Source organism: Pseudomonas amygdali (assembly GCF_002699855.1).
GTDB classification, from domain to species: Bacteria; Pseudomonadota; Gammaproteobacteria; order Pseudomonadales; family Pseudomonadaceae; genus Aquipseudomonas; species Aquipseudomonas amygdali.
The window spans coordinates 1-57671 of the sequence record NZ_LKBW01000266.1; the positions used below are offsets into that span (position 1 = coordinate 1).

53 protein-coding genes and 2 pseudogenes are annotated in these 57671 nt (G+C 57.9%); 16 read left to right on the forward strand and 39 right to left on the reverse strand.

What is annotated here, in order from left to right; translation table 11 throughout:
* Positions 1-569 precede the first annotated feature (569 nt).
* The 8 genes from rpoS to AO277_RS17135 all read right to left on the reverse strand — a co-directional run bounded on the left by rpoS (position 570) and on the right by AO277_RS17135 (position 7785).
* Entirely contained in the window at positions 570-1577 is a 1008-nt protein-coding gene (gene rpoS, locus AO277_RS17100) for an RNA polymerase sigma factor RpoS (protein WP_005733320.1), read from the reverse strand.
* Positions 1578-1680: 103 nt separating this feature from the next.
* A complete protein-coding gene (locus AO277_RS17105; protein ID WP_002554701.1) occupies positions 1681-2547 on the reverse strand; it encodes a peptidoglycan DD-metalloendopeptidase family protein in 867 nt (288 codons plus the stop codon).
* 208 nt (positions 2548-2755) lie between these two features.
* Positions 2756-3391, reverse strand: coding sequence for a protein-L-isoaspartate(D-aspartate) O-methyltransferase (locus AO277_RS17110; protein WP_002554702.1), 636 nt, complete (start codon positions 3389-3391; stop codon positions 2756-2758).
* Positions 3392-3432: 41 nt separating this feature from the next.
* Positions 3433-4182 (reverse strand): 5'/3'-nucleotidase SurE, encoded by a 750-nt coding sequence (surE, locus tag AO277_RS17115; RefSeq protein WP_002554703.1) that lies wholly within the window; start codon positions 4180-4182, stop codon positions 3433-3435.
* A complete protein-coding gene (truD, locus tag AO277_RS17120; protein ID WP_044317351.1) occupies positions 4170-5228 on the reverse strand; it encodes a tRNA pseudouridine(13) synthase TruD in 1059 nt (352 codons plus the stop codon). Before truD ends, surE begins: the two co-directional genes overlap by 13 nt.
* On the reverse strand, positions 5225-5698 hold the full coding sequence (gene ispF, locus AO277_RS17125) for a 2-C-methyl-D-erythritol 2,4-cyclodiphosphate synthase (protein WP_002554705.1): 474 nt from the start codon (positions 5696-5698) through the stop codon (positions 5225-5227). Before ispF ends, truD begins: the two co-directional genes overlap by 4 nt.
* A 53-nt stretch (positions 5699-5751) precedes the next feature.
* The gene (gene fghA, locus AO277_RS17130; protein WP_005733317.1) at positions 5752-6597 is read right to left on the reverse strand and encodes an S-formylglutathione hydrolase; all 846 of its coding nucleotides are present in this window, start codon (positions 6595-6597) and stop codon (positions 5752-5754) included.
* A 75-nt stretch (positions 6598-6672) separates the two neighbouring features.
* Positions 6673-7785: an S-(hydroxymethyl)glutathione dehydrogenase/class III alcohol dehydrogenase gene (locus tag AO277_RS17135; RefSeq protein ID WP_044317350.1), complete on the reverse strand. Its 1113-nt coding sequence runs from the start codon at positions 7783-7785 to the stop codon at positions 6673-6675.
* 110 nt (positions 7786-7895) lie between these two features.
* Between AO277_RS17135 and AO277_RS17140 the strand changes: the two genes are divergently transcribed.
* Positions 7896-8786 (forward strand): LysR family transcriptional regulator, encoded by an 891-nt coding sequence (locus AO277_RS17140; protein ID WP_170947352.1) that lies wholly within the window; start codon positions 7896-7898, stop codon positions 8784-8786.
* Here the strand turns inward: AO277_RS17140 and ispD are convergent, their stop codons facing one another.
* From ispD to rpsB, 23 genes are all read right to left on the reverse strand, one after another.
* Entirely contained in the window at positions 8787-9497 is a 711-nt protein-coding gene (ispD, locus tag AO277_RS17145) for a 2-C-methyl-D-erythritol 4-phosphate cytidylyltransferase (protein WP_044317349.1), read from the reverse strand.
* A 13-nt stretch (positions 9498-9510) separates the two neighbouring features.
* Positions 9511-9789, reverse strand: a complete 279-nt coding sequence (ftsB, locus tag AO277_RS17150; protein WP_002554710.1) for a cell division protein FtsB — start codon at positions 9787-9789, stop codon at positions 9511-9513.
* Between the two features lie 190 nt (positions 9790-9979).
* Positions 9980-11266: a phosphopyruvate hydratase gene (gene eno, locus AO277_RS17155; protein WP_004666020.1), complete on the reverse strand. Its 1287-nt coding sequence runs from the start codon at positions 11264-11266 to the stop codon at positions 9980-9982.
* A gap of 139 nt (positions 11267-11405) precedes the next feature.
* Positions 11406-12251, reverse strand: coding sequence for a 3-deoxy-8-phosphooctulonate synthase (kdsA, locus tag AO277_RS17160; protein WP_004666021.1), 846 nt, complete (start codon positions 12249-12251; stop codon positions 11406-11408).
* Between the two features lie 14 nt (positions 12252-12265).
* Positions 12266-13897, reverse strand: coding sequence for a CTP synthase (gene pyrG / locus AO277_RS17165; RefSeq protein ID WP_002554712.1), 1632 nt, complete (start codon positions 13895-13897; stop codon positions 12266-12268).
* 263 nt (positions 13898-14160) lie between these two features.
* Positions 14161-15498, reverse strand: coding sequence for a tRNA lysidine(34) synthetase TilS (gene tilS / locus AO277_RS17170; protein ID WP_044317348.1), 1338 nt, complete (start codon positions 15496-15498; stop codon positions 14161-14163).
* 152 nt (positions 15499-15650) lie between these two features.
* Positions 15651-16598, reverse strand: a complete 948-nt coding sequence (gene accA, locus AO277_RS17175) for an acetyl-CoA carboxylase carboxyl transferase subunit alpha (protein ID WP_002554714.1) — start codon at positions 16596-16598, stop codon at positions 15651-15653.
* A gap of 128 nt (positions 16599-16726) precedes the next feature.
* The gene (dnaE, locus tag AO277_RS17180) at positions 16727-20248 is read right to left on the reverse strand and encodes a DNA polymerase III subunit alpha (protein ID WP_004666023.1); all 3522 of its coding nucleotides are present in this window, start codon (positions 20246-20248) and stop codon (positions 16727-16729) included.
* A 68-nt stretch (positions 20249-20316) separates the two neighbouring features.
* Positions 20317-20970, reverse strand: a complete 654-nt coding sequence (gene rnhB / locus AO277_RS17185) for a ribonuclease HII (RefSeq protein ID WP_002554716.1) — start codon at positions 20968-20970, stop codon at positions 20317-20319.
* A gap of 11 nt (positions 20971-20981) precedes the next feature.
* On the reverse strand, positions 20982-22124 hold the full coding sequence (gene lpxB / locus AO277_RS17190) for a lipid-A-disaccharide synthase (protein WP_044317347.1): 1143 nt from the start codon (positions 22122-22124) through the stop codon (positions 20982-20984).
* 2 nt (positions 22125-22126) lie between these two features.
* A complete protein-coding gene (lpxA, locus tag AO277_RS17195) occupies positions 22127-22903 on the reverse strand; it encodes an acyl-ACP--UDP-N-acetylglucosamine O-acyltransferase (protein ID WP_044317346.1) in 777 nt (258 codons plus the stop codon).
* A complete protein-coding gene (fabZ, locus tag AO277_RS17200; protein WP_002554719.1) occupies positions 22900-23340 on the reverse strand; it encodes a 3-hydroxyacyl-ACP dehydratase FabZ in 441 nt (146 codons plus the stop codon). Before fabZ ends, lpxA begins: the two co-directional genes overlap by 4 nt.
* A gap of 109 nt (positions 23341-23449) precedes the next feature.
* Positions 23450-24505 (reverse strand): UDP-3-O-(3-hydroxymyristoyl)glucosamine N-acyltransferase, encoded by a 1056-nt coding sequence (lpxD, locus tag AO277_RS17205; RefSeq protein ID WP_044317345.1) that lies wholly within the window; start codon positions 24503-24505, stop codon positions 23450-23452.
* A 2-nt stretch (positions 24506-24507) separates the two neighbouring features.
* Positions 24508-25011, reverse strand: a complete 504-nt coding sequence (locus AO277_RS17210) for an OmpH/Skp family outer membrane protein (protein ID WP_002554721.1) — start codon at positions 25009-25011, stop codon at positions 24508-24510.
* A 45-nt stretch (positions 25012-25056) separates the two neighbouring features.
* Positions 25057-27432: an outer membrane protein assembly factor BamA gene (gene bamA / locus AO277_RS17215; RefSeq protein ID WP_044317344.1), complete on the reverse strand. Its 2376-nt coding sequence runs from the start codon at positions 27430-27432 to the stop codon at positions 25057-25059.
* A gap of 74 nt (positions 27433-27506) precedes the next feature.
* Positions 27507-28859 carry a sigma E protease regulator RseP gene (rseP, locus tag AO277_RS17220; protein WP_044317343.1) on the reverse strand — a complete coding sequence of 451 codons (1353 nt, stop codon included), beginning with the start codon at positions 28857-28859 and terminating at the stop codon, positions 27507-27509.
* A gap of 117 nt (positions 28860-28976) precedes the next feature.
* Positions 28977-30167 (reverse strand): 1-deoxy-D-xylulose-5-phosphate reductoisomerase, encoded by a 1191-nt coding sequence (ispC, locus tag AO277_RS17225; protein ID WP_044317342.1) that lies wholly within the window; start codon positions 30165-30167, stop codon positions 28977-28979.
* Positions 30164-30979, reverse strand: coding sequence for a phosphatidate cytidylyltransferase (locus AO277_RS17230; protein WP_044317341.1), 816 nt, complete (start codon positions 30977-30979; stop codon positions 30164-30166). Before AO277_RS17230 ends, ispC begins: the two co-directional genes overlap by 4 nt.
* Positions 30979-31734, reverse strand: a complete 756-nt coding sequence (gene uppS, locus AO277_RS17235; protein ID WP_044317340.1) for a polyprenyl diphosphate synthase — start codon at positions 31732-31734, stop codon at positions 30979-30981. Before uppS ends, AO277_RS17230 begins: the two co-directional genes overlap by 1 nt.
* A gap of 16 nt (positions 31735-31750) precedes the next feature.
* Positions 31751-32308 (reverse strand): ribosome recycling factor, encoded by a 558-nt coding sequence (frr, locus tag AO277_RS17240; RefSeq protein WP_031596309.1) that lies wholly within the window; start codon positions 32306-32308, stop codon positions 31751-31753.
* Positions 32305-33048 carry a UMP kinase gene (pyrH, locus tag AO277_RS17245; RefSeq protein ID WP_002554728.1) on the reverse strand — a complete coding sequence of 248 codons (744 nt, stop codon included), beginning with the start codon at positions 33046-33048 and terminating at the stop codon, positions 32305-32307. The genes frr and pyrH overlap by 4 nt, the downstream gene beginning before the upstream one ends.
* Positions 33049-33253: 205 nt before the next feature.
* A complete protein-coding gene (tsf, locus tag AO277_RS17250; protein WP_002554729.1) occupies positions 33254-34117 on the reverse strand; it encodes a translation elongation factor Ts in 864 nt (287 codons plus the stop codon).
* A gap of 190 nt (positions 34118-34307) precedes the next feature.
* Positions 34308-35051: a 30S ribosomal protein S2 gene (gene rpsB / locus AO277_RS17255; protein WP_002554730.1), complete on the reverse strand. Its 744-nt coding sequence runs from the start codon at positions 35049-35051 to the stop codon at positions 34308-34310.
* Between the two features lie 313 nt (positions 35052-35364).
* Between rpsB and map the strand changes: the two genes are divergently transcribed.
* The 4 genes from map to AO277_RS17275 all read left to right on the forward strand — a co-directional run bounded on the left by map (position 35365) and on the right by AO277_RS17275 (position 41119).
* On the forward strand, positions 35365-36147 hold the full coding sequence (map, locus tag AO277_RS17260; protein WP_044317339.1) for a type I methionyl aminopeptidase: 783 nt from the start codon (positions 35365-35367) through the stop codon (positions 36145-36147).
* 50 nt (positions 36148-36197) lie between these two features.
* On the forward strand, positions 36198-38894 hold the full coding sequence (locus AO277_RS17265) for a [protein-PII] uridylyltransferase (RefSeq protein ID WP_002554732.1): 2697 nt from the start codon (positions 36198-36200) through the stop codon (positions 38892-38894).
* Positions 38895-38945: 51 nt separating this feature from the next.
* A complete protein-coding gene (dapC, locus tag AO277_RS17270) occupies positions 38946-40139 on the forward strand; it encodes a succinyldiaminopimelate transaminase (protein WP_044317338.1) in 1194 nt (397 codons plus the stop codon).
* 134 nt (positions 40140-40273) lie between these two features.
* Positions 40274-41119 (forward strand): matrixin family metalloprotease, encoded by an 846-nt coding sequence (locus tag AO277_RS17275; protein WP_044317337.1) that lies wholly within the window; start codon positions 40274-40276, stop codon positions 41117-41119.
* 160 nt (positions 41120-41279) lie between these two features.
* On the opposite strand, the gene AO277_RS28585 is transcribed toward AO277_RS17275, so the two are convergent.
* Entirely contained in the window at positions 41280-41510 is a 231-nt protein-coding gene (locus AO277_RS28585) for a hypothetical protein (RefSeq protein WP_004657963.1), read from the reverse strand.
* Positions 41511-41743: 233 nt separating this feature from the next.
* On the opposite strand from AO277_RS28585, the gene AO277_RS17285 reads away from it, so the two are divergent.
* The 4 genes and pseudogenes from AO277_RS17285 (at position 41744) to AO277_RS17300 (ending at position 44850) form a co-directional block, all read left to right on the forward strand.
* Entirely contained in the window at positions 41744-42091 is a 348-nt protein-coding gene (locus AO277_RS17285) for an ArsC family reductase (protein WP_002554735.1), read from the forward strand.
* 47 nt (positions 42092-42138) lie between these two features.
* Positions 42139-43173, forward strand: coding sequence for a 2,3,4,5-tetrahydropyridine-2,6-dicarboxylate N-succinyltransferase (dapD, locus tag AO277_RS17290; protein ID WP_002554736.1), 1035 nt, complete (start codon positions 42139-42141; stop codon positions 43171-43173).
* 58 nt (positions 43174-43231) lie between these two features.
* A pseudogene (locus AO277_RS17295) lies at positions 43232-44438 on the forward strand (aminotransferase class V-fold PLP-dependent enzyme).
* Positions 44435-44850 (forward strand): annotated as a pseudogene (locus AO277_RS17300) (SufE family protein). The pseudogenes AO277_RS17295 and AO277_RS17300 overlap by 4 nt, the downstream one beginning before the upstream one ends.
* On the opposite strand, the gene tcdA reads toward AO277_RS17300, so the two are convergent.
* Entirely contained in the window at positions 44841-45671 is an 831-nt protein-coding gene (gene tcdA / locus AO277_RS17305; protein WP_044317336.1) for a tRNA cyclic N6-threonylcarbamoyladenosine(37) synthase TcdA, read from the reverse strand. The pseudogene AO277_RS17300 and the gene tcdA sit on opposite strands and share 10 nt — an antisense overlap.
* Positions 45672-46084: 413 nt before the next feature.
* Between tcdA and dapE the strand changes: the two genes are divergently transcribed.
* The 6 genes from dapE (at position 46085) to AO277_RS17335 (ending at position 52338) form a co-directional block, all read left to right on the forward strand.
* Entirely contained in the window at positions 46085-47236 is a 1152-nt protein-coding gene (gene dapE / locus AO277_RS17310) for a succinyl-diaminopimelate desuccinylase (protein WP_002554740.1), read from the forward strand.
* Positions 47236-48045 (forward strand): putative RNA methyltransferase, encoded by an 810-nt coding sequence (locus AO277_RS17315; protein WP_002554741.1) that lies wholly within the window; start codon positions 47236-47238, stop codon positions 48043-48045. The genes dapE and AO277_RS17315 overlap by 1 nt, the downstream gene beginning before the upstream one ends.
* 19 nt (positions 48046-48064) lie before the next feature.
* Positions 48065-48442 carry a hypothetical protein gene (locus AO277_RS17320; RefSeq protein WP_002554742.1) on the forward strand — a complete coding sequence of 126 codons (378 nt, stop codon included), beginning with the start codon at positions 48065-48067 and terminating at the stop codon, positions 48440-48442.
* 164 nt (positions 48443-48606) lie between these two features.
* Positions 48607-51108, forward strand: a complete 2502-nt coding sequence (gene plsB, locus AO277_RS17325; RefSeq protein WP_002554743.1) for a glycerol-3-phosphate 1-O-acyltransferase PlsB — start codon at positions 48607-48609, stop codon at positions 51106-51108.
* Positions 51109-51224: 116 nt separating this feature from the next.
* Positions 51225-51608, forward strand: coding sequence for a YbaY family lipoprotein (locus AO277_RS29235; RefSeq protein WP_044317335.1), 384 nt, complete (start codon positions 51225-51227; stop codon positions 51606-51608).
* A 40-nt stretch (positions 51609-51648) separates the two neighbouring features.
* Positions 51649-52338, forward strand: coding sequence for a DUF4197 domain-containing protein (locus tag AO277_RS17335; protein ID WP_002554745.1), 690 nt, complete (start codon positions 51649-51651; stop codon positions 52336-52338).
* A gap of 73 nt (positions 52339-52411) precedes the next feature.
* Here AO277_RS17335 and AO277_RS17340 read toward each other — a convergent pair whose 3' ends face one another.
* Positions 52412-53221, reverse strand: a complete 810-nt coding sequence (locus tag AO277_RS17340; protein ID WP_044317334.1) for a class I SAM-dependent methyltransferase — start codon at positions 53219-53221, stop codon at positions 52412-52414.
* A gap of 96 nt (positions 53222-53317) precedes the next feature.
* Between AO277_RS17340 and AO277_RS17345 the strand changes: the two genes are divergently transcribed.
* Entirely contained in the window at positions 53318-53941 is a 624-nt protein-coding gene (locus tag AO277_RS17345; RefSeq protein ID WP_002554747.1) for a hypothetical protein, read from the forward strand.
* Between the two features lie 34 nt (positions 53942-53975).
* Here the strand turns inward: AO277_RS17345 and AO277_RS17350 are convergent, their stop codons facing one another.
* The 5 genes from AO277_RS17350 to adk all read right to left on the reverse strand — a co-directional run bounded on the left by AO277_RS17350 (position 53976) and on the right by adk (position 57628).
* Positions 53976-54665 carry an extensin-like domain-containing protein gene (locus AO277_RS17350; protein ID WP_044317333.1) on the reverse strand — a complete coding sequence of 230 codons (690 nt, stop codon included), beginning with the start codon at positions 54663-54665 and terminating at the stop codon, positions 53976-53978.
* Between the two features lie 133 nt (positions 54666-54798).
* Positions 54799-55662 (reverse strand): DUF72 domain-containing protein, encoded by an 864-nt coding sequence (locus tag AO277_RS17355; protein ID WP_002554749.1) that lies wholly within the window; start codon positions 55660-55662, stop codon positions 54799-54801.
* 2 nt (positions 55663-55664) lie between these two features.
* On the reverse strand, positions 55665-55976 hold the full coding sequence (locus AO277_RS17360; RefSeq protein WP_002554750.1) for a hypothetical protein: 312 nt from the start codon (positions 55974-55976) through the stop codon (positions 55665-55667).
* Positions 55977-56213: 237 nt separating this feature from the next.
* Positions 56214-56888: a tRNA (adenosine(37)-N6)-threonylcarbamoyltransferase complex dimerization subunit type 1 TsaB gene (tsaB, locus tag AO277_RS17365; RefSeq protein WP_044317354.1), complete on the reverse strand. Its 675-nt coding sequence runs from the start codon at positions 56886-56888 to the stop codon at positions 56214-56216.
* 92 nt (positions 56889-56980) lie between these two features.
* A complete protein-coding gene (gene adk, locus AO277_RS17370; protein WP_002554752.1) occupies positions 56981-57628 on the reverse strand; it encodes an adenylate kinase in 648 nt (215 codons plus the stop codon).
* Between the last annotated feature and the right edge of the window lie 43 nt (positions 57629-57671).

A 57671-nucleotide genomic window follows, 5' to 3' on the forward strand; every position in this document is an offset into this window, starting at 1 on the left:
CCGAGCTGGTAAAACAAGGGCCTGCCTGACGGCAGGCCCTAACCAGCCCGAACACAAAAAAACTGATACTCCCCGGACGGATACCCTTTTTTGTTGAATCTGTCCGGTTTTCTGCAGATAAAAAAAGGGGCGGTATGACCCGCCCACATTTTATCCCTGATCCCTGTATTCCGTTGTCATCATCCTGATGAATCGCATCCTGCGATGTCCTTGTCCGTCATCCTTGATGGCCTGTGCCTGTCCGTTGGCACAGCTTCGATATTAGAGATTTAAACCCGCAGAGCAACACCTCAAACGCTCCAGGATATTTCCATGTCAATCACCTTAAAAATATAATCTCTATTTAAAACAACGTGTTAAATCCGTAAACACAGCTGTTTGGCGACAAGCCTCACTGTTGTTACCTGAATGACTTACAGCAACCGTACGCAATGACTTACAGGCTTTGAAAGCTGAAAGGCCGAGCAGGCGCATTGACCTACGACATTCAAATAACGAAAGACATATAAAAAGGCCGATATACACACTCTGTGTTATATCGGCCCTGGATTGACATTACGAGGGGCTGGTTACTGGAAGAGAGACTCGCTGGACAAGCCGTTTTTTTCAAGGATCTCACGCAGGCGCTTGAGCCCTTCAACCTGAATCTGCCTGACCCGCTCACGCGTCAGACCGATCTCAAGCCCTACATCTTCAAGTGTGCTGCTTTCATGTCCGCGCAAGCCAAAGCGACGGATGACAACCTCCCGTTGCTTCTCGGTCAACTCAGACAACCATTGATCGATGCTCTGGGACAGATCATCGTCCTGCAGCAGCTCACAGGGGTCGGTCGGACGATCGTCGGTCAAGGTGTCGAGCAGCGTCTTGTCCGAATCAGGCCCCAGCGAGACGTCCACCGACGAGACACGCTCGTTGAGACCGAGCATGCGCTTGACCTCACCTACCGGTTTTTCCAGCAGATTGGCGATTTCTTCGGGAGAAGGTTCATGATCCAGCTTCTGGGTCAGCTCTCGGGCCGCGCGCAGATAAACATTCAGCTCCTTGACGACGTGAATCGGCAGCCGGATGGTCCGGGTCTGATTCATGATCGCGCGTTCGATGGTCTGGCGAATCCACCAGGTGGCGTAGGTGGAAAAACGAAAGCCGCGTTCAGGGTCGAATTTTTCAACCGCCCGAATCAACCCCAGGTTGCCCTCCTCGATCAGGTCAAGCAATGACAGCCCACGATTGACATAACGTCTGGCAATTTTAACTACCAGACGCAGATTGCTTTCAATCATGCGTTTGCGCCCGGCCGGGTCTCCACTTTGCGACAGACGCGCAAAATGAACTTCTTCTTCCGGGGATAGTAGAGGAGAAAAACCGATTTCATTGAGGTACAGCTGGGTAGCATCAAGCGCCCGCGTGTAGTCAATGTACTTGTGTTGTTTGAGCGATGTTGAATGCTTGACCTTGGCGCGTCCGGAGGCAGCGGGTGGCTGCTTCTCGTTTGACGCTTCCTTCAGGACAATGCCGGCTTCCATAAGGAGCACTTCATCATCGATGTCAAACTCCGGCGCTTCGTTGCCAAGAGCCATTGTTTTAGTCCTTTGGTGAGTTCGACCTCAAGCTCCAGTATCGCCTGATTCCATGGCAACACTTGAGCCTGTTCCTAATACGCCCGGAACAGGCTGGCAACTATCAACGACGAGGCAAAAATCCCAATGGATCTACAGGTTTCCCTTGGCGGCGAATCTCAAAATGCAGTTTCACCCGGTCAGTTCCTGTTGACCCCATCTCGGCAATCGTTTGCCCTGCCTTGACCTGTTGACCTTCCCGTACCAAAAGCCTGCGATTATGACCGTAGGCACTGACGTAGGTATCGCTGTGTTTGATGATGATCAATTCGCCGTAGCCCCGTAATCCACTTCCGGCGTAAACAACTGAACCATCAGACGCTGCCAAAACAGGCTGTCCCAAATCACCAGCGATATCAATTCCTTTATTCAAACTGCCGTTTGAGGAAAATTTTCCTATCAAAATGCCACTTGAAGGCCAGGTCCAACCCGTCGGAGACTTGCCGGCCGGGCCTGTCCCGGTGGTCGCAGAAGGAGGTATTACCACAGGTACAACCGCAACAGGCTTGGAAATAACCGTAGTTTTGACGGACCCGGAACTGCTGGTGCTGGTTGATGTAGAGGTCACGGGACGTCCTGCGCCAGAAGTCGACGCTACGTCCTGCGTTGAAGAGGAGCGCCCGTCAAAGCGAATTGTCTGACCTGGCTTGATGGTAAACGGCTCGGGGATCTGATTACGGGCAGCCAGCGCTTTCCAGTCCCAGCCGTAACGGAATGCAATAGAAAAAAGCGTGTCACCGCGCCTGACCACGTATTGGCCGGTGGTTACCGTCGGGCGCTGGGCAACGGCATTACCGTTACGATCAACGACACGAACACCGCCTGAAGGCGTGCTGGAGCAGCCGACCAAAAGGACACTGAGAGCAATGCCAATCACCAGACGCTGATAACTTCTTGAAGACCTGAGCTGCTGAATGACTGTGAGACTCACCCGCCACTCCCTTTACTGGTGACTGAATTCAAAAAAGATGCCTATTGTGCCGTAATAGCGACGGGCAGCCAGTGATTAACCGTTGAAAAAACGTTGTTATGTATCAATCAGCTACATGGAATGATGCCATCAGGCCATTCAACATTCCGGGCCGCGCGCTGTAGACCAATGACTGAAGCCAGAATTCACTGTTTACCGCAGACAATCTTCACGCGATTGGCCCGTTGAGCAGTGGCACGAAGCGCACAGCCCCCAGTACGTGCCGGGAAAAACCGTTTTCTTCACGGATGATCAGCATCAATTGCTGAACCTCTCCCGAACCCACCGGTATGACCAGCCGACCTCCAGGTGCCAGTTGATCAAGCAGCGCCTGCGGTACGTCGGTTGCCACTGCCGTGACGATGATGCCGTTATAAGGTGCCAGAGCAGGCCAGCCTTCCCAGCCGTCGCCCCAGCGGAAAACCACATTACGCAGATTGAGCTCGACCAGACGCTCCTTGGCGCGGTCCTGAAGGACTTTGATACGCTCGACCGAAAATACACGCTCCACCAGCTGCGCCAGCACCGCGGTTTGGTAGCCCGACCCTGTACCGATCTCCATGACCTTGTCCAGCGGACCTGCTGCCAATAGCAGCTCGCTCATCCGCGCGACCATGTAAGGCTGGGAAATCGTCTGGTTGTGGCCGATGGGCAGCGCTGTGTCTTCATAAGCGCGATGCGCCAGCGCTTCATCGACAAACAGATGCCGGGGCGTCTTGCGAATGACGTCCAGCACCCGCTGGTTGGAAATACCCTCTTCGCAGAGGCGCTGGATCAGACGTTCACGGGTGCGCTGCGAGGTCATCCCGATCCCGCGACGCAATAGATCATCCTGCTCGCGCGACATCAACGAAGACCCTCCAGCCAGGTATTCAGGCTGCTGAATCCGTCCTGATAAGTTCGATCCAGCTGCAACGGTGTAATCGATACGTAACCCTGTATCACCGCATGGAAGTCGGTGCCAGCACCGCCGTCCTCTACATCGCCGGCAGCGGCAATCCAGTAGCCGGCACGACCACGCGGGTCGACAACCTTTACCGGCGCCGCAGCACGGGCACGGTGCCCCAGTCGGGTCAGTTGAATGCCGCGGATATGCTCAAGCGGCAGGTTCGGAATATTCACGTTCAGTACCGTGCGGGGTGGCAGGTCGAGTTGCTCATGGGCCTCGACCAGCAAACGCGCATAATGCGCCGCCGTCGCCAGATTATCCGGCTGACGTGACAAAAACGAAAAGGCAAACGACGGACGCTGCAGAAAACGCCCTTCAAGCGCTGCAGCGACCGTTCCGGAATACAGTACATCGTCGCCCAGATTGGCACCCAGGTTGATACCTGAAACCACCATGTCCGGTTGATGCTCCAATAACCCATGAATCCCCAGATGCACGCAGTCGGCCGGCGTACCATTGAGACTGATGAAGCCATTGGCCAGTGTATGTGGGTGCAAGGGCCGGTCGAGTGTCAGGGAACTGCTGGCACCGCTTTTGTCCTGATCAGGGGCGATCACCACGCACTCGGCATAGTCCGCCAGCGCCGCATGGAGCGCGACAAGACCGGGCGCGTTCACCCCGTCATCATTTGATATCAGAATACGCATGGGCTGTCCGTCTGCCCAACCGGCACCAGATCAATGAGTTCGCGCACTAAAACGGTGGCGAAGCATCCGGGCGGAAGGACGAATTCCAGTTGCAGAATGTCAGACTCGGGATAATGCCACGTCAGCCGCCCAATGGGCAGTCGCAGGATGCGTCGTTCGTGCGCCATGCCCGCTCTGACCAGCCAGTCACGCAACTCAGACTCATCATTGGCGATGGCATTTTCCAGTTCTGCCGTCGCGCCACCCGCTGGCGAAGGGCCTTCACCCCACTGTGGCCCGGTAGGGTGCAGATCGAGAATCGCCAGGCGAGGATCGCTGCACTCATCAACGCCCGCCGGAAAAAAGCTGCGGCTGTCGGTGAAAGCCAGCAAATCCCCTACCTGAGCCTTTTCCCAGCTGCCATCGGCAACGCGGGCTGCCAGAACCCGATTGAACAGGTAGCTGCGCGCTGTGGATAACAATCGCGAACGCACCGCACGTTGCTCAGGCAGCGCTTTGCGGGCAGCGTAATCGCGTGCCTCGCCAAGATTTCCGCCCTGATAACCGAAACGCTGCGTACCAAAGTAGTTGGGGATGCCCTGCCGGGCAATTATTTCAAGGCGCTGGTTCAAAGCGTCCGTATCAGCGTCCAGTTGCGTCAGCCGCAGCGTAAAGCCATTCGCTGCGTGAGCACCGCGTTGTAGCTTGCGCTTGTGTCGAGTGCTTTTGAGAATCTGCAGCGTATCGTCCTGCGCGGCCGACAGATCAGGATCGGCCTTGCCCGGCAGTTGAATGCTGAACCACTGGCGGGTCAGTGCCTGGCGGTCCTTGAGACCGGCATAGCTGACCGTACGCAACTGCACCCCCGCGGCCCGGGCCAGCCGACGTGCCGCCTCTTCGGTATTCAGGCCGCGTTTTTCGACCCACAGCCATAAATGCTCGCCATCGCCTGAAAGCGGAATGTCCAGCACTTCGTCGACCTGAAAGTCTTCGGCAGTCGCCTTGAGGGCTGCACGACCCAGTGCATCGCCGTAGGCCCTGGGGCCAAGCAGTTCAAGTTCATTCATGCGCGCAGCAACAACGCAACGGCATGCACCGCGATGCCTTCTTCACGTCCGGTAAAGCCGAGTTTTTCTGTCGTTGTCGCTTTCACGTTCACCTGGTCCAGCTCAACCTGTAGATCTTCAGCGATCAAGGCACGCATGGCATCGATATGCGGTGCCATTTTCGGTGCCTGGGCAACGATGGTGGCGTCGACATTACCGACTTTCCAGCCTTTGCCGTGGATCTGCTTGAGGACATGACGCAGCAGCACGCGGCTGTCGGCACCTTTGAACTGCGGATCGGTGTCAGGAAAGTGCTTGCCGATATCGCCCAGTGCCGCGGCCCCCAGGAGCGCATCGCTCAGGGCATGCAGCAGGACATCGCCATCGGAATGGGCCAGCAGGCCGAACCCGTGTGCAATCCGCACGCCGCCCAAGGTAATGAAGTCGCCTTCAGCGAAACGGTGCACATCATAGCCATGGCCAATACGCATAAAAAAACGCCCTGAAAAAAGTCAGGGCGTGATTCTAGCTGCTTTGGCGCTCGTTAGCTGTTCAAGGCTTCAGCGTGATGCCTTAGATGGTCTTCGATGAAGCTGGCGATGAAGAAATAGCTGTGGTCATAACCTGGCTGCATCCGCAAGGTCAGCGGATAGTTCGCAGCCTTGGCGGCCTGAACCAGAACTTCAGGCTTGAGCTGATTGACCAGAAAGTCATCACGATCACCCTGATCAACCAGCGTAGGCAGTTTTTCCGACGCTTGCCCAATCAACACACTGGCATCCCACTCGCGCCAACGCGAACGGTCTTCACCCAGATAACGGGAGAACGCCTTTTGCCCCCACGGGCAGTCAATCGGATTGCTGATCGGCGAGAACGCCGATACCGACCTGTAGCGACCGGGATTGCGCAGTGCGCAGACCAGCGCCCCATGCCCGCCCATCGAGTGCCCGCTGATACTGCGCGCCTCTGACGCCGGGAAGTGCTCTTCGATAAGGGCTGGCAGCTCCCTGACGACGTAATCATGCATCTGGTAATGCCGCGCATATGGCTGTTCGGTGGCATTGAGATAGAAGCCTGCCCCTTGACCGAAGTCCCAGGCACCCTCAGGGTCGTCTGCTACGTCGGCACCGCGCGGGCTGGTGTCGGGTGCCACGATAATAATGCCCAGCTCGGCAGCGAGCCGGTGAGCTGCGGCTTTCTGCATGAAGTTCTCGTCGGTGCAGGTCAGACCGGACAACCAGTACAGCACCGGGAGCTTGCTGCCCTGCTCTGCCTGGGGCGGCAGATAGACCGCAAACACCATGTCACAACCCAGTACTTGAGAGTGGTGTTTGTAACGCTTGTGCCAGCCGCCGAAGCTTTTCTGGCAGGAAATATTTTCCAAAGGCATGTCGCTTCCTCCAGTTGCAAGCGGCAAGCTACAAGCATGTAACAAATCTTCGTGCTTGCCGCTTGCCGCTGCTCCTCAAAAATGAATGACGGTGCGGATGCTTTTGCCTTCATGCATCAGGTCGAACGCCTTGTTGATGTCTTCCAGGCCCATGGTATGGGTGATGAACGTGTCCAGCGGGATTTCACCGGTCTGCGCCATGTCGACATAGCTTGGCAGTTCGGTGCGGCCACGCACGCCACCAAATGCCGAACCGCGCCAGACGCGTCCTGTCACCAGCTGGAACGGACGGGTAGAGATTTCCTGACCGGCACCGGCCACGCCGATAATGACCGACTCGCCCCAGCCCTTGTGGCAGGATTCCAGCGCTGCACGCATCAGTTGCACATTACCGATGCACTCAAACGAGAAGTCGACGCCGCCATCGGTCATGTCAACAATGACTTCCTGAATAGGACAGTCGAAATCTTTCGGATTGACGCAGTCAGTCGCGCCCAACTGTTTGGCGATCTCGAACTTGGCCGGGTTGATATCGATGGCGATGATTCGAGACGCTTTGGCTTTGACCGCGCCGATCAACGCTGAGAGGCCGATACCGCCCAGACCGAAGATCGCTACGGTATCGCCAGGCTTGACCTTGGCAGTGTTGAGCACCGCACCGATACCGGTGGTGACACCACAACCCAGCAGGCAGACTTTTTCCAGCGGTGCCTGTTTGTCGATTTTGGCCACCGAGATTTCCGGCAGTACGGTGTATTCGGAGAAGGTCGAAGTGCCCATGTAGTGGAAAATCGGCTCGCCCTTGTAGGAAAAACGCGTGGTGCCATCAGGCATCAGGCCTTTACCCTGCGTGGCACGAATCGCCTGACACAGGTTGGTCTTGCCCGAACGGCAGAATTTGCACTGGCGGCATTCCGGGGTGTACAGCGGAATAACGTGATCACCGACCGCGACAGAGGTGACACCTTCGCCAATGGCTTCGACAATCGCACCGCCTTCGTGGCCGAGGATCGATGGGAAAATCCCTTCGGGATCGGCACCGGAAAGTGTGTAGGCATCGGTATGGCAGACGCCGGAAGCCACTACTTTGAGCAGTACTTCTCCGGCCTTGGGCATGGCGACATCGACTTCAACGATCTCCAATGGCTTTTTGGCTTCAAAAGCGACAGCAGCGCGCGACTTGATCATCAAACTTCTCCGACGGGTAAAAACAAGGTTTGCAGTGTAGTACAGTGCCAATTGGCGAGTAATACGGCTAAAAGCAAAACATTAATGCTGTACAGGGATAATCCATGCACATCAATCGCTGGGAAGGTCTGGACGAATTCGTTGCGGTCGCTGAATGTGGCCAGTTCACAGCGGCAGCACAAAGGCTTGGGGTTTCCTCGTCACACATCAGCCGCCAGATCGTGCGCCTTGAAGAACGACTGCAAACCCGTTTGCTTTATCGCAGCACGCGCAAGGTCGCGCTGACCGAGGCTGGTCAAACTTTTTTGCATCACTGCCAACGTTTGCAGGACGGCCGCGAAGAAGCACTGCGCGCTGTAGGCGATCTGGCCAGCGAGCCAAAAGGGTTGCTGCGCATGACCTGCGCTGTGGCTTATGGCGAGCGCTTCATCACGCCCCTGGTGACACGCTTCATGGACCTGTATCCGCACTTGCGGGTCGACATTGAGCTGAGCAACGAAACGCTTGATCTGGTGCATGAAGGGATGGATCTGGCGATTCGCCTTGGCCGGCTACAGGATTCGCGCATGGTTGCAACCCGCCTCGCGCCACGGCAAATGTATCTGTGTGCTGCGCCTTCCTACATTGAACGCTACGGGCGACCTCACAGCCTGTCGGAACTGAATCGCCACAACTGTCTGGTCGGGGGCAGCGATACCTGGCAACTTCAGCAGAATGGCCGCGAGTTTTCTCAGAGAGTACAGGGCAACTGGCGCTGCAACAGCGGTCAGGCGGTGCTGGATGCCGCGCTACATGGGGTTGGCCTGTGTCAGTTGCCGGACTATTACGTGCAGAAACACCTCAATGACGGAACGCTGGTTTCATTGCTGGAAGCCCATCAACCGCCCAATACTGCCGTTTGGGCGCTCTATCCGCAGCAAAGGCACCTGTCGCCCAAGGTACGCAAGCTGGTGGACTATCTTAAAGAAGGATTGGCGATGCGCGATGAGTATCGCCAGTAGCTAATGGCCGAACTCAGTGCGGCGTTGACGCAACCATTCAAGATCCTCGGGGCGAGTGACCTTGATGTTATCGGACCGCCCTTCGATCAGGCGTGGCGACTGCCCCGCCCACTCGATGGCCGATGCCTCATCGGTGATGTTCACGTTCGACACCAGGCTGTCCGCCAGGGCGCGATGCAGGGCCCCAAGGCGAAACATCTGCGGCGTGAATGCTTGCCAGATCAGGCTCCGGTCGACAGTTTCAAGCACGCGACCACAGCTGTCGGCACGCTTGAGGGTATCGCGAGCCGGTACGGCCAGCAGGCCGCCAACCGGGTCGTCAGCCAGCTCACCGAGCAGATTATCCAGATCACTGCGCGCCAGATTAGGACGCGCAGCGTCATGCACCAGCACCCAGTCATTGTCACTCGCGCCCTGCGCATGCAGGTGCAGAAGCGCATTGAGCACCGAGCCTGAACGCTCGCTGCCGCCATCCACTCGTTGAATGCGGGCATCTTTAGCGCAGGGCAATGCAGCCCAGTAAGGGTCGTCCACAGCCAGACTGATCACCAGGCCCTTGAGCCGAGGGTGATCGAGAAAGCAAAGCAGGCTGTGTTCAAGAATTGTCAGGCCGCCCAGTTGCAAATATTGCTTGGGACGGTCAGCTGCCATACGAGCACCAATGCCCGCAGCAGGTATCACTGCCCAGAAGGCAGGAAGAAAGTCTTTCATGGCACCAACTTGATTATTGCGCGAGCTGGTAAAGGGTTTCGCCGTCCTTGACCATGCCGAGCTCATGTCGGGCACGTTCTTCGACGGTTTCCAGACCCTTTTTCAACTCCATGACCTCGGCATCAAGCACGCGGTTGCGCTCCAGCAGCACCTCATTCTCAGCGTGCTGGTCGGCAATCTGCTGAGTCAGGCTGGCCACTTGCGCAAGGCTTCCGTTACCGACCCAAAGGCGGTACTGCAAGCCAGCCAGCAACAGGAGCAGGACGAGGAACAACCAGTTAGGACTGCGCATTGAAATATCAGGTACCCAGTAAAAAAGACAGCAGAGCCAACGTGAACAACAAACGACTGAGGGCATTGAGCCTGACATAAGCCAGGCTCAATCACTCCAGATTACCGCGGAGCGTCAGCATCGGAGCTGCGCAGGCAAGTCAGGTGACTCGAGTCTGTGCAGCACTCTGCGTCTTTTTACCATCTATGGCTCAACCGCGAAACTCGGCACGACCACGATACGCGGCCTTGGAGCCCAATTGCTCCTCGATGCGCAGCAGTTGGTTGTACTTGGAGACGCGGTCGGAGCGGCACAGCGAACCGGTTTTGATCTGACCGGCAGACGTGCCCACAGCCAGGTCGGCAATGGTCGAGTCTTCGGTTTCGCCGGAACGGTGAGAGATGATCGCAGTGTAACCGGCAGCTTTGGCCATCTGAATGGCTTCCAGCGTTTCGGTCAGGGAGCCGATCTGGTTGAACTTGATCAGAATCGAGTTGGCGATCTTCTTGTCGATGCCTTCTTTCAGGATCTTGGTGTTGGTTACGAACAGGTCGTCACCGACCAGTTGGACTTTCTCGCCGATCTTGTCGGTGAGAACTTTCCAGCCATCCCAATCGGACTCGTCCAGACCGTCTTCAATGGAAATGATCGGGTGCTTGCGCGTCAGCTCGGCAAGGTATTCGGCAAACTCGGCGGAGCTGTACTCGCCCTCTTCGCTGAGTTTGTACTTGCCGTTCTTGTAGAACTCGCTCGCCGCGCAGTCCAGCGCCAGGGTCACGTCGGTGCCCAGCGTGTAACCCGCATTGGCGACGGCTTCGGCAATAGCGTCGAGCGCTTCCTTGTTGGACGCCAGGTTAGGCGCGAAACCGCCTTCGTCGCCAACAGCGGTGTTCAGGCCACGCGCCTTGAGCACTGCCTTGAGGTGATGGAAAATCTCGGTGCCCCAGCGCAGGCCTTCAGCGAAGGTTTTGGCGCCGACAGGCTGGATCATGAATTCCTGGATGTCGATGTTGTTATCAGCATGCTCGCCACCGTTGATGATGTTCATCATCGGCACCGGCATGGAGTACACGCCCGGTGTGCCATTGAGGTTGGCGATGTGCGCGTACAACGGCAGATCCTGATCCTGAGCCGCCGCCTTGGCAGCTGCCAGGGAGACCGCAAGAATTGCGTTTGCACCCAGGCTTGCCTTGTTCTCGGTGCCGTCCAGCTTGATCATCGCGTGATCCAGAGCCTTCTGGTCAACCGGGTCCTTGCCCAGAAGCAGGTCACGGATAGGGCCGTTGATGTTGGCTACAGCCTTCAGAACGCCCTTGCCCATGTAACGACTCTTGTCGCCATCACGCAGCTCCAGCGCTTCGCGCGAGCCGGTTGAAGCACCAGACGGCGCGCAGGCGCTGCCAACGATGCCGTTATCGAGGACCACATCTGCTTCTACAGTGGGATTGCCACGGGAGTCGAGAACTTCACGACCTTTGATGTCGACGATTTTTGCCATTGTTGTAAACACTCCAAGATTGACGAAAACGACGCAGCTGGGAAAACAATGCTCGCAGTCAGACGCAAAAAAAGGCAGGTCTGAATGCGACAACCCCGTCACGAATGACGGGGAACGGCACTTTACCGGAGAACCCTATTCAAGCGGTCTCTACGATCGGAAAACTTTTGACAAGTTCATCCAGTGACTTGAGCTGGGCCAGGAACGGCTCCAGCTTGTCCAGACGAAGGGCACACGGGCCGTCGCATTTGGCGTTGTCAGGGTCCGGATGCGCTTCAAGGAACAGGCCGGCCAGATTCTGGCTGATGCCTGCCTTGGCCAGATCCAGGACCTGAGCGCGGCGGCCACCGGCAGAATCGGAGCGACCACCCGGCATTTGCAGGGCGTGTGTCACATCGAACAGGATCGGGTATTCGAACTGCTTCATGACGCCGAAGCCGAGCATGTCCACCACCAGATTGTTGTAACCGAAGCTGGAACCCCGCTCGCAGAGAATCAACTGATCATTACCCGCCTCTTCGCACTTGGTCAGGATGTGTTTCATTTCCTGAGGTGCGAGAAACTGGGCTTTCTTGATGTTGATGACTGCTCCGGTCTTCGCCATCGCAACGACCAGATCGGTCTGACGCGACAGGAAGGCCGGCAACTGGATGATGTCGCACACTTCAGCAACCACGGCCGCCTGATGAGGCTCGTGCACGTCGGTGATCAGCGGCACGTTGAAGGTGCGCTTGATCTCTTCGAAAATACGCATGCCCTCTTCAAGGCCCGGCCCGCGGTAGGAATTCACCGAAGAGCGGTTGGCCTTGTCGAAGCTGGCTTTGAACACATAAGGGATACCGAGCTTTTCGGTCACCCTTACGTACTCTTCACAGACCTGCATGGCCATATCCCGGGACTCGAGTACGTTCATGCCGCCGAACAGCACCATTGGCTTGTCGTTGGCGATCTCGATCGAACCTACGCGAATTGTTTTCTGAGCCATGTGTGAAGTCCCTGTCAGGAGTTTTTCTGATGTTGAGCCAGTGCAGCCTTGACGAAACCGCTGAACAGCGGATGACCGTCACGGGGCGTGGAAGTGAATTCCGGGTGGAACTGGCAAGCGACGAACCATGGATGATCCGGTGCTTCGACCACTTCAACCAGCGCACCGTCGCCGGAGCGACCGGAAATCTTCAGTCCAGCCTCGATCAGTTGTGGCAGCAGATTGTTGTTCACTTCGTAGCGATGACGATGACGCTCGACAATCACGTCCTTGCGGTAGCAGTCGTGTACCAGCGAACCAGCTTCAAGCTGGCAATCCTGCGCCCCAAGACGCATGGTGCCGCCCAGATCGGAACTTTCGGTACGGGTTTCGACTGCACCAGTGGCATCTTCCCACTCGGTGATGAGACCCACCACGGCGTGCGCGCTGGTACGGTTGAACTCGGTGGAGTTGGCGTCTTTCCAGCCCAGCACGTTACGTGCGAACTCGATGACCGCCACTTGCATGCCCAGGCAGATGCCCAGATACGGAACCTTGTTTTCCCGTGCAAACTGGACGGCAGTGATCTTGCCCTCGACCCCACGCAGGCCAAAGCCGCCTGGAACCAGAATCGCATCCACGCCTTCAAGCAGGCCGGTGCCCTGGTTTTCGATGTCTTCGGAATCGATATAACGCAGGTTCACCTTGGTACGGTTGGTGATGCCGGCGTGGCTCATGGCTTCGATCAACGACTTGTAGGCGTCGAGCAGTTCCATGTATTTGCCGACCATCGCGATGGTGACTTCGTGCTCGGGGTTGAGCTTGGCGTCGACGACCTTGTCCCACTCGGACAGATCGGCACCCTCACATTGCAGGCCAAAGCGCTCGACCACAAAATCGTCCAGGCCTTGCGAATGCAGGATGCCCGGGATCTTGTAGATGGTGTCCGCGTCTTCAAGGGCGATAACCGCACGCTCTTCAACGTTGGTGAACTGAGCGATCTTGCGACGCGACGACACGTCGATCGGGTGGTCGGAGCGGCAGACCAGCACATCAGGCTGCAGACCGATGGAGCGTAATTCCTTCACCGAATGCTGAGTCGGCTTGGTCTTGGTCTCGCCGGCAGTAGCGATGTACGGCACCAGCGTCAGGTGCATCAGCATCGCGCGGCGTGCGCCGACTTCGAAACGCAACTGGCGGATGGCCTCGAGGAACGGCTGCGACTCGATGTCACCCACCGTGCCGCCGATTTCGACCAGCGCCACATCGGCATCGCCTGCACCCTTGATGATGCGGCGCTTGATTTCGTCGGTGATATGCGGAATGACCTGAATGGTCGCCCCCAGATAATCACCACGGCGCTCTTTGCGCAGGACGTGTTCGTACACACGGCCGGTGGTGAAGTTGTTGTTCTGGGTCATGGTGGTGCGGATGAACCGCTCGTAGTGACCAAGGTCCAGGTCGGTCTCGGCGCCGTCGTGAGTGACGAACACCTCACCGTGCTGGAACGGGCTCATGGTGCCTGGGTCCACGTTGATGTAGGGATCCAGTTTGAGCATGGTGACCTTGAGTCCCCGCGCCTCCAGGATGGCCGCCAATGAAGCCGAGGCAATGCCTTTCCCCAATGAAGAAACAACACCGCCCGTGACGAAGATGTAGCGCGTCATGAAAAACCCTAGAAGTCTGCGTTAAAGCGGTCAGAGCCGCCGGGGATAGCGAAGGAAGGCCGAAGCCCCCGATTACCGACAAAATTCACGGTGCACTCCCGAAACTGCTGCGTTGAAACCGACCGGCCGAAGCCAGTGTGGTGTGCGCTACATTTTAAGAATTACCCAGCAAACACTGGTTGGTAACCGGCAACTTGCGTTGTTTCAAAAGAACCAACAGAAGTTGTATCAAGAAGGGAGCGTAGTCTACCTGAAAGGGCCTTTCAGCTCAAACTTTGGTCGCTGGTCGGTACAACCCAGTGCAAACGCCAGCTTTCATTGGGCGAACCGTCCAGTCCAGGCAGGTTGGCGACGGCCAGCAGGTCATTATCACAGTAGAGCAGCGGCAATCTGCAGCGCAGAAAAACCGGTACAGCCTGCTCATTTAGCAGCCGTTTTAGATCACGACTGCCGCGTCCGCCGAGGTGCATCACCTCTCCTCCCTGCCGGTAGCGGATTTGCAGAGCGCCACACGGCACATCACCTTCAAGGCTTACCCAGCCATTGCCCGGCAAGTGCAACGGTGTGCGGCAGTCGGGCCAGTCTGTTACCGGGTGACGGACATACTCCCAGTCAGCGGGCACCCACCAGATGCAGCCCTGCGCCCTGTGAAGCTCGCCATCGGCAAGCCGCCACAGCGGACGGGCATCCTGCGCTGCGTCGCGCAATGCCTCCCAGCCAGCCCAGTGATCGGTATCCGGCAAACGCGTCAGCGGCGCAAGCCAGTGGCGCAGTGCATTGCGCTGCCTTGCTGCGGACAGCACGGCAAGCGGGCCAATGCTCAGCACCGGCAAACCAAGCCAGGCAAATGGTGTCGTGGCCTGGGCACCGGCCAGATCCTGCACCGCAAGCTCGTCCAGCAATTGCTGTGCTTCGCCGAGGTGGCACGCCGTGCGCGCCAAACTGATCGATGCCTGAGGCCATCTTGAGGTCAGCAATGGCAGCACGTCACTGCGCAAGAAGTTGCGCGAGAACCGAGAGTCGTCGTTGCTCGGGTCTTCGACCCAGTGCAGACCGTGCTGATGTGCGTAGCCTTCAAGTTCGACACGAGACACTGCCAACAGCGGTCGCACCAAATGCCCACGCCCCAGAATTCGCTGACCGGGCATGGCAGCCAGACCGCGTACACCAGCGCCGCGCAGCAGACGGAACAGCAGGGTCTCGGCCTGATCGTCACGGTGCTGGCCGGTGAGCAACACATCCCCCTCAGCCAGCCTGTCAGTGAACGCGGTGTAACGCGCCTGCCGGGCAGCCTGCTCGATGCTCGCACCAGGATCGACGTGTACCCGAACCAGCTCAAATGCCACACCCAGCGCCTGACAAACCCGCCGACAATGTTCAGGCCACGCATTGGCAGCGGCCTGCAGGCCGTGATGAACATGAATGGCGTGTAAGACAGGCAGGCTTTCGCACTTGGCGAGCTTAGCCAGAAGATGCAACAGCACCGTGGAATCGAGGCCACCGGAAAAGCCGATATGCCAGGTTGGCGCGTTGCGCCAGGGAGCCAAAACCTGAAGGAGCCTGGCAGGAAGGTCATGACCGCTGTGTGTGGAGGTGGTCATTGGTGTTTCTCACCGAACTTCGCTTATTCACGCACTGAACGGTTCAATGCTCAAGCCAGCCCTTTCGCGAACAAACGAAGTGTCGCGCGGTTCGCTCCCACGCCTTTCGGGCAGAAGCCCGCAAGACGTGGGAACGATCGTGGCGACGCAGCTTACAGACCGTAGCTCATCAAGCGGTCATAACGGCGGGCCAGCAGCTCATCGTTATCGAACTCCTTGAGCATCGCCAGCTGACTGCTCAACTCTTCGCGAATCAAGGCAGCGGCGGCGACCGGATCACGATGCGCGCCACCCAGTGGTTCGGCGATGACCTTGTCGACGATACCCAATCCTTTCAGGCGGTCAGCGGTGATACCCATGGCTTCGGCAGCATCCGGTGCCTTCTCGGCGGTTTTCCACAGAATCGACGCGCAGCCTTCCGGAGAGATTACCGCGTAGGTCGAATACTGCAGCATGTTCAACTGGTCGCATACGCCAATCGCCAGCGCACCACCGGAACCGCCTTCGCCGATAACGGTAGCGATGATCGGCGTCTTGAGACGGGCCATCACGCGCAGGTTCCAGGCAATCGCTTCGCTCTGGTTGCGCTCTTCCGCGTCGATACCAGGGTAGGCACCCGGTGTGTCAATGAAGGTCAGAATCGGCATCTTGAAGCGTTCGGCCATCTCCATCAGACGGCAAGCCTTGCGATAGCCCTCGGGACGCGGCATGCCGAAGTTGCGACGAACCTTCTCGCGCACTTCACGACCTTTCTGGTGGCCGATAACCATGACCGGCTGGCCGTCGAGACGGGCAATACCGCCGACGATTGCTGCGTCATCGGAGAAATGACGATCACCGTGCAGCTCATCGAACTCGGTAAAGATGTTTTCGATGTAGTCCAGCGTGTAGGGACGACGCGGATGGCGTGCCATGCGCGCGATCTGCCAGCTGGTCAGGTTGCCGAAGATGCTTTCGGTAAGCGTCTTGCTCTTGTCTTGCAGCCGGGAGATCTCGTCGCCGATGTTCAGCGAGTTGTCGTTACCCACCAAGCGCAGTTCTTCGATTTTGGCCTGCAAGTCAGCGATAGGCTGTTCGAAATCAAGAAAATTCGGGTTCATAGGCATCCGTCTTGGGTCGACGGCCAAGAGGCCGGCCGGTTGATCCGTCTGCGCCGTTCCTGTTCGGAACCGGCGCGTTCAGGTCGAAATTAAAATTCAGGGTTGAGCGCAAGTCGAGCCTGCGACGTTCAACGATACTGGAGAAAGACGTTCTCACGTCCGAACTGGTCACGCAGAGCTTGAATCAAGCTGTCAGCGGGATCAATCCGCCATGCTTCTCCCAATTGCAGCAATGCACGGGCGTCCTGCCCCGTGTAGTCCACTGTGATCGGACAGGCACCGCGATGGCGCTTGCACAGATCACCCAGCCAGCGCAGCCGGTCGCCCTTGAGTGCTTCGGCGCGTACCGTCACTCGCAGGCTCTCGGCCAGATTGGTGCGCGCATCTTCGATACTCATGACCCGCTTGGCGCGCAACCGCAGCCCCCCGGAGAAGTCATCATTACTGACTTCGCCTTCGACCACCACCATAGCATCGGTCTGCAACAGCGATTGAGCCGAATGAAACGCTTCGGCAAACAGGGATGCTTCAATGCGTGCAGAGCGGTCGTCCAGGGTAATGAACCCCATCTTGTCGCCCTTCTTGTTCTTCATCACACGCAAGGCAATGATCAGGCCGGCCACCGTCTGGGTGTCTCTGGCGGGCTTTAGATCGATGATGCGCTGACGAGCGAAGCGACGAATCTCGCCTTCATACTCATCGATCGGGTGCCCGGTCAGGTACAGCCCCAGCGTTTCCTTTTCACCGCGCAGACGGTCTTTGAGGCTCAGCTCGCGAGTCTTGCGATGATTGGCGTAGACATCGGCATCCGCTTCAACGAACAGGCCGCCAAACAGGTCTGCGTGACCGCTGTCGTGACTGCGCGCGGTCTGCTCTGCCGCCTGAATGGCTTCTTCCAGCGCGGCAAGCAGCACCGAGCGGTTACGATCAATGTTGGCCTGATAGGCCTTGGGTTCCAGTTCGAAGTACGGCCCGAGACGATCCAGCGCACCGCTGCGAATCAGACCATCCAGCGTTCGCTTATTGACCCGCTTAAGATCGACGCGGGCGCAGAAATCGAACAGGTCCTTGAACGGCCCGTTCTGACGCGCATCGGTAATCGCCTCGACCGGGCCCTCGCCCACCCCCTTGATAGCGCCAAGCCCGTAAAGAATGCGGCCATCGTCGCTTACCGTGAACTTGAACTCCGATGTGTTCACGTCCGGCGCATCGAGGCGCAGCTTCATCGTGCGCACTTCTTCGATCAAGGTCACGACCTTGTCGGTGTTGTGCATATCTGCCGACAATACCGCAGCCATGAACGGTGCCGGGTAGTGAGTCTTCAGCCAGGCGGTCTGATATGACACAAGTCCGTAGGCAGCCGAGTGGGATTTGTTGAAGCCGTAACCGGCGAATTTCTCCACCAGATCGAAAATGTTACCGGCCAGGTCCGGATCGATGTTGTTGGTCTTGCAACCCTCAATGAAACCGCCGCGCTGCTTGGCCATTTCCTCGGGCTTTTTCTTACCCATTGCGCGACGCAGCATGTCTGCACCGCCGAGGGTGTAACCGGCCATGACCTGCGCGATCTGCATCACCTGTTCCTGATACAGGATAATGCCGTAGGTCGGTGCCAGTACCGGCTTCAGTCCTTCGTACTGATAATCGACGTGCGGGTAGGACAGCTCGGCGCGACCGTGCTTACGGTTGATGAAGTCGTCAACCATGCCCGATTGCAGCGGGCCGGGGCGGAACAGCGCCACCAGTGCGATCAAGTCTTCCAGACAGTCGGGCTTGAGCTTTTTGATCAGCTCTTTCATGCCGCGCGACTCGAGCTGGAACACAGCCGTGGTCTCGGCGCGCTGCAGCAACTGATAGGTCGGCATGTCGTCGAGCGGGATGAACGCGATGTCCAGCGGTTCTTCGTTGACCTTGGCGCGGTCGCGGTTGATAGTCTTGAGCGCCCAGTCGATGATGGTCAGGGTGCGCAGACCGAGGAAGTCGAACTTCACCAGCCCCGCCGCCTCGACATCGTCCTTGTCGAACTGGGTTACCAGGCCGTCACCGGCCTCGTCGCAATAGATCGGCGAAAAGTCGGTCAGCTTGGTCGGGGCAATAACCACACCACCGGCGTGCTTACCGACGTTACGCACAATGCCTTCAAGCTTGAGCGCCATCTCCCAGATTTCTGCAGCCTCCTCATCAACCTTGAGGAAGTCGCGAAGAATTTCTTCCTGCTCGTAGGCCTTTTCGAGGGTCATGCCGACTTCGAACGGGATCATCTTCGACAGACGATCCGCCAGCCCGTAAGACTTGCCCTGCACCCGCGCCACGTCACGCACCACTGCCTTGGCGGCCATGGAACCGAAGGTGATGATCTGGCTGACCGCATTGCGACCGTATTTCTCGGCCACGTATTCGATCACCCGATCACGGCCGTCCATGCAGAAGTCGACGTCGAAGTCGGGCATGGAAACCCGTTCCGGGTTCAAAAAGCGTTCGAACAGCAGGTCGTATTCCAGCGGGTCGAGGTCGGTGATCTTCTGCACATAGGCAACCAGCGATCCGGCACCCGAACCACGACCCGGCCCCACCGGTACGCCGTTGCTCTTGGCCCACTGGATGAAGTCCATCACGATCAGGAAGTAGCCGGGAAAGCCCATCTGGATGATGATATCCAGCTCGAAATTCAGCCGGTCGACATACACCTGACGCTTGGCTTCGTAATCTTCGGTGGTGTCCTTGGGCAACAGGACGGCAAGACGCTCTTCGAGACCATCGAACGAGACCTTGCGGAAATACTCATCGATGGTCATGCCATCAGGAATCGGGAAGTTGGGCAAAAAGTGAGTGCCCAGCTTAACGTCGATGTTGCAGCGCTTGGCGATCTCGACGGTGTTTTCCAGCGCCTCGGGCAGGTCGCTGAACAGCTCGGCCATTTCTTCCGGGCTTTTCAGGTATTGCTGATCGCTGTAGTTATGCGAACGACGCGGATCGTCCAGCGCCCGGCCTTCGCCAATACAAACGCGAGTCTCGTGGGCTTCGAAGTCAGTCTGCTTGATGAAACGCACATCGTTGGTCGCAACCAGCGGCGCGCCATGGCGTTCGGCCAAGGCAACAGCGGCATGCAAATGCTCTTCGTCATTGTTGCGATTGGTGCGCTGTACTTCGATATAGAAACGCTCGGGAAATACCGCCATCCATTCGCGCAGCAGTTCGTCCGCCTCGCCGGGGTTGCCGCCGAGCAACGCCATGCCGATCTCGCCTTCCTTTGCAGCGGAAAGCGCAATTACGCCTTCACTGGCCTGCGCGACCCACTGGCGCTGGATGACGATCTGGCCGTTGCGCTGGCCTTCGATAAAACCACGGGAAATCAGTTCGGTCAGGTTCCGGTAGCCCTGGGCATTCATGGCCAACAGGCTGATGCGACTGAGCGCAGCGTCTTCATCCCTGCCCGCCAGCCACAAGTCGACGCCACAGATCGGCTTGATGCCCGAGCCTTGCGCGGCCTTGTAGAACTTGACCAGCGAACACATGTTGTTCTGGTCGGTCACCGCCACAGCAGGCATGTTCATGCCGGTCAGCGCCTTGATCAACGGTTTGACCCGGACCAGACCGTCAACCAGCGAGTATTCGGTGTGCAGGCGTAGATGAACGAAAGAAGCCGGCATGGTGATCCTATAAAACGCGAAAATACAAAAAACGAAGGGCAGGATTGTAACGGGCCCGGGATGAAACGTCAGTCCTGCAATAAACCGACTGGCAGCGGGATCGACCCGCCGATCATTATGGATGCTCGCGCTTCATGGGCTGCACGCACAGGTGCAAAGGAGCGTCGGTGAATGGGCGTAGGTCCGAGCCTGGCCAATGCCTCCAGGTGCACCGGCGTAGGATAACCCTTGTGCCCACCGATGCCATAACCCGGATAGATGAGTTCGAACGCTGCCATTTCCCGATCCCGGCTGACCTTGGCGAGAATCGACGCGGCCGCGATGGCAGGCACCCTGGAGTCGCCCTTTACAACCGGCGCAGAAGGCACTGACAACTGCGGGCAACGGTTACCGTCGATGAGCGCCAGCTTCGGCGTGATACTCAGCCCCTCGACGGCACGTTTCATGGCCAGCATCGTGGCGTGCAAAATATTCAATTGGTCGATTTCTTCAACTTCAGCCCGGGCAATGAACCAGCACAGGGCCTTCTCCTGAATTTCGACGTAGAGTTTTTCGCGCCGGGCTTCAGTCAGCTTCTTTGAGTCGTTGAGCCCGAGAATAGGTCGGGCAGGGTCGAGAATGACTGCCGCCGTTACAACCGCGCCGCACAGCGGGCCACGGCCTACTTCATCAACACCTGCTACCAGATCCTCGACGAGTGTGAAATCCAGACCTGTTTGCATGATGGGCGACCTCACAGTGAAGACGACTGGCCGAGCAGGCTCAACACCGCATCAGCGGCCTGATTGGACGCATCTCGACGCAAAATACGGTGAATGGCATCAAAGCCTGCGGTTTGCGCCTGACCGTCGTCGATCAGCGGCAGCAGCGTCCGCGCCAACACTTCGGGGGTGGCGTCATCCTGCAGCAGTTCTGGCACCAGCAGGCGCTGGGCAAGCAGGTTAGGCAGCGACACGTAAGGGCTTTTGACCATCCGCTTGAGTATCCAGAAGGTCAGCGGTGCCAGACGGTAGGCCACCACCATAGGCCGCTTGTAAAGCAGGGCTTCCAGAGTCGCGGTGCCGGAGGCGATCAGTACCGCATCGCATGCTGCCAGCGCCACATGCGACCGCCCGTCGAGCAGCGTGACTGGCAGATTGCGGCCTTGTAACAGCTGCTCTACCTGAGCCCGTCGCTGAGGACTGGCGCAGGGCAGTACGAAGCGCAAGCCAGGGCGCTGGGCGAGAAGAAGCTCGGCAGCATCGAAAAACAAACCGCCCAAACGACCTACTTCGCCGCCCCGGCTGCCCGGCATTAACGCAACAACGGGCGCTTCCTGAGCAAGGCCAAGCCCTGCGCGGGCTGCGGCGCGATCTGACTCCAGAGGGATGGTGTCTGCCAGCGGGTGACCGACAAAGCGTACCGGTACGCCCTTCTCTTCATAGAAACGGGCTTCGAATGGCAACAATGTCAGCATCAGATCACAGCCTTCACGAATCTTCAGCACACGCTTCTGACGCCAGGCCCAGACTGACGGGCTGACATAGTGCACGGTCTTGATGCCCGCGCGGCGTAGCTGAAGTTCGATATTGAGTGTGAAGTCGGGGGCATCGATGCCGATGAAGACGTCCGGCTTTTCATTGATGAGGGTCTGTACCAGCAGCTTGCGACGAGCCAGCAGCTCACGCAGCCTGCCAAGCACCTCGACCAGCCCCATCACCGACAGGCGCTCCATCGGGAAGTAGGACTGCATGCCCTCAGCCTCCATCAACGGGCCACCCACGCCGATGAAACGGATATCGGGATGGCGCACCTTGAGGGCGCGCATAAGGCCGGACCCGAGGATATCGCCGGATGCTTCACCAGCGACCAGAGCGATACATAATGGCGTGGTCATGATTAGCGAATGATACCGCGGGGCGACGTCTGGATAGACTGAAGGAATACGGCCACTTCAGGGAACTGCGCCGCCGGCTCGGCAAGGTCGGCCGCCGCCTGAGCGATGGTCAGCCCCTGACGATAGACTGTCTTGTAGGCTCTGCGCAGCGCATGAATGGCTTCTTCGGAAAAACCACGACGGCGCATGCCCTCGAAATTCATGCTGCGCGCTTCGGCCGGGTTGCCAAACACCGTCACGAACGCCGGAACGTCCTTGCCGATGGCCGTACCCATGCCGGAAAAGCTGTGAGCACCGATATGGCAGAACTGATGCACAAGAGTAAAACCGGACAGGATGGCCCAGTCATCGACATGAACGTGGCCTGCCAGCGCGGTGTTGTTGACCAGTATCACGTGGTTGCCGATCACACTGTCATGGCCGATGTGTGCATAAGCCATGATCAGGTTGTGATCGCCCAGCGTGGTTTCGGCACGGTCCTGAACAGTCCCGCGGTGGATGGTCACACCTTCACGGATCACATTGTGATCACCGATGACAAGACGGGTTTCCTCGCCCTTGTATTTCAGATCAGGCGTGTCTTCGCCCACCGATGAGAACTGGTAGATGCGATTGTGCTTGCCGATCCTGGTGGGTCCCTTAAGGACAACATGAGGACCGACGACTGTACCCTCGCCAATTTCCACACCGGCTCCGATGATCGACCAGGGGCCAACCTCAACGTTGTCGGCCAGAATGGCCGTCGGATCGATGATTGCGCGAGGGTCAATCAAACTCATAGTTTACGTTCCGCACAGATGATTTCGGCAGAGCATACCGCCTTGCCGTCAACTGTAGCCTTGCACTCGAACTTCCAGATCTGACGCTTGCTGCTCAGGAACTTCGCTTCAAGAACCAGCTGGTCGCCCGGCAGAACCGGTTGACGGAAACGCAGTTTGTCAGAACCCACGAAATAATAGAGCGTACCGTCTGACGGCTTGGAGTCGAGCATCTTGAACGCAAGAATACCGGCAGCCTGCGCCATAGCTTCGATGATCAGCACACCCGGCATGATGGGATGCTCGGGGAAGTGGCCGTTGAAAAAAGGCTCGTTGACGCTGACATTCTTGTAGGCGCGAATGTTCTTGTTCTCGATATCCAGCTCGGTCACGCGGTCCACCAGCAGGAACGGGTAACGATGAGGCAGGTATTCGCGAATTTCTTTGATGTCCATCATTTCGAGGGGAAGCCTGTAGTAAAGATTAGGGGTGCGTCGCGACTGCGCAGCACCCCTCTACATCAAGGAGGCAGTTTATCGACTGTGCACGCTTGATATTAAAAAGGTATCAGCCATCAGATGAGCGATTATCGGCGCAGGTCACCGTCTCTACAGCCTTTTCAAGCTTTTGCAGACGTCGCGCCATATCATCGATCTTGCGCAGACGAGCTGCACTCTTGCGCCACTCGGCGGCCGGCTGCATGGCAGTACCGGACGAGTACGAACCCGGCTCGGTAATGGAATGCGTCACCATCGTCATGCCGGTGATGAAAACACCATCACAGATTTCGATATGCCCTACCAGGCCGACACCGCCGGCCAGCATGCAGTGCTTGCCGATTATGGTGCTTCCGGAGATGCCAACACACGCAGCCATCGCTGTGTGATCGCCAACCTGCACGTTGTGGGCAATCTGAATCTGGTTGTCCAGCTTCACACCGTTGCCAATTCGCGTATCGGCCAGAGCACCGCGATCGATCGCCGTATTAACGCCGATCTCGACGTCATCACCCAAAGTGACGCCACCGATTTGTGCAATTTTCTGCCAGACACCCTTCTCATTGGCAAAGCCGAAACCTTCACCGCCCAGCACCGCGCCCGACTGAATGACCACACGTTTGCCGATGCGCACATCGTGATAAAGCGTTACCCGCGGGGCCAGCCAGCCACCTTCACCGATTTCGCAACGCGCACCGATGAAGCTGTGCGCACCAATGGTGACATCGGCTGCAATACGGGCACCGCTCTCGATAACAACGAAAGCGCCAATACTGGCGGCAGGATCAACCTCAGCATCGTCGGCAATCACTGCCGTCGGATGAACGCCCGCCACGCTTTTGGGCTTGGGGTCAAAAAAGTGCGAAATGCGCGCATAGGCCAGGTAAGGATCCGGGACCAATAGCGCATCTCCGGTGTAGCTGTCGGCATCTGCGGGCTTTAGCAGCACGGCAGCAGCCTGGGCATCGACCAGAAATTTACGGTATTGAGATTTTGCCAGGAAACTGATTTGACCAGGGCCGGCTTCTTGTAAAGCAGCCAGCCCGGTGATGTCCTTGTCCTTGTCGCCACGTAGCGTAGCGCCAAGGAACTCGGCCAATTGGCCGAGCTTGATGGTTATGCTCATGGTTACTTCAGCTGGTTCATGCGCTCGATGACCTGGCGAGTAACGTCGTATTGAGGCTTGACGTCAATCACTGCACCGCGCTCGAAGACCAGGTCGAAACCACCTTTCTTGATGACTTCTTCAACAGCCTGATCCAGTTTTGGCTTCAACTGCTTGAGCATTTCACGGTCAGCAACAGCCTTGGCTTCGTTCAGTTCCTTGGACTGGAACTGGAAGTCACGAGCCTTTTGCTTGAATTCAAGCTCCAGACGCTCGCGCTCAGGCTGAGCCATCTTGTCGCCGCCGCTGACCAGACGGTCCTGGATACCCTTGGCGCTGCTTTCCAGGCTCTTCAGCTTGGTCAGTTGCGGACCGAATTTTTTCTCGGCATCAACAGCGTATTTCTTGGCAGCATCAGATTCCAGCAAGGCCATCTGATAGTTCAGTACGGCAATTTTCATGTCGGCAAATGCAGGGCTTGCGACCAGAACGGTTGCCAGCAGTACCAATTGAGTCAACTTACGCACAATACAACTCCTACAAAATTCGTTGCGTTATCAAAGATCAGACGCTTAGAAAGTCTGACCCAGGGAGAATTGGAAGACCTGAGTTTCTGCTTCGTCGTCCGGCTTCTTGATCGGCATCGCCAAGGCGAAGCTCAGAGGGCCGAGCGCAGTGATCCAGGTGACACCGATACCCACAGAGCTGGCCATGCCGGAAAGGTCGATGTTGTTGCATTCGACGTTTTTGCCACTGGCTGTCTTCCTGCTGGAATCGCAGTTTGTATCAAATACGTTGCCGACATCCCAGAACACGGAGGTGCGCAGGGAACGCTGGTCCTTGACGAATGGCAGCGGGAACATGACTTCTACGCCACCCTGCACCAGGGCATTACCACCGAACGGCAGTGGATCCTGGTCCGGATCGGCCAACGTACCGGGTTTGGAACCGTTACTAGGCGTGCTGCGCGGACCAAGCGTGCTGTCCTTGAAGCCACGAACCGAGTTGAAACCACCGGCATAGTAGTTCTCGTAGAACGGCAGACCCGAGGTCGAACCGTAGCCGTCGCCATAACCTAGCTCTGTGTGCAGACGCAGAGTGTAGTTATCGGTGATCGGGTGGAAGTACTGCGCACGGTAATCCAGCTTGAAGAACGACAGGTCGCTGCCCGGTAAGGTAGATTCGAACACCAGGCTTTGCGAATGACCACGGGTCGCCAGTACGCCTTTGTTCAGAGTCGATTCAGACCAGCCGACCGAGCCCTTGAAGTTCAGGTACTTGTCGCCTTCTTTTTCAACAAAGTCGAAGATCTCGTCAACGGTGTACTTGCCGGTCTTGATCTCATCCTGCTGCACGGTCAGGCCGTAGGTCAGGCGCGAGGTTTCGCTGATCGGGTAGCCAAGGTTGATACCGGCACCCAGGCTGTCTACCGCGTAGCTTGCAACATCAACGTCGAGGTCATCGTAGTTGGTGGTGCGGTAGAAGGCGCTGTAACCCAGGCTGACACCATCCGGCGTGTAGTACGGATCGACGTAGCTGAAGTTGTAACGGCTCTGGTATTCGCTGCGGGTCAGACCGATGCTGACCTTGTTACCGGTACCGAGGAAGTTGTTCTGGCTGATCGAACCACCGAGGATCAGACCGGCGCTTTGCGCGAAGCCGACGCTGGCGGTGATCGAGCCGGACGCCTGCTCTTCAACCGCGTAGTTCACGTCAACCTGATCGTCGGTGCCCGGAACAGGCGGCGTCTCGACGTTGACTTCCTTGAAGAAGCCCAGACGATCCAGACGTGTTTTCGACTGGTCGATCAGGTAGGTCGAAGCCCAGCCGCCTTCCATCTGACGCATTTCGCGACGCAGCACTTCATCTTCCGACTTGGTGTTACCGCGGTAGTTGATGCGGTTGACGTAGGCACGCTTGCCAGGATCGACCACGAAGGTGATGTCGACCGTGTGGTCTTCGTTGTTCGGGGTCGGCACGCCGTTGACGTTGGCGAAGGTGTAGCCTTCGTTACCCAGACGACGGGTGATCAATTCGGACGTGGTAGTCATGACCTTACGCGAGAACACCTGACCCGGCTGTACCAGCAGCAGAGACTTGACCTGGTCCTCAGGAACCTTCAGGTCACCGCTGAGTTTGACCGACTTGACGCTGTATTTTTCGCCTTCGTTGATGTTGACCGTGATGTACACGTTCTTCTTGTCCGGCGTGATCGAGACCTGGGTCGAGGCGATATCCATGTTGATATAGCCGCGATCGAGGTAGTACGAACGCAGACGCTCAAGGTCACCCGACAGCTTTTCACGGGCGTACTTGTCATCATTCTTGAAGAACGACAGCCAGTTGCTGGTCTTGAGTTCGAACAGGTCGGTCAGGTCTTCGTCGGAAAAGACCGTGTTGCCCACCACGTTGATATGCTGAATGGAGGCGACGGTGCCTTCATTGATGTTGATTTTCAGGCCTACGCGGTTGCGCGGCTGTGGAACGACCTCGGCGTCAACCTCAGCAGAGTAACGGCCCTGGGCAACGTATTGGCGTTGCAGCTCGTTACGCACACCTTCAAGGGTTGCACGCTGGAAAATTTCACCCTCGGCCAGACCGGACTGTTTCAGCCCCTTCATCAGGTCTTCGGTGGAGATGGCCTTGTTGCCTTCGATTTCGATACTTGCAACCGAAGGACGCTCGACGACGTTGATGACGAGTACGTTGCCATCGCGACCCAGCTGGATATCTTGAAAGAAACCGGTTTTGAACAGCGAACGGGTAGCATCGACCAAACGACCATCGTCCGCCTGCTCGCCTACGTTCAGCGGCAACGCACCAAAAACACTGCCGACGGATACCCGCTGGAGGCCATTGACACGAATATCGGAGATGGTGAAGGACTCGGCGTGAACTTCAGCGATCATCAGTGCGGAAAGAACCGCAGTTAGCAGCAGACGTTTCATGAAGTCCTTTCTTATTCCAACTGGCAATAAACAAACTGCCGCAAAATGCGGCAGATTCGCAACTCGGCAAAGCGTTACAGTCGGCCCAGATCGTTGACCAGCGCGAGCAACATTACGCCCACTACCAGACTGATACCGATCTGTGCCCCCCAACCTTGAACCTTTTCCGAAAGGGGACGACCACGCGCCCACTCGATCAGATAAAACAGCAAATGCCCCCCGTCCAGGACGGGAATGGGCAGCAGATTCAGAACACCCAGGCTAATACTCAGATAAGCGAGGAAGTTCAGAAAATCTCCGATGCCCGACTGGGCCGAATCGCCCGCCACTTTAGCAATGGTTATCGGTCCACTCAAGTTTTTTACCGAGAGCTCGCCGAACAACATTTTCTTCAGTGAGTCCAGGGTCAGCACGCTCATGTTCCACGTGCGCTTTATCCCCTCACCCATCGCGGCGAAAGGACCGTAGCTGACCTCGCGCAGCATTTCCGGTGGCCAATCGACAGCTTTAACGCCAGCCCGCAGATAACCTGCGGCCGCCTTGCCTTCGCCTTTCGCGGAGAGGGTTACAGGGACGTCCATTTGTACACCGTCACGCTCGATGCGCAGCGATACTTTTGCTTCAGGGCGCTCGCGTACCCGGTCAACAACCTGCTGCCACTCATTGAGCGGCTGACCGTCCATCGAAATCAGGCGATCTCCGGTTTTAAGCCCGGCACTCTGCGCCGGACCTTTCGGGTCGATCTCTGCCAGCACCGGCAACAAGGCCGGGCGCCACGGACGAATACCCAGCGACTTGATCGGATCAGGCTCTTCAGCCCCCCGGAGCCAGTCATTGAGCACCAGCTCACGAGACGTGTCGACCGTCGAACCCGGATCCCTGAGCTTCAAAGCGATGGTGCCGCTTTCACCCAGACGGCGGACCAGTTGCAGATTGACCCCCGCCCAGCCCGACGTCGGCTCGCCGTCGACTGCGACGATTTCCTGCCCGGCAGTCAGACCCGCCTGCTGAGCGATGCTTCCGGACTCCACGGCACCGATAACCGGACGAACCTGCTCGCTGCCCATCATCGCCAGCACCCAGAAAAACGCGATGGCCAACAGGAAATTGGCTGTCGGGCCTGCGATCACGATTGCGATACGCTGCCCGACGGTCTTGCGGTTGAACGACTGATCGGCAAGCTCGGGCGGGACATTGCCTTCGCGCTCGTCGAGCATTTTGACATAGCCACCCAGCGGAATTGCAGCGACCACGTACTCGGTACCCTGACGATCACTCCAACGCAGAAGAGGCGTGCCGAAGCCCACCGAAAAACGCAGCACCTTGACGCCGCAACGCCTGGCCACCCAGAAGTGGCCGAATTCGTGGAAGGTCACCAGCACGCCCAACGCTATCAGGGTGCCGAGAATCATGTATAAAGCGCTCATCAGCCTTCTCCGGGTACCGACTGGTCGGCCAGTGTGTTAATCATCGCAGACTTCAAAGCCTGCCGTTGACGCACCACATCGACCCTTTCATTCAAATCCTGACGGGTCATCAGATCGCTATCGCGCGTTTCTTTCAAGCCATTGGCCCGCGAGCAAACGCGCTTTTGCATCCGCGGCAAACACCGCGTCGAGCCCTTCGACCGCAGTCACAGGCTCATGATTCAGAACCTCCTCGATAATACCGGCGATTTCCAGGTAACGGATACGCCCATCGAGGAATGCAGCGACAGCCACTTCATTGGCTGCGTTAAGCATGGCAGGCGCACTGCCTCCAGCCTCTGCCGCATGACGCGCTAACCGCAGGCAGGGGAAACGCTCCTCGTCCGGCTTTTGAAAATCAAGCTGGCCGATACGGAACATATCCAGAGGCGCAACGCCAGAGTCTACACGTGCAGGCCAGGCCAATGCATTGGCGATGGGCGTGCGCATGTCGGGATTGCCCAATTGAGCGAGCACAGAGCCATCAACATAATCGACCAGCGAGTGGATCACGCTCTGTGGATGGATGACCACCTCGACCTGATCCGGACGTGCATCGAACAACCAGCAGGCTTCGATCAGCTCGAGCCCCTTGTTCATCATGGTCGCCGAATCAACGGAAATCTTGCGCCCCATCGACCAGACAGGATGCGCGCAGGCCTGTTCGGGCGTTACATTCTGCAACTGTTCGAGCGGGGTTTCGCGGAAAGGCCCGCCCGAGGCCGTCAACATGATCCGCCTGACACCCACAGCACCAAGCCCGCGAGCAAAATCGCCCGGCAGGCACTGGAAAATCGCATTGTGCTCACTGTCGATGGGCAGCAGCACTGCGCCGCTCTGCCGAACAGCCTGCATAAACAGGTCGCCGGACATGACCAGCGCTTCCTTGTTGGCCAGCAAGACCTTTTTGCCCGCCTCGACCGCAGCCAGTGTTGGGCGCAGACCGGCAGCGCCGACAATGGCGGCCATGACAGCGTCCACGCGCGGGTGCGCAGCCACTTCACACAGACCGCCCTCGCCCACCAGAACCCGGGTGTCGAGCCCGGCCGCAGCAAGGTCGTCCTGCAATTTACGGGCGACGAACTGATCGGGAACCACGGCGTATTGCGGGGTATGCCGGACGCACAGGGCCAGCAACTCATCGAGACGACTGAAGCCCGTAAGCGCGAACACCTGATAAAGCGAAGGATGACGTGCGACGACATCCAGAGTGCTCAGACCGATAGAGCCTGTTGCACCCAGAATGGTGATGTGTTGCGGCCCACTCACATGACACCCCAGTCGGCGGCCCAGAGCAGAACGGCAAATACCGGAATGGCCGCAGTAAGGCTGTCGATACGGTCCAGCACACCGCCGTGCCCAGGCAGCAGGTTGCTGCTGTCCTTGACCCCTGACTGGCGCTTGAACATGCTTTCAGTCAGGTCGCCAATTACGGAGATGAACACAATCACAGCAGCGCCAAGAAGCCCGGCGATGAACTGAGCAACCGTCCAGTCACGAGAAACGCCCACAGCGGCCATGATGCCCAGACTGACCGCAAGACCGCCGTATACGCCCTCCCAGCTCTTGCCCGGACTTACCTTGGGGGCCAGTTTGCGCTTGCCGAAAGCCTTGCCGGAGAAATAGGCGCCAATGTCGGCAGCCCAGACCAGCACCATCACTGACAGAATCAGCCAGTTACCCAGCGGCCACTGCTTGATCAGCACCAACCCCTGCCAGGCAGGCAGCAAAATCAAAAGACCGATCACCAGCTTGCAGGCCGCGCTTGCCCAGTGGCTACTGGAGTCCGGATAGGTAAGAACCAGAAAGGTCGCCACGCCCCACCAGATGACTGCAGCGACGAGCACCCAGGGCTCCAACCCTGGCAGCAGGTACATGAGGAATAGCAGAATTGCGACCACAGCCGCATAACCGATGCGCATCGACTGCGCAGCAAAACCTGCGAGCCGCGCCCATTCCCAGGCACCCAGCACGACAACAACCCCGATGAACAGGGCGAAATACATGCCGGTCAGCAGGAAAAAACCACACAAGGCGATCGGCAACAGAATGAGTGCCGTGATGATCCGTTGTTTCAGCATTAAGCCCGGGCTCCAGCTTCTACCTGTTCGCTGGTTTTACCGAAGCGACGTTGGCGAGAAGCGAAATCTGCCAGCGCGGCGCGCATGGCATCGTGTTTGAAGTCCGGCCAGAACAGGTCGGAGAAGTACAGCTCGGCGTAGGCCAGCTGCCAAAGCAGGAAGTTACTGATGCGGTGCTCGCCACCGGTGCGAATGCACAGGTCCGGCAACGGCAGATCGCCCGTTGCCAGACAGGTCTGCAGCAGCTCGGGGGTTATATCCTCCGGTTGCAGATGCCCGGCCTGAACCTCGCGCGCCAGCCGCTGGGCAGCCTGTGCGATGTCCCATTGCCCACCGTAGTTGGCAGCGATCTGCAGCACGAAACGGCTATTGCCGGACGTACGCACTTCCGCCTCGCGCATTGCAGCCTGCAGCTCGGGATGAAAGCGCGAGCGGTCGCCAATGATCCGCAGGCTGATGTCGTTCTCGTTCAGGCGCTTGGTTTCACGGCGTAGCGCCGTTAAGAAAAGCTCCATCAGTGCACCAACCTCTTCGGCCGGGCGCTGCCAGTTTTCACTGGAGAACGCGAACAGTGTCAGCACCTCGACCTTGGCTTCGGCACACACCTCGATAACGGCCCGCACAGCGTCGACGCCCGCCTTATGGCCAGCAACGCCTGCCAGCAGGCGCTTCTTGGCCCAGCGATTATTACCGTCCATGATAATCGCGACATGGCGCGGTACCGAAGACGGCACGGCCGGTTTTATCTTTTCCATGAAAGCGTCCGAAACCTTAAACAGCCATCAGATCAGCTTCTTTCTGCTTCACAGCAACTTCGATTTCAGCAACGAATTTGTCAGTCAGCTTTTGCACGTCGTCCGCCGCGCGACGCTCTTCGTCTTCGCTGATTTCCTTCTCCTTGACCAGATCTTTCAACTGGCTCAGGGCGTCACGACGAATGTTGCGTACAGCAACACGAGCGTCTTCAGCGGCGTCGCGTGCCTGCTTGGTGAAGCCCTTGCGGGTTTCCTCGGTCAGCGCCGGCATGGAGATCAGCAGCAGCTCACCCAGGTTGGTCGGATTGAAGCCCAGACCGGAGCTCTGGATGGCCTTGTCGACAGCAGCAAGCATATTACGCTCGAACGCCACGACCTGAAGAGTGCGCGAGTCCTTGACGGTCACGTTGGCAACCTGACTCAGCGGCGTGTCGGCACCGTAATAAGGGACCATGACACCACCCAGAATGCTCGGGTGCGCCTTGCCGGTGCGGATTCGGGTGAACGCGTGGTTCAGCGACTCCAGACTCTTCTGCATGCGGGTCTGAGCGTCTTTCTTGATTTCGTTGATCATTGTTGGGCTTCCTCGATCAGGGTCCCTTCAGCGCCACCATGGACGATATTCAGAAGGGCACCCGGCTTGTTCATGTTGAAGACGCGCAATGGCATCTTGTGATCGCGACACAGGCAGATTGCGGTCAGATCCATCACGCCCAACTTGCGATCCAGCACTTCATCGTAAGTCAAATGATCGAACTTCTCGGCATTCGGGTCCTTGAACGGATCTGCGGTATACACGCCATCCACCTTGGTGGCCTTGAGCACTACATCGGCGTCGATCTCGATCGCGCGCAGGCAGGCAGCCGAATCGGTCGTAAAGAACGGATTACCCGTACCCGCAGCAAAAATCACCACTTCCTTGGCGCTGAGATGGCGCATGGCCTTGCGGCGATCATAATGATCGGTCACACCCAGCATGGAAATGGCCGACATCACGATGGCCGTGATATTAGCGCGCTCCAGCGCATCGCGCATTGCCAGGGCGTTCATCACAGTGGCCAGCATGCCCATGTGGTCGCCTGTTACCCGATCCATACCCGCAGCACTCAAGGCTGCGCCACGGAAAAGGTTACCGCCGCCGATCACCAGACCGACCTGAACACCGATACCGACCAGCTGGCCGACTTCCAGCGCCATACGGTCCAGCACCTTGGGGTCAATGCCGAACTCTTCCGAGCCCATGAGGGCCTCACCGCTGAGCTTGAGTAGAATGCGTTTATAGCGAGCCTGATAACCACTGCCCTGCTGAGCCATTGCGAATCTCTCCTGCGGCGTTTTCTGAAAAAAATCTGTGCTGGCTATTTCAAGCCTGCGCTTACTTTAGCTTGACGCTCTGCGAGCGTCGGGAGAATGCAGCCTTGTGAGCACAATCTCCAAGGAAAATTTCCTTTTCTCTTTCGACAAAGAGGCCGCACGCGTGAGCGGGCAGCCTCTTTGGGGCGACAGTTGAAAAACCGTCTTACTGCTTGGCAGCAGCCAGCTGTGCAGCCACTTCGTCAGCGAAGTTATCAACTGGCTTCTCGATGCCGTCGCCTACTTTGAAGTAGGTGAAGGAAACGATTTCAGCACCGGCTTTCTTGGCCAGATCACCGACCTTGACTTCCGGGTTCTTGACGAACGCCTGCTCGACAAGGCTAGCTTCAGCCAGGAACTTGGTGATACGGCCGCCAACCATTTTTTCAACGATTTCAGCTGGCTTGCCTTTGATCTTGTCTTCGTTCAGTTGCAGGAAGACGTTTTTCTCGCGCTCGATCGCTTCGGCAGAAACTTCCGAAGGGAACAGGAACTCGGGGTTGCTTGCCGCTACGTGCATGGCGATATCTTTAGCCAGCTCGACGTTGCCACCTTTGAGGGTAACTACCACACCGATCTTGTTACCGTGCAGGTAAGTACCTACAACGTCGCCCTCGATACGCTTCAGGCGGCGGATGTTGACGTTTTCGCCAACCTTGCCGACCAGCACCAGACGTGCAGCTTCCTGAGCTTCGATCAGCGGAGCGACATCAGTCAGCTTGTCAGCAAAGGCTTTTTCGACGCTTGCAGCAACGAAAGCCTTGAAGTCGTCCTGCAGAGCCAGGAAGTCGGTCTGCGAGTTGACTTCGATGATGACAGCAGCCTTGCCGTCATCCTTGATGGCGATCGCGCCTTCAGCAGCAACGTTGCCTGCTTTCTTGGCGGCCTTGATCGCGCCGGAAGCACGCATATCGTCGATTGCTTTTTCGATGTCGCCGCCAGCCTTGGTCAAGGCCTTTTTGCAGTCCATCATGCCTTCGCCGGTACGCTCGCGCAGTTCTTTGACCAACGCTGCAGTAATCTCTGCCATTTCAAAATCCTCTTGGATAGGTCTTCAACCATTCCACCCGGCTCGCCGGGCGTGCAATTCTTGAAAAATCAGGGTGGCAGCAACACATGACAGCAAGGTCATGGCTACAGACCGACAAATCATTTCCTAGGTGGCAAAAAGGGGGCTAAGCCCCCTTTTCGCGTACTGAGTAAACGCCAGGCGTTTGTACTCAGCCTTCTACAGCAGCTGCAGCTGGAGCTTCTTCGACGAATACGTCGGTGCCGCCAGCAACATTGTTACGACCACGGATAACAGCGTCAGCCATCGAACCCATGTACAGCTGGATGGCGCGAATGGCGTCATCGTTGCCCGGGATGATGTAGTCAACGCCTTCCGGGCTGCTGTTGGTATCGACAACGCCGATAACCGGGATGCCCAGCTTGTTGGCTTCGGTGATCGCGATGCGCTCGTGATCAACGTCGATAACGAACAGTGCGTCTGGCAGACCGCCCATATCCTTGATACCACCCAGGCTGCGATCCAGTTTTTCCAGATCACGGGTGCGCATCAGGGCTTCTTTTTTGGTCAGCTTGGCGAAAGTACCGTCTTCGGACTGTACTTCCAGCTCGCGCAGACGTTTGATCGACTGACGGATGGTCTTGAAGTTGGTCAGCATGCCACCCAACCAGCGATGGTCGACGTACGGCGAACCGCAACGTGCTGCTTCTTCAGCAACGATTTTGCCAGCGGAACGCTTGGTGCCGACGAACAGAATCTTGTTTTTGCCCGAAGCCAGGCGCTCAACGAAAGTCAGAGCTTCGTTGAACATAGGCAGGGTTTTTTCAAGGTTGATGATGTGAATCTTGTTACGCGCGCCGAAAATGTACTTACCCATTTTCGGGTTCCAGTAACGGGTTTGGTGACCGAAGTGCACACCGGCCTTCAGCATATCGCGCATATTGACTTGGGACATGATAGTTCCTTGATAAGTCGGGTTAGGCCTCCACGTATCCCAATGACCAACCAATGGCATCTGCCAAGGGCACCCAGGTCATCGTGTCGACACGTGTGTGGGTTTGTGCTTCAAGGACGGACCTTGGAAAGCGGCGCATTTTATATCACAAAAGGGAAGAGAACGGAACTCCCATCAAGTTCTTGTTTTGCGGTACTTTTAAAGCCGCATCCGTTGACTTATAGAAGGAAGCGATGATTACCCGGCACCGGCGGGCTGATAGAATTACGCCTTTGCGCACCAACCGCGTGCCAGCCACGCCGAGAGATTCTGTATGACCATCACCCTCAAAACCCCGGAAGACATCGAAAAGATGCGCATCGCCGGTCGCCTGGCCGCCGATGTTCTGGAAATGATAGCGCCTCACGTAAAGCCCGGTGTAACCACCGAAGAGCTGGACCGCCTCTGCCACGATTACATCGTCAACGAGCAACAGGCGATCCCTGCCCCGCTGAACTACAAAGGCTTCCCCAAGTCGATCTGCACCTCGATCAATCAGGTAGTCTGCAACGGCATCCCGAGCGACAAGAAGCTGAAGAACGGCGACTCGCTCAACATTGACGTTACCGTCATAAAGGACGGGTACCACGGGGACACCAGCAGGATGTTCCATGTCGGCACCGTTCCGGTATGGGCCGAGCGTCTGTCGAAAGTAACTCAAGAGTGTCTGTATAAGGCTATCGAAATCGTCAAACCCGGCACTCGCCTGGGCGACATCGGCGCCGTTATTCAGAAACACGCTGAAAAGAATGGTTTCTCTGTGGTTCGGGAGTTCTGTGGTCACGGCATCGGCAAGGTGTTTCATGAGGAGCCGCAGGTCATGCACTTCGGCGAGGCTGGAACCGGTATCGAACTGCAGGAAGGCATGACCTTCACCATCGAGCCGATGATCAACCAGGGACGCCCTGAAACCAAGATCCTTGGCGATGGCTGGACGGCGATAACCAAGGACCGCAAGCTCTCGGCGCAATGGGAGCACACGCTGCTGGTAACCGCTGACGGTTACGAAATCTTCACTTTACGCAGTGACGACACTATTGCACAAAAAGCCCCCTGACTGGAGGCTGCACGACTGAACACCCGACCCGACATGAGGAATACTGCTCCATGCCGCAAGTAGATCCAGACTTGTTCGATCGTGGCCAGTTCCAGGCCGAACTGGCCTTGAAAGCCAGCCCCATCGCTGCGTTCAAGAAGGCTATCCGCAGGGCGAAAGACGTCCTTGATGATCGCTTCAGGTCAGGGCGAGACATTCGGCGACTGATAGAAGACCGGGCATGGTTTGTAGATAACATCCTGCAGAAGGCCTGGGATCAGTTCGAATGGAGCGAAGATGCCGATATCGCCCTGCTTGCAGTGGGCGGCTACGGGCGCGGCGAACTGCATCCGTACTCGGACATTGACCTGCTGATCCTGCTGGACAGTGATGACCACGAAATTTTTCGCGAACCTATCGAGCGGTTTCTGACACTGCTCTGGGACATCGGTCTGGAGGTCGGGCAAAGCGTGCGCTCTGTCAATGAATGTGCACAGGAAGGCCTGGCCGACCTGACTGTCATCACCAACCTGATGGAAAGCCGCACCATTGCAGGTCCCGAGCATCTGCGCCAACGCATGCTGGAAGTCACCAGTACGCAGCATATGTGGCCGAGCAAGGAGTTCTTTCTTGCCAAGCACGCCGAACAGAAAAAGCGTCATCACAAGTACAACGATACCGAATACAACCTGGAACCCAACGTCAAGGGCTCGCCCGGCGGCCTGCGCGACATTCAGACCATTCTGTGGGTTGCGCGACGCCAGTACGGCACGTTGAATCTGCATGCACTGGCAGGCGAAGGCTTCCTGCTGGGCAGTGAAAACGCCCTGCTGGCCTCCTCCCAGGAGTTTCTCTGGAAAGTGCGCTATGCGCTGCACATGCTGGCCGGACGATCAGAAGATCGGCTTCTGTTCGATTATCAGGTCCGCATCGCAGGCTTGCTGGGCTATGAAGACAGTGACGCCAAGCTCGCCATCGAGCGTTTCATGCAGAAGTATTATCGCGTGGTCATGAGCATCGCCGAACTCAGCGATCTGATTATCCAGCATTTCGAAGAAGTGATTCTTTCCGACGACAGCGGCACAGCGCAGCCGATCAATTCGCGCTTCCAGCTGCACGACGGCTATATAGAAGCCACCAACCCGAACGTTTTCAAGCGCACCCCGTTTGCCATGATCGAGATTTTCGTGCTCATGGCCCAACATCCCGAGATAAAGGGCGTGCGCGCCGACACCATTCGTTTGCTGCGTGAACACCGGCACCTGATCAACGATGATTTCCGTAACGATATCCGTAACACCAGCCTGTTCATCGAGCTGTTCAAGTGCGAGACAGGCATTCATCGCAACCTGCGCCGGATGAACCGCTACGGCATTCTAGGGCTGTATCTGCCGGAATTCGGCCATATCGTCGGGCAGATGCAGCATGACCTGTTCCACATCTATACCGTCGATGCGCACACGCTGAATCTGATCAAGCACCTGCGCAAGCTGCAATACACAGAAGTGTCCGAAAAATTTCCGCTGGCAAGCAAAATAATGGCTCGACTGCCAAAGCCGGAACTGATCTACCTGGCCGGGCTGTACCACGACATTGGCAAGGGCCGTGGCGGCGATCACTCGGAGCTGGGCGCAATAGATGCACAGGCGTTCGGTACGCGCCATCATCTGCCTGACTGGGACACCCGTCTTATTGTCTGGCTGGTGAGCAACCATCTGGTCATGTCGACCACCGCACAGCGCAAGGACCTTTCAGATCCCCAGGTCATCCACGATTTCGCCCAGTTCGTCGGCGACGAAGTGCACCTGGACTATCTGTATGTGCTGACCGTTGCCGACATCAACGCGACCAACCCGACCCTCTGGAATTCGTGGCGCGCCAGCCTGCTGCGCCAGTTGTACACCGAAACCAAGCGCGCCTTGCGCCGCGGCCTGGAAAACCCGGTTGATCGCGAGGAGCAGATTCGTCGCACCCAGACCGCAGCGCTGGACATCCTGGTACGCAACGGCACTGACCCTGACGATGTCGAGCAACTCTGGTCAGCGCTGGGAGACGATTATTTCCTGCGTCACACCGCTGGCGATGTTGCCTGGCACAGCGATGCCATCCTGCAGCAGCCAGCCGACGGCGGCCCGCTGGTGCTGATCAAGGAAACCACTCAGCGGGAATTCGAAGGCGGGACGCAAATATTCATTTACGCCCCTGACCAGCATGATTTCTTCGCTGTGACCGTGGCGGCGATGGACCAGTTGAACCTGAACATTCATGACGCGCGCATTATCACGTCCAGCAGCAAATTCACACTCGACACCTATATCGTCCTCGATAACGAAGGCGGTTCGATCGGCGACAACCCGGAACGCGTTCAGGAAATCCGCAACGGCCTGACCGAAGCGCTGCGCAACCCGGATGATTACCCGACGATCATCAAGCGCCGCGTGCCTCGTCAGCTCAAGCACTTTGCGTTCGCACCGCAAGTCACCATTCACAACGACGCCCAGCGTCCTGTGACGGTACTTGAACTGCTGGCACCTGACCGCCCCGGCCTGCTGGCGCGCATTGGCAAGATCTTCCTGGAGTTCGATCTGTCATTGCAGAATGCCAAGATTGCGACCCTGGGCGAACGCGTGGAAGACGTGTTTTTCATCACCGACGCGAATAATCATCCGCTGTCCGACCCACAGCTGTGCAGCCAGTTGCAGGACGCAATCGTCAAGCAACTGAGCGTCAACTCAGAGCCCGGCCATGATTTGCGAATCAGCATATGAGCACTCGGCCAAACGAATCGACTCAACGCAGTCCATTGAGGAACACTCCCCATGAATAACGCCATGCAACTGCTTCAGCCTTACCCTTTCGAGAAGCTGCGCGCCTTGCTGGCCGGCGTAACGCCCAACCCGGAAAAGCGCCCTGTTGCATTGTCGATTGGTGAGCCGAAGCACCGCTCACCCGATTTTGTGGCCAAGACACTCGCAGACAACCTCGATCAGATGGCGGTTTACCCGACCACGCGGGGTATCCCGGCGCTGCGCGAAGCCATTGCCGGCTGGTGCAACCGTCGATTCGGCGTACCACAGGGCTGGATCGATCCGGCGCGCAATGTATTGCCGGTCAATGGCACACGCGAAGCGCTGTTCGCCTTCACCCAGACAGTAGTCAATCGTAGCGATGACGGCCTGGTGATCAGCCCGAACCCGTTTTATCAGATCTATGAAGGTGCCGCCTTTCTGGCCGGAGCCCAGCCTCACTACCTGCCATGCCTGAGCGACAACGGTTTCAATCCCGATTTCGACGCAGTCAGCGCGGAAACCTGGAAGCGCTGCCAGATACTGTTCCTGTGCTCGCCGGGTAACCCGACCGGAGCACTTATTCCTGTTGAAACCCTGAAAAAACTCATCGCCCTGGCCGACAAACATGACTTTGTCATTGCTGCGGACGAATGCTACAGCGAGCTGTACTTCGATGAGCAGGCTCCACCACCTGGCTTGCTCAGCGCCTGCGTCGAGCTGGGTCGCCAGGATTTCAAGCGTTGCGTGGTGTTCCACAGCCTGTCCAAGCGCTCCAACCTGCCGGGTCTGCGTTCAGGTTTTGTGGCAGGTGATGCCGACATTCTCAAGGCCTTCCTGCTGTATCGCACGTATCACGGCTGCGCCATGCCGGTACAGACTCAGCTGGCGAGCATTGCTGCCTGGAATGACGAGGAGCACGTACGCGCGAACCGTGACTTGTACCGTGAAAAATTCGATGCTGTGCTCGACATCCTCGCGCCAGTGCTCGACGTCCAGCGCCCGGACGGGGGGTTTTACCTGTGGCCGAATGTAGGCACCGATGATGCTGCATTTTGCCGAGACCTGTTCATCGATCAGCATGTGACTGCAGTACCGGGTTCGTACCTTTCCCGCGAGGTGGATGGCGTCAACCCGGGTGCCGGCCGGGTTCGCCTGGCGCTCGTTGCACCTCTGGCCGAGTGCGTCGAAGCCGCCGAACGTATCCGCGCATTCCTGAGCAAATAAACAGCGAAACTTCAGGAAGACAGCCCCGCCGCCTTTGATGTGTGGCGGGGGTAATTAGTTACCACCTGCTACACCTTGCACAAACGTACCTTCAACCTTCATTTTCCAGCCTTCCTGAAAGGAAGCGAACTACGATGAAGGTCTATCACATGTCCGCACCCACCACACAGAGCCTGAAGCTGCCTGCATCCTGCGCCATGCGCAGCGCAACGAATCATCAGGCCTCGTACGAAACCGCCATTCGCGAAAACCCCGCCAACGCAGCAATCACTCCTGCCTACGAATCAGGAGCACGCCATGGCTGCGAAGAGTCAACGCACATGGCGCGTCTTCTGGTTTCGTTCAGCAAATACTGGGCACGTGGGCGGACCCTGAAAATGCTTTTTCAGAAAGACCCTCCTGCCATTCTGACAACCCCCGTTGTCGAAGCTGCAAAGAAATGGCTGCCTCACATAAATCTGAAATTCGAGTTCGTGACAGGCGGGGCCAGCGATATCCGAATCGGTTTCAACGAGCATCTGAACTGGAGCGCCATAGGGACTGATGCCCTGTTGGCCGAGCAGAATGAAGCCACCATGGAATTCAACGTCAAGGAGCTGTTCACGGCAGACCTGAAACCCATGCCGGACTTGACGCGCATCGTGCTACATGAATTCGGGCACGCCTTGGGAGCAGTTCACGAGCACCAGCATCCTCAGGCAAGCATTCCCTGGAACGAACCGCTTCTACGCCCCCTGCTTTTACAATCCGGATTGACTGACGAAGAAATCAATACCAATTTTTTCGACAAGTACGAAGCTGCTGATTTCTACCATTCGGCTTACGACCGTGATTCCGTCATGCATTACGACATTCCCAACGGCCTGACCCTTGGCGACTTCGAAATCATCAACACTGGCAAAACGCTCAGCCCTAACGACATCAAAGTGATGGGTTCCATATACGGGGACCGGAAAAACTCAAAGTTCGAGGCGAACTGACAAGGCATCGTAAAGAAAATACTGATCGTCAGGCAGTAATGCGCAAGCAGTGCCTGCAATGCGCTGGCCGCTACCCTGCCGAATTAGCCAGCAACCGCATTTGAGACATCGCGCCACGTACTTCACCCCGTGTGGCGCGAGGGCTTTAGAGCGCTACCGGTCACTGTCGTGTTCGCAGTTTTTCCGCAACCCACCCGACCGCCCAGCTTACCGGGTCATGGGACTGCATGGGCAGCAACGGTTTTCCTTCACGTGCGGCCAGCCTGCCTTGCGTCTCAGCCTCACCATGAATCCAGATCGTACTTTGCTTGAATCCCTCGGCACGTTGACGTTCCCTGTAATAACGTTGCCGGACAAGCGCTTCTTGACGCTTCTTCTCTTGTTCAGACATAACGCACCCAGCCTTTAAATGGAAAGCAATAATTGCCCGCCCGGGCGTGCCACTCAAGCGTGGAAGGGTGAAGTTTTCTTAATGACAGTTAGGGTTATTATCTAGTTTTTGTTCAGTCTCTGTACCAGCGCTGTCATAACACGAAGCGGTCTGACGTGGCATAATACCCGGCTAAATTGCGAGGAGAGAAAGTGGGGAGTATCGAGCAAGATCAGCCACCCCACCCCAAAACGATGACTTACACTCTATTTGGCATCAAAGCCTGCGACACCATGAAGAAGGCCCGCACCTGGCTCGACGATAATTCCGTGAGCTACGATTTTCATGACTACAAGACACAGGGCATCGACCGGGAACACCTCGCGCAGTGGTGCAATGAACACGGCTGGCAGGTCGTGCTGAACCGCGCAGGCACTACCTTTCGCAAGCTCGATGACGGACAAAAGGCCGATCTCGATCAAGCGAAAGCCATAGAACTGATGCTCGCGCAGCCGTCCATGATCAAGCGTCCGGTGCTTGATCTGGGCAATAAAACCCTGATCGGCTTCAAGCCCGACCTGTATGCAGCGGCTTTACAGTAAGCCAGAGCGCTACTGAAAGCCCCTTGATAAAGCCAAGAGGTATTTACATGTCCACTACCCTGTTCAGCCTGGCCTTCGGCGTCGGCACTCAAAATCGTCAAGGCTCATGGCTCGAAGTATTTTACGCTCAGCCGCTGATCAATCCTTCCGTAGAACTGGTCGCGGCCATCGCGCCTGTTCTGGGTTACACCAACGGCAATCAGGCAATCACCTTCAATGTAGACCTGGCATACAAGCTGGCCGAGGCGGTCAAATCCGTGGACGCGACCCAGGCCGCGCTGCTGACTCGTCTGGCGGAAAGCCAGAAGCCGCTGGTTGCCACCCTGCTGGCTGAAGACGCAACCCTGACGTCGACTCCAGAGGCTTACCTCAAGCTGCACCTGCTGTCGCATCGCCTGGTCAAGCCACACGGCCTGAACCTGGCAGGTATCTTCCCGTTGCTGCCAAACGTAGCCTGGACCAGCCAGGGCGCGGTCGATCTTGCCGAACTGGCCGAACGTCAGCTTGAAGCACGCCTTAAAGGCGAACTGCTGGAAGTGTTCTCGGTCGACAAATTCCCGAAAATGACCGACTACGTCGTACCGAGCGGCGTTCGTATCGCTGACAGTGCTCGCGTACGTCTGGGCGCTTACATCGGCGAAGGCACCACCGTCATGCACGAAGGCTTCGTCAACTTCAATGGCGGCACCGAAGGCCCGGGCATGATCGAAGGCCGCGTTTCTGCAGGCGTATTCGTCGGCAAGGGCTCGGATCTGGGTGGCGGCTGCTCGACCATGGGTACGCTGTCGGGTGGCGGCAACATCATCATCAAGGTTGGCGAAGGCTGCCTGATCGGTGCCAACGCCGGCATCGGTATTCCGCTGGGCGATCGCAATACCGTGGAATCGGGTCTGTATGTGACCGCCGGCACCAAGGTCGCGCTGCTCGATGAAAACAACGAACTGGTCAAGATCGTCAAGGCACGCGAGCTGGCAGGCCAGAACGACCTGTTGTTCCGTCGCAACTCGCAGACCGGCGCAGTGGAATGCAAAACCCACAAGTCGGCCATCGAGCTGAACGAAGCACTGCACGCTCATAACTGATGCTGTGTGTGGGTTCAAGGCTGCGGCCTTGAACCCGCCTCCACACGCTGGACGAACAATGCCCCTCATTTCTCCCTGGCGTGGCGACTTCCCCGCTATCGCCGCCCTGCAACGGCAAGGCCAGACCTATCTGGACAACGCCGCCACCACGCAAAAACCCCAGGCGCTGATCGATGCCCTGACTCATTACTACGTCAACGGTGCCGCCAACGTGCATCGTGCCCAGCATCTGCCGGGCGCACACGCCACCCAGGCGTTTGAAGCCAGCCGTGGCAAGGCCGCGCACTGGCTGAATGCCGGCGAGAGCGGACAAATCATCTTTACCCACGGGGCCACTTCTGCGCTCAACCTGCTGGCCTATGGGTTGGAGCATAGTTTCACTGCGGGCGACGAGATCGCCATTAGCGCACTGGAACATCACGCCAACCTGCTGCCGTGGCAGCAACTGGCTCAGCGCCGCGGCCTGAAACTGGTGATACTGCCGCTCGATCCCGATGGTGTAATCGACTGCCATGCTGCGGCCAGTCTGATCGGCCCTCGCACGCGTCTGCTCGCAGTCAGTCAGCTGTCCAACGTGCTCGGCACTTGGCAGCCGCTCGCCCGCCTTATCGCACTGGCGAAAGCGCAAGGTGCGCTCACGGTCGTGGACGGATCACAAGGTGTGGTGCATGGACGCCACGATGTACAGGCACTGGGCTGCGACTTTTATGTGTTTTCCAGCCACAAGCTTTATGGTCCGGAAGGGCTAGGTGTGCTGTACGGACGCAGCGACGCGCTACCGAACCTGACGCACTGGCAGTTCGGCGGCGAGATGGTGCTGACCGCCGATTATCAACACGCGAAATTTCGCCCGGCCCCGCTGGGATTTGAAGCGGGCACCCCGCCCATCGCCAGCGTGATCGGTCTGGGCGCTACGCTGGCTTACCTGGAAAGCCTTGATCATCAGGCGGTCGCGGAACACGAAGCAAATCTGCACCGTCGCCTGCTTGAAGGCCTGCAAAGGCGTGAAGGTATTCAGGTATTGGGCTCACCGGACCTGGCACTGGCCAGTTTCGTCGTGGACGGCATACACAACGCCGATCTGGCTCATTTGCTGACCGAACAGGGTATTGCCGTGCGCGCTGGTCGTCACTGCGCGATGCCACTGTTCGATACACTCGGTCTGCCCAGCGCAATTCGTGTTTCACTTGCGCTCTACAATGATTCAGATGACTTGCTGCGGTTTTTTCAGCGCACTGGATCAGGCACTGGAGCTGCTTCGATGACTCTCCCCGCATTGGCGCAGACCGCGCTCGACAGCTTTTCCCAGCCACAGAGCTGGGAACAGCGCGCACGCTTGCTCATGCAATGGGGGGATCGCCTCCCCTCGTTGAGCGACGAAGAAAAGACGGACGACAATCTGGTACACGGCTGTGAAAGCAAGGTCTGGCTGACGGGCGAAGTCAGCGCAGGAGCCTGGCTGTTCCGGGCCAGCAGCGACGCCCGGCTGATTCGAGGTCTGGTGGCGCTACTGCTGGCCCGCGTTAACGGTCTGTCGGCCCCGGAGCCCCGGAGCTGGAAGCCGTGGACTTGTCTGACTGGTTCGATCAGTTGGGCCTTGGTCGCCAGCTCTCACCGTCACGCAGCAACGGCCTGAATGCCGTGCTACAGAAGATGCGTCAGCTGACTCAAGCCTGATCGGGCGTTGCAACCGCTGGCTTGACCCGCTCCGAAGGCCGTCGCGCACCTGCAACCAGCTTGTCAACTGCACGCGTGGCGGCGACCATGCCGAACGTGGCAGTGACCATCATCACCGCGCCGAAGCCGCCTGCACAGTCGAGCTTTACACCCTCACCGACGAACCTCTTTTCCAGGCAAATACTGCCATCAGGCTTGGGATAGCGCAGCTGTTCGCTGGAGAACACACAAGGCACGCTGTAGTGGCGGTTAGGCGTGCGCGAAAAGCCATAGTCGCGACGCAGGGTGGAACGTACCTTGGAGGCCAGCGGGTCGTTGAACGTGCGGTTCAAGTCGGCGATCTGAATCAGGGTTGGATCAATCTGCCCACCGGCACCACCGGTGGTGACCATCTGGATCTTGCGCCGCTTACACCACGAAATCAGTGCTGCCTTGGCGTTGACGCTGTCGATACAGTCGATCACGAAATCCATGTCCGGGGTGATGCACTCAGCCATCGTGTCGCGGGTCACGAAATCAGAAACCGCATGCACGATGCAATCAGGATTGATCGCGCGAATCCGCTCGGCCATCACTTCAACCTTCGGCCGACCGACTGTGCTGTCCAGTGCATGCAATTGGCGGTTGCTGTTGCTGACACAGACGTCGTCCATGTCAAACAGCGAAATCTCGCCCACACCACTGCGTGCCATGGCTTCCGCCGCCCACGAGCCCACGCCGCCGATACCGACCACTGCCACATGAGCCGCGCGCAGGCGCGCCAGGCCTTCAATGCCGTACAAACGGGCGATGCCAGCGAAACGTGGATCTTCTGCGCTCATGATCAATACCTCAAAAACCGGCGCGCATTATAGGGGTTTGTAGGGGGTTAAGGCACCCGGCTTGTCGCCCCGTCGAAATCAGGGCTGACGGGGCAAAAACTATCTCGGGCCTCTCATATAACCCCTTTCGCTCCGCGCAAAGCCTCTACAAACATATTTGTCCGACCCGCGAGCAAATAAGAGACGAGACTTCCGGTCCGGGCCCGAGATTCTGGATAGCCATGCTGTTCGCACAATCCCTCCCTTGTCTGGCAGCCATCATTATGGCCGTCCTGTCTGCTCACGCGACCCACCCTGCGCTGTCGACTGCTTGACATATCCACAGCACACAATAAACGACGGCCCTAGGTCGTCGTTTTGCTTTAAGATATCCGCCTTTTCGCGCCCAAAGTCTTGCTACCGGAGTTCTGTACATGACTGCCCCTACCGACCTGTCGCCCACCCTTCAACTTGCCTGCGATCTGATCCGCCGCCCGTCAGTGACGCCGGTCGATGCCGACTGTCAGGCAGTGATGATGCAACGCCTGGGCAATGCCGGCTTCAAGCTGGAGCCCATGCGTATCGAAGACGTCGATAACTTCTGGGCCACACACGGCACTACCGACGGCCCGGTACTGTGTTTCGCAGGTCATACGGACGTGGTCCCTACCGGCCCGGTGGAGAACTGGCAGAACGACCCGTTCGATGCGTTGATCGACGAGCACGGCATGCTCTGCGGACGCGGTGCAGCGGACATGAAAGGCAGCCTGGCAGCCATGCTCGTGGCCGCCGAGCGCTTTGTAGCCGATCACCCGAATCACAAGGGTTCGGTGGCATTCCTGATCACCAGTGACGAAGAAGGCCCGGCGCACCACGGCACCAAGGCTGTCGTCGAACGTCTGGCAGCGCGCAAGGAGCGTCTGGACTGGTGCATCGTCGGCGAACCTTCGAGCACCACGCTGGTGGGCGATGTGGTCAAGAACGGGCGTCGTGGCTCGCTGGGCGCCACCCTCACCGTGCGCGGCAAACAGGGCCATGTGGCTTACCCGCATCTGGCGAAGAACCCTATTCACCTTGCAGTTCCGGCACTTGCCGAACTGGCTGCAGAGCACTGGGACCATGGCAACGATTTCTTCCCGCCAACCAGCTTCCAGATCTCCAACCTGAACGCCGGCACGGGTGCAACCAATGTCATCCCGGGTGATCTGGTGGCAGTATTCAACTTCCGTTTTTCGACCGAGTCGACCGTCGAAGGCTTGCAGCAGCGTGTCGCCGCCATCCTCGACAAGCATGAGCTGGACTGGCATGTGAACTGGGCGTTGTCCGGCCTGCCGTTCCTGACCGAGCCGGGCGCATTGCTGGACGCCGTGTCGTCCAGCATCAAAAGCGTCACGGGCCGTGACACCAAAGCCTCGACCAGCGGCGGAACCTCCGACGGCCGTTTCATCGCGACCCTGGGTACGCAAGTGGTTGAACTGGGGCCGGTCAACGCGACGATTCACCAGGTCAACGAGCGGATTCTGGCCAGCGATCTCGACGTGCTGACCGAGATCTACTACCAGACCCTGGTCAAGTTGCTCGCCTGATGCTGACCTGCCCGATCTGCTCTGCGCCGCTCAGTACCGCCGACAACGGCGTGGTATGCCCGGCCAACCACCGCTTCGACCGTGCACGTCAGGGGTATCTGAACCTGTTGCCGGTGCAGCACAAGAACAGCCGCGACCCCGGCGACAATCAGGCCATGGTTGAAGCACGGCGGGACTTCCTCAACGCCGGGCATTACGCCCCGGTAGCCCGGCGGCTGGCTGAACTGGCCGCCGAGCGCTCCCCCGCGCACTGGCTGGACATCGGCTGCGGCGAAGGTTATTACACCGCGCAAATAGCCGAGGCCCTGCCCCATGCCGACGGCTATGCGCTGGACATCTCCCGCGAAGCCGTGAAACGCGCCTGCCGTCGTGACCCCAGGCTGACCTGGATGGTTGCCAGCATGGCCCGTGTTCCCTTGCCGGATGCCAGTTGTCAGTTTCTGGCCAGTGTGTTCAGCCCGCTGGACTGGCTTGAAGCCAAGCGCTTGCTGACGCCTGGCGGCGGACTGATGCGGGTCGGCCCGACCAGCGAACATCTCATGGAACTGCGTCAGCAGCTTTATGATGAGGTCCGCGATTATGCCGACGACAAGCACCTGTCTCTGGTGCCACCCGGCATGCAGTTGCAACACAGCGAGACCCTGCGCTATACGCTGAAGCTGATCGACGGCCAGTCCCGTGCCGATCTGCTGGCCATGACGCCTCACGGGTGGCGCGCCAGCGCCGAGCGCCGGACTGCCGTCATTGAGCAATCAGGACCTTTCAAGGTCACCGTTTCCATGCGCTACGATTATTTCGTGCTGCAATAAGCATTCAACAGAGGCACCCATGCGCCAACCCGATATCGAGATTTACCTGAAAGACGAAGACGTCGACCACAAGGCCATCGCCCAATGGTTGAGCGTCGCCCTGGGCCCGTGCAGTGACTGGAACCAGAAAGGCCAGACCTGGAAGTGCAAGGCCGGCAATGTGACCGTAACCTGGCTGCCCAAAGCAGTCGGTAAATGGAACAGTCTGCATCTGGACAGCGATCAGACCCCGTGGGAAGACGACATCGCCTGCGCCCGTGCGGCATTCAAAGTCTTGAACGTCGAAGTGCGCTGCGCACCCGGCACCTGGGTTGAAGAAGAAAGCGATGAAACCGCCGACCGCTGGATACGCGTCAGCGCCGATGGCGAGGAAGAAATCACCTGGCGCACCTCGTAAGCCTTTTGCAGCGACGGCATCAGGATGTGCCGTCGTGGCTCTCGAAGGTGGCCGCTCAGTCTTTACTCTTCTACAAACACCAGGCTTTTTGCCGATCGCTTCGGGATACGTCACACTGACGCCCATCTCGGGCAGTCGCCCGTCCCTTACTCAGCAGAAGCCGTATGACCCGTTCTCCGTTCCGTCGTCTTGTGTTCGGCACCCTGCGCCGATTGTTGTATCTCTGGGTGCGCTCGGAAACCATCAATCAGTCGTCTTTTACGCTCAACCTGGACCGTAGCCGTCCGGTGTTCTATGCCCTGCAGTCGCCGTCGATCAGCGATCTGGCGGTGATCGACACCGAATGTCGCAAGGCTGGCCTGCCTCGCCCCGTATTGTCGATAGCGGTCGGCAACCTGATAGAGCCAGCTGCATTCTTTTACCTGACTCCGGCGCCTGACTGGCTTGGCCGCCAGGACAAGCGCGGCGCACCGCCGACACTGGAGCGTCTGGTCGCAGCCGTGAGCCAGAATCCCGGCGAAGATGCGCAGATCATCCCGGTCAGTGTGTTCTGGGGGCAGTCACCTGACCGCGAGTCCAGCGCCTGGAAACTGCTGTTCGCCGACAGCTGGGCAGTGACCGGTCGCTTGCGTCGTCTGGTCAGCATTCTGATTCTGGGTCGCAAGACCCGTGTACAGTTTTCCGCGCCCATTCACATGCGCGAGCTGGTGGGTGAAAACAAAGGTTACGAACTGACCCTGCGCATGACCCAGCGCCTGCTGCGCGTGCACTTTCGCAACCTGAAAAGCGCGGTCATCGGCCCGGACGTTTCGCACCGGCGCACCGTGGTCAAAGGGCTGCTGGACGAGCCGCTGGTCAAGCAGGCGATCATCGAAGAAGCCGAACGGGAGAACATTACGCAGGACAAGGCACGGGACCGGGCGCTGAGCTACGGCAACGAGATCGCCTCGGACTACACCTATTCCGTCATCCGTTTCATGGAAGTCGTCCTCAGCTGGTTCTGGAACAAGATTTACGACGGCATCAAAGTCAGCCACATCGAAGGCGTGCAGGAAGTGGCGCCAGGGCATGAAGTCATTTACGTCCCTTGCCACCGCAGCCATATCGATTACCTGCTGCTGTCCTATCTGTTGTTTCGCAACGGGCTCACGCCGCCGCACATCGCTGCCGGCATCAACCTGAACATGCCGGTCGTCGGCAGCCTGCTGCGCCGTGGCGGGGCGTTTTTCATGCGCCGCACATTCAAGGGCAACCCGCTGTATACAGCGGTTTTCACCGAGTACCTGCACACACTGTTCATCAAGGGTTTCCCGGTCGAATACTTTGTCGAAGGCGGTCGCTCGCGGACCGGGCGCATGTTGCAACCGAAAACCGGCATGCTCGCCATCACCCTGCGCAGCTTCCTGCGCAACTCGCGGATGCCGATTGTGTTCGTTCCGGTGTACATCGGCTATGAGCGCGTGCTGGAAGGCCGTACCTATCTGGGCGAATTGCGCGGAGCGACCAAGAAGAAAGAGTCGATCTTCGACATATTCAAAGTCATCGGTGCGCTGAAGCAGCGTTTCGGCCAGGTATCGGTGAACTTCGGTGCCCCCATCAAGCTGGCCGAATTTCTTGACGGCGAACAACCGGACTGGCGCGAGCAGGCGCTGGCACCGCAATTTCGCCCGGAATGGCTGAGCGAAACCACTCATAGGCTGGGTGAACGTGTGGCCCAGCACCTGAATGAAGCCGCCGCCGTCAACCCGATGAACCTGGTTGCTGTGGCCTTGCTGTCAACGCAAAGGCTGGCGCTGGACGATCAGGCCATGGAGCGTGTTCTCGACCTTTACCTGACGCTGCTGCGCGCCGTACCTTACTCGCCGCACACCACGTTGCCGGAAGGCGACGGGCGCTCGCTGATCGAGCACGTCAAAGGCATGGACCTGCTCGCCGAACAAAAAGATGCATTGGGCAAAATTCTGTACCTCAACGAACAGAATGCAGTCCTGATGACGTACTACCGCAACAACGTCTTGCACATCTTTGCCCTGCCCTCATTGCTGGCCAGCTTTTTCCAGAGCTCGTCGCGCATGAGCCGCGAACAGATCCTGCGCTACACGCGTGCGCTGTACCCGTTCCTGCAATCTGAATTGTTCATTCGCTGGCCGCTGAGCGAGCTGGATGAGGTGGTCGATCAATGGCTGGCTGCGTTCGTCGAGCAAGGCTTGCTGCGCTTCAAAAAGGACGTCTATGTGCGTCCGGAGCCCAGCTCCCGCGAGTTCGTGCTGCTGACCCTGTTGTCACGGGCCATCGCGCAGACCCTGCAGCGCTTCTACATGGCAATCGCCTTGTTGCTCAACAGTGGACAGAACACGTTGAGCGCCGAGCAGCTGGAAGACCTGTGTACGGTCATGGCCCAGCGCCTGTCTATTCTGCATGGCCTTAATGCACCAGAGTTCTTCGACAAGAGTCTATTCAGGCACTTCATCCAGACCTTGCTGGACCTGGGCGTGCTGCGCAAGGACAGCGCCGGCAAGCTGAGCTATCACCCGATGCTGGGCGAACTGGCAGAAGGTGCGGCCAAGCGGGTGTTACCGGCCGAAATCCGTCTGTCGATACGGCAAGTGGCGTTACACAGCAATGAAGAAGAGCAGGATGCGGGAAATGGTGAAGGGGTAGCGTAGGGCTTTTCCGCAATTAGCCGGGGATCTTTAGACACGTGTTTTATGCTCCCCGGCCGCTGCTAAGGTGTGGTTTGTACCCATGACTGGTACTCATCACACTCAATAAGGAAATTGAAATGTCCAGCGAACCCCTGATACTCCCTCAGGGTGAAGTTTATTACCTGCCACGCCGCTCTCTGCCAACTGGCTGCAAGTTGATTGTCACCCTGAGTGACATCAACCTGGCTGACGCGCCAGCCACTGTCATTGACGCCAGCGAAACACAGATTACCCAGCAAGTGCCATTGCCGTTTGAACTGGGCTATACCGCAGGATCAGAGCGGTCTGAAGATCAAGGTCATTCAAGTGAACGGTTGATTGTTCTTCGCTGCAAAGGCTTTCATCAACGGCGCGTTTTCAACGCGCCGTTGATGTTTTTGTTGTTGCACACCGCATCATTTCCATCGGCACTAAACAGCACTGTTTCTTTCAGGCTTCGGGTGGATACCGCAAGTTCCTGACACGCTTGATCCCGTACCCACTTCTCACAAGGACGCTCTCATGCCTCGCTTTTCGTTCACCTTCGCTGGTCTATGCGCCGGGCTGCTGCTGTCGGCCAACGTCTTCGCCCTGTCGCTGAACGACCTCTCGCAATCGGATGCGACCGGTGGTCTCAAAGACGCGCTGACCCAAGGCGCACAGGTCGCGGTCAAACAGCTCGGTGTTCCCGGCGGTTTCAGCAAGAATGAAGCGGTGCGTATCGAGCTGCCAGGCAAACTCGGTCAGGTCGCGAAAAAAATGAAAATGCTTGGCATGGGTGCTCAGGTCGATCAGCTGGAAACCAGCATGAACCAGGCCGCCGAAGCTGCAGTGCCTCAGGCTCAGGCGTTGTTGGTAGACGCCGTGAAAAAGATGAGCGTGACCGACGCCAAGGCCATTTTAAGCGGCGGGAAGGACTCGGCCACCCAGTACCTCAACAGCACCAGCCGCGAACAGATCCGCGCCAAATTCCTGCCTATCGTCAAGAAATCTACCGATCAAGTCGGTCTGGCACAGAAGTACAACGCATTCGCCGGCAAGGCGGCGGCATTTGGCGCGCTGGACAGCAAAAATGCCAACCTTGAAAGCTACGTGACCGAACAAGCGCTGAACGGGCTGTTCGAGATGATTGCAAAACAGGAAGAAAGTATTCGCGCCAACCCGGCGGCGGCCGCTACAGGCCTGGCGAAGAAGGTATTTGGCGCACTTTGAGTGCAGGGTTAGCGCCTGTATTCACGGGCGCATCTGCGTTTGATTCGGGCTCAGGCCGTCGACGCTACAGGCGCTATGCACCGCTATCGTCTTTGACTGCCTTAGGCTTCAAGGCCTTCTTCGGGTAGATGTCGTAGCGGCTGGATTTTCCATCCAGCGCATAACCTGGCTTTGGCCCGTCAATGCAGGGGGCCTTGCGCGGGCGTTTGACCACAACACGGTGGGTGGCAAGCGCAAGAGCCGCTTCCAGCAATGAAGGCGCATCCATGTCATCGCCGACCAGAGGCCGGAACAGGCGCATTTCCTTTTTGACGAGAGCGGTTTTCTCCCGATGCGGGAACATCGGGTCGAGGTAAATGACCTGCGGCGGCTCCGCTGTCCAGCCACGAATGATTTCAATGGAGTTGCCGGTCAACAAATGCATCCGGGCAACGATCGCACCCACATCACGATCATCGCGTCCGCGCGCCAGACCGTCTTCCAGCAGTGCAGCAATAATCGGCTGACGCTCGATCAGGCTCAGCTCGCAACCAAGACTTGCCAGCACGAACGCATCCTTGCCCAAACCTGCCGTGGCATCCAGCACGCTGGGACGAACGCCTGGCTGAATACCGACGGCCTTGGCAATCATTTGCCCGGTGCCACCGCCAAACAGACGACGATGTGCCACTGCACCCTCGACAAAATCAACTCGCACAGCGCCAGGCGCATCGTCGCCCAACTGCTGCAATTGCAGGCCATCGTCGGTTGATTGCAAGGCAAAATCAGCTTCCGCGTCGTGCAACGGCAGGCCCAGACGCTGCGCCCAATGCTGCGCCTGCTCCTGTCCTGCGACCGCGAGCGCTTCGACCCGGATACGACTGCCTGTTTGCTGCTCAATCATTACGTCCACGCACTCAAAAATTGTTAATGATCGGCAAAGTCTGCCGATAACCAAGTATCCGGCATTTTGCCAGACCCAAGGCCAGTACTGATCGCTATGTCAGAGATTGTTCAATCATCCATCGGCTATTTGTCGCACTCAGGCGACTTTAGCGTTCGCAACAGCCGCACACTGGGTGGTGTGACGCAGCTGTGGTCGGATGCATTTGCCCGAGCGATGGCGGATCAGGTCAGTGAAAGCACTCCCGTGCCGGTGCACCCGACGGCCGTTGAAGTGGATGTTGAAACAGGCGAACCGGTCGCTGGCGCAAAAACCCTGAGCAAGATTGTCGAGCAACGTGCCTGCCCGGTCACCGACACCGAGGTCAAACCACCTGAGCCGCTGTTCCTGCCGATTGCCGAGTTCGACCTTGACTTGCTGCCGCCGCCTGCCGAGCCCTTCAGCATGGCTGAGCTGATCGAACAACAACGTCATCTGGAATTCGAGAGCCACTGGGTACGCCCTACCGTTCTGAACCCGTACAGCGACAGCGTCAACCCGGGCCCCGGCCCTCAACCGCGCCCATTGCACCTGCCAATCGCCGAATTCGAATGGGAACTGGCCGACAAGCCTGCCCTGCCTCTGGATGAGCAGACCATTGCTGCCCAACAACGCCAGTTCGACTACGAGAACGGCTGGGCTCGCCCGCTGATCCTGCAGAATCTGCGGATGGCGGCATAAGCCCCAATGCTCTTGCCGGCAGCTTACAGGCCCGCTACCTACACACCGACCAGCGCCCCATGTCGACGTGAAAATGATCGCGATGCGCCGCGTTGTACTCAGGCCCGAGCACCGTACTGAAATTTTTGCAGGCACCGTCACGTAACAGCCTCAGAAAACGCCCCTTGTCCCCTTCGTCGTTCCAGTCCTTGAGAACACCGATGCGCTGACCGTCTGCGAGGCGAAAACCTGCCATATCCAGTGCATTGGCGGTCGCGTGCTGACTGAGCCGGCCGTTGGCGCGATTGTAGATATTGCGGCAGGCAAAGCTGCCCAAGTGATCGATCCGCGCTACCCGCTGACCGAAAACCGCTTGGGCAGCGGGCTGCAAGGTGTGGATATCGAACAGCGCATAGGCCACCGCCAATGGGCAACTGGCCAGGAAACTGCTGCTCAGCGCCACGTCGCCGCCCTGAATGCGCAGGGTATTTTCCAGAGGGCAGCGAGCAGAAGGTTCACTGTCGGCCTGACGACTGAAACGCAGCCCGGACGTACTCAGCACCTGGTCGCACAGCGCAGGGTCGTTGTGCAGTCGTGACAGCTTGTAAGACGTCAGAAAATTGGGCTCGGCCCGCACATCCAAAGGCGCCCAGGGGTTCCAGCGCGCAGGCACATCGACCCAGCCTCGCCAGACTGCGAACGCCCCCATTGCACAGCTCAGCAGGAATACCAGAAGCACACGCATGCTCAGCCCATGCCCCAGACAACAGGGGTGAATTTGAAGAAGGGTTTGTAAATGGCAAGCAAACAGCGCAGTTGCGAATCCATTAGCGGGCTCTCCACAAGGTCGGGCTCTGTCAGCCCACACCTGGAAGACCTCAGAGCAAGCCCAACTGTTCCACCTGAGGCCCGCGATCCAGCTCGAACAATGCCGGCAAGCCAGGCAATCGCGCCATCAGTTGCTGGTGAAAGCGCATGGCCTGCTCGGCAGCCTTGATGTTGTCAGGGGTGTGCAGGAAGACATAAGGCGTGCGCCCCTCTTCGATCCACACGGCGACCTTTTCCACCCACTGCACCAAAAACTGATCATTGGCCTCCAGGTCAGGACCGCCGATGAAACGGACCTGGGGAAACAGCGTCAGCGCAGCCGGACGAGGCGGCACCTTGGGCTTTTTCGATTGCGCGTGCAGGACTGCGGGATCGCTCGAGACACAGCTGAACAATGCCCGGGAGTCGAGACAGATGCGCTCGACGCCTCGATCCAGCAGCAGGCGATTGAGCATGCGCTCTTCATCACCCTTCATGAAAAACGCCATGTTGCGCACTTCTACGGCGAGCGGCACATTGAGTTCATCAAGAAAACCGGCCAGCTCGGCCAGACGCTGCGGTGTAAAGCTGGCGGGCAACTGCAGCCAGAACGGTGCGATCCGCCCGCCCAGAGGCGCAAGCAGACGGATGAATTCCTCAGCGGCGCCCACCTGCTCACGAAGGTCGCCGTTATGACTGATGTCTTTATGGAATTTGGCGGTGAAACGAAAATCGTCGGGCATCGTTTCTGCCCAGCGTTGCACCGTTGTGGCAGCGGGACGGGCATAGAATGTGGTGTTGCCTTCGACAGCGTTGAATACCTGAGTGTAGAGATTCAGGAAATCATTGGGGCGGGCGTCTTCCGGGTACAACGAGTCTCGCCAGGCGTTTTCACTCCATGACGGACAACCGAGGTAGTAAGGCAGGCGAGACACAGTCAAACGTGAAGATCGAGCCCCGATACTTCAAGGTCCCAATCGACAAAGCTGGCGGTGGTCAGGTAGCTGGCCAGTGCGTGAGCGACACGAGAGCTCATGGAGCGCGGGAAAATGATGTCTTGCGGACGCGCAGGCACATTGGCAGTGCTGCCTATCGGTGAGTCACCCGCATCGCGACGAGCCTGCGCAGGAGGCGGCGGCAACTCGGCATCAACTACGACTTCCTCGAAAGAGCCTTCAACGGTCGAAGGCGTTTTCTGCGGCTTGCGCTTGATGGGGTAAGAGCGTGATGAGGTTCCGTCTATGCGCATCGATTATATACTCGGCGTCGATAGTGGCAATTTAGCGTTACTGCCTTGTAGTTCGCAAATTGCTTAACGATAACTAGACCACACATATTGCAAATTGTTTTCGCCAAATGAGATTAAAGACCATTCAGACGATAAACGGTAGCTGGCGAATTGATATTTTTCCAGCTATAGACGGAATAGCATGACTTGGACGGGCATGACAGCAGAACACTATGGCGTGCCTTGACGCCAATCACATCAACGCGCTTTGGGGGTTGCAACCTTGTCCCGCAGGTAGACAGGTTGGGCGTCGTCGGCTGGCAGCACTTCACCACGCGTCCAGGCGAAGGACGCCAGCGTCAACAAGTCCTGCGCATGGGGCAGCATGCCTGCGTCATGCCCGGCAAGACTCACCGGAATGCGCTCGGCATAGCCCCAGCCGGTACCGGCACCAAACCATTGTCCACTGGCGTGCGCAGGTAGCGTTGCCAATTCGGGTGCCATGACCGCCTCGTTGCCGAGCAGACGCATCTCCCCGGCTGTCTCGTGATAGCAACCCCAGTACACCTCATCCATGCGCGCATCAATGGCCGATGCCACCTGAGACACGCCATGCTCACGAAAGGCACGCTGGGCCAGCACGGCAAGATTGGAAACAGGCAATACCGGGCGCTCCAGCGCAAATGCCAGACCTTGCACGACGCCAATGGCAATGCGCACGCCGGTGAAAGCGCCAGGGCCGCGCCCGAACGCGATGGCATCCAGCGCCGACATCGCGATACCCGCCTCGGCCAGCAGGTCCTTGATCATCGGCAGCAGCCGCTGGGCATGCAGGCGCGGGATCACCTCGTAGTGGCTCAGCACTTTGCCGTCGTGCAGCAAAGCGACCGAGCAGGCTTCAGTGGCGGTGTCCAGGGCCAGCAAGGTGGTCATCGGTGTTTCCATCATGGTCAGGGTGAAAAAGTGCAGCAGTATAAATGACAAATGGCCCGCAAGCGGGCCATTTATTGTTCAGACTGAAAGTCTTACTTCAGGGCTTCCAGTACTTTTGCAGTGATCTCTTCAACCGAGCCGACGCCAGGAATATGGCTGCACTTGGGCTTGCCATCCTTCGCTTCCAGCTTGCTGTAGAACTCGACCAGCGGCTTGGTCTGGGCATGGTAGACCGACAGGCGATGGCGCACGGTCTCTTCGACGTCGTCCTTGCGCTGCAGCAGCGGTTCGCCAGTCACATCATCGATACCCTCGACTTTCGGCGGGTTGAAGATGGTGTGATAGATGCGACCAGAGCCTTCGTGAACCCGGCGGCCCGACATGCGCTTGACGATTTCTTCGTCATCAACGGCGATTTCCAGCACGTGGTCGATTTCCAGACCTGCTTTCAACAGGGCTTCGGCCTGAGGAATGGTGCGCGGGAAGCCGTCGAACAGAACGCCGTTCGCACAATCCGGCTGGGCCAGACGATCCTTGATCAGACCAATGATCAGGTCATCGGAAACCAGACCACCCGAGTCCATGACGCTCTTGGCCTTCAGGCCAAGCTCGGTTTCAGCCTTGACTGCAGCGCGCAGCATGTCGCCTGTCGAAACCTGCGGGATGCCGAACTTTTCAGTGATGAATTTTGCCTGAGTACCTTTACCGGCCCCGGGAGCTCCTAGCAGAATCACGCGCATCGTCATGCTCCTCAAAATTTTTATAGTGAAATCAACGGATTCG

Excerpts from the sequence above, each read along its gene's own strand:
- AO277_RS17135 (WP_044317350.1), bottom strand. The coding sequence starts at position 7,785 with ATGATCAAGTCGCGCGCTGCTGTCGCTTTTGAAGCCAAAAAGCCATTG.
- lpxB (WP_044317347.1), bottom strand. The coding sequence starts at position 22,124 with ATGACCACGCCATTATGTATCGCTCTGGTCGCTGGTGAAGCATCCGGC.
- ispF (WP_002554705.1), bottom strand. The coding sequence starts at position 5,698 with ATGCGTATTGGCCATGGCTATGATGTGCACCGTTTCGCTGAAGGCGAC.
- map (WP_044317339.1), top strand. The coding sequence starts at position 35,365 with ATGACCATCACCCTCAAAACCCCGGAAGACATCGAAAAGATGCGCATC.
- tcdA (WP_044317336.1), bottom strand. The coding sequence starts at position 45,671 with ATGAGCGCAGAAGATCCACGTTTCGCTGGCATCGCCCGTTTGTACGGC.
- pyrG (WP_002554712.1), bottom strand. The coding sequence starts at position 13,897 with ATGACGCGCTACATCTTCGTCACGGGCGGTGTTGTTTCTTCATTGGGG.
- lpxA (WP_044317346.1), bottom strand. The coding sequence starts at position 22,903 with ATGAGTTTGATTGACCCTCGCGCAATCATCGATCCGACGGCCATTCTG.
- ftsB (WP_002554710.1), bottom strand. The coding sequence starts at position 9,789 with ATGCGCAGTCCTAACTGGTTGTTCCTCGTCCTGCTCCTGTTGCTGGCT.
- fghA (WP_005733317.1), bottom strand. The coding sequence starts at position 6,597 with ATGCCTTTGGAAAATATTTCCTGCCAGAAAAGCTTCGGCGGCTGGCAC.
- AO277_RS17265 (WP_002554732.1), top strand. The coding sequence starts at position 36,198 with ATGCCGCAAGTAGATCCAGACTTGTTCGATCGTGGCCAGTTCCAGGCC.
- AO277_RS17110 (WP_002554702.1), bottom strand. The coding sequence starts at position 3,391 with ATGACCTCGCAGCGCACCCGTGAACGTCTGATCCAGCGCCTCTGCGAA.
- rnhB (WP_002554716.1), bottom strand. The coding sequence starts at position 20,970 with ATGCAAACAGGTCTGGATTTCACACTCGTCGAGGATCTGGTAGCAGGT.
- lpxD (WP_044317345.1), bottom strand. The coding sequence starts at position 24,505 with ATGAGCATAACCATCAAGCTCGGCCAATTGGCCGAGTTCCTTGGCGCT.
- dapE (WP_002554740.1), top strand. The coding sequence starts at position 46,085 with ATGACTGCCCCTACCGACCTGTCGCCCACCCTTCAACTTGCCTGCGAT.
- AO277_RS17285 (WP_002554735.1), top strand. The coding sequence starts at position 41,744 with ATGACTTACACTCTATTTGGCATCAAAGCCTGCGACACCATGAAGAAG.
- truD (WP_044317351.1), bottom strand. The coding sequence starts at position 5,228 with ATGAATGAACTTGAACTGCTTGGCCCCAGGGCCTACGGCGATGCACTG.
- rpoS (WP_005733320.1), bottom strand. The coding sequence starts at position 1,577 with ATGGCTCTTGGCAACGAAGCGCCGGAGTTTGACATCGATGATGAAGTG.
- bamA (WP_044317344.1), bottom strand. The coding sequence starts at position 27,432 with ATGAAACGTCTGCTGCTAACTGCGGTTCTTTCCGCACTGATGATCGCT.
- adk (WP_002554752.1), bottom strand. The coding sequence starts at position 57,628 with ATGCGCGTGATTCTGCTAGGAGCTCCCGGGGCCGGTAAAGGTACTCAG.
- AO277_RS17360 (WP_002554750.1), bottom strand. The coding sequence starts at position 55,976 with ATGCGCATAGACGGAACCTCATCACGCTCTTACCCCATCAAGCGCAAG.
- uppS (WP_044317340.1), bottom strand. The coding sequence starts at position 31,734 with ATGGAAAAGATAAAACCGGCCGTGCCGTCTTCGGTACCGCGCCATGTC.
- frr (WP_031596309.1), bottom strand. The coding sequence starts at position 32,308 with ATGATCAACGAAATCAAGAAAGACGCTCAGACCCGCATGCAGAAGAGT.
- rpsB (WP_002554730.1), bottom strand. The coding sequence starts at position 35,051 with ATGTCCCAAGTCAATATGCGCGATATGCTGAAGGCCGGTGTGCACTTC.
- surE (WP_002554703.1), bottom strand. The coding sequence starts at position 4,182 with ATGCGTATTCTGATATCAAATGATGACGGGGTGAACGCGCCCGGTCTT.
- eno (WP_004666020.1), bottom strand. The coding sequence starts at position 11,266 with ATGGCAAAAATCGTCGACATCAAAGGTCGTGAAGTTCTCGACTCCCGT.
- AO277_RS17230 (WP_044317341.1), bottom strand. The coding sequence starts at position 30,979 with ATGCTGAAACAACGGATCATCACGGCACTCATTCTGTTGCCGATCGCC.
- dapC (WP_044317338.1), top strand. The coding sequence starts at position 38,946 with ATGAATAACGCCATGCAACTGCTTCAGCCTTACCCTTTCGAGAAGCTG.
- AO277_RS28585 (WP_004657963.1), bottom strand. The coding sequence starts at position 41,510 with ATGTCTGAACAAGAGAAGAAGCGTCAAGAAGCGCTTGTCCGGCAACGT.
- AO277_RS17275 (WP_044317337.1), top strand. The coding sequence starts at position 40,274 with ATGAAGGTCTATCACATGTCCGCACCCACCACACAGAGCCTGAAGCTG.
- plsB (WP_002554743.1), top strand. The coding sequence starts at position 48,607 with ATGACCCGTTCTCCGTTCCGTCGTCTTGTGTTCGGCACCCTGCGCCGA.
- tsaB (WP_044317354.1), bottom strand. The coding sequence starts at position 56,888 with ATGACCACCTTGCTGGCCCTGGACACCGCCACTGAAGCCTGCTCGGTC.
- tilS (WP_044317348.1), bottom strand. The coding sequence starts at position 15,498 with ATGACCACCTCCACACACAGCGGTCATGACCTTCCTGCCAGGCTCCTT.
- accA (WP_002554714.1), bottom strand. The coding sequence starts at position 16,598 with ATGAACCCGAATTTTCTTGATTTCGAACAGCCTATCGCTGACTTGCAG.
- tsf (WP_002554729.1), bottom strand. The coding sequence starts at position 34,117 with ATGGCAGAGATTACTGCAGCGTTGGTCAAAGAACTGCGCGAGCGTACC.
- AO277_RS17340 (WP_044317334.1), bottom strand. The coding sequence starts at position 53,221 with ATGATTGAGCAGCAAACAGGCAGTCGTATCCGGGTCGAAGCGCTCGCG.
- dnaE (WP_004666023.1), bottom strand. The coding sequence starts at position 20,248 with ATGCCGGCTTCTTTCGTTCATCTACGCCTGCACACCGAATACTCGCTG.
- AO277_RS17315 (WP_002554741.1), top strand. The coding sequence starts at position 47,236 with ATGCTGACCTGCCCGATCTGCTCTGCGCCGCTCAGTACCGCCGACAAC.
- kdsA (WP_004666021.1), bottom strand. The coding sequence starts at position 12,251 with ATGGCTCAGAAAACAATTCGCGTAGGTTCGATCGAGATCGCCAACGAC.
- dapD (WP_002554736.1), top strand. The coding sequence starts at position 42,139 with ATGTCCACTACCCTGTTCAGCCTGGCCTTCGGCGTCGGCACTCAAAAT.
- rseP (WP_044317343.1), bottom strand. The coding sequence starts at position 28,859 with ATGAGCGCTTTATACATGATTCTCGGCACCCTGATAGCGTTGGGCGTG.
- ispD (WP_044317349.1), bottom strand. The coding sequence starts at position 9,497 with ATGAAAGACTTTCTTCCTGCCTTCTGGGCAGTGATACCTGCTGCGGGC.
- AO277_RS17350 (WP_044317333.1), bottom strand. The coding sequence starts at position 54,665 with ATGCGTGTGCTTCTGGTATTCCTGCTGAGCTGTGCAATGGGGGCGTTC.
- AO277_RS17335 (WP_002554745.1), top strand. The coding sequence starts at position 51,649 with ATGCCTCGCTTTTCGTTCACCTTCGCTGGTCTATGCGCCGGGCTGCTG.
- AO277_RS17345 (WP_002554747.1), top strand. The coding sequence starts at position 53,318 with ATGTCAGAGATTGTTCAATCATCCATCGGCTATTTGTCGCACTCAGGC.
- pyrH (WP_002554728.1), bottom strand. The coding sequence starts at position 33,048 with ATGGCTCAGCAGGGCAGTGGTTATCAGGCTCGCTATAAACGCATTCTA.
- fabZ (WP_002554719.1), bottom strand. The coding sequence starts at position 23,340 with ATGATGGACATCAAAGAAATTCGCGAATACCTGCCTCATCGTTACCCG.
- AO277_RS29235 (WP_044317335.1), top strand. The coding sequence starts at position 51,225 with ATGTCCAGCGAACCCCTGATACTCCCTCAGGGTGAAGTTTATTACCTG.
- AO277_RS17320 (WP_002554742.1), top strand. The coding sequence starts at position 48,065 with ATGCGCCAACCCGATATCGAGATTTACCTGAAAGACGAAGACGTCGAC.